Annotated in this window: 50 protein-coding genes and 1 riboswitch (2 of these 51 running past the window's edge); of the genes, 21 read left to right on the forward strand and 29 right to left on the reverse strand. The window is 55.9% G+C overall.

From position 1 onward, the window contains the following. Both EKM04_RS13380 and EKM04_RS13385 read left to right on the forward strand, forming a co-directional pair. Positions 1 to 587: the 3' end of a TIGR03862 family flavoprotein gene (locus EKM04_RS13380; protein ID WP_183894917.1), read on the forward strand. 628 nt of this gene lie to the left of the window's left edge; only the last 587 of its 1,215 coding nucleotides appear in the window; the start codon falls outside the window, past its left edge; the stop codon is at positions 585 to 587. Positions 588 to 728: 141 nt separating this feature from the next. Beyond that, positions 729 to 3,671: a hybrid sensor histidine kinase/response regulator gene (locus EKM04_RS13385; protein ID WP_183894918.1), complete on the forward strand. Its 2,943-nt coding sequence runs from the start codon at positions 729 to 731 to the stop codon at positions 3,669 to 3,671. Positions 3,672 to 3,707: 36 nt separating this feature from the next. On the opposite strand, the gene EKM04_RS13390 is transcribed toward EKM04_RS13385, so the two are convergent. From EKM04_RS13390 to EKM04_RS13435, 10 genes are all read right to left on the reverse strand, one after another. Next, complete coding sequence (locus tag EKM04_RS13390) at positions 3,708 to 4,652, reverse strand: 2-hydroxyacid dehydrogenase (RefSeq protein ID WP_183894920.1); 945 nt, start codon at positions 4,650 to 4,652, stop codon at positions 3,708 to 3,710. Positions 4,653 to 4,765: 113 nt separating this feature from the next. Further along, entirely contained in the window at positions 4,766 to 7,114 is a 2,349-nt protein-coding gene (locus tag EKM04_RS13395; protein WP_183894922.1) for a polysaccharide biosynthesis tyrosine autokinase, read from the reverse strand. A 75-nt stretch (positions 7,115 to 7,189) separates the two neighbouring features. Beyond that, positions 7,190 to 8,095 carry a UTP--glucose-1-phosphate uridylyltransferase gene (locus EKM04_RS13400; RefSeq protein WP_183894923.1) on the reverse strand — a complete coding sequence of 302 codons (906 nt, stop codon included), beginning with the start codon at positions 8,093 to 8,095 and terminating at the stop codon, positions 7,190 to 7,192. A 45-nt stretch (positions 8,096 to 8,140) separates the two neighbouring features. Beyond that, positions 8,141 to 9,136: a glycosyltransferase family 2 protein gene (locus EKM04_RS13405; RefSeq protein WP_412762955.1), complete on the reverse strand. Its 996-nt coding sequence runs from the start codon at positions 9,134 to 9,136 to the stop codon at positions 8,141 to 8,143. Continuing rightward, a complete protein-coding gene (locus EKM04_RS13410) occupies positions 9,133 to 10,077 on the reverse strand; it encodes a glycosyltransferase family 2 protein (protein WP_286089342.1) in 945 nt (314 codons plus the stop codon). Before EKM04_RS13410 ends, EKM04_RS13405 begins: the two co-directional genes overlap by 4 nt. Then, positions 10,074 to 11,090, reverse strand: coding sequence for a glycosyltransferase family 2 protein (locus tag EKM04_RS13415; RefSeq protein WP_183894925.1), 1,017 nt, complete (start codon positions 11,088 to 11,090; stop codon positions 10,074 to 10,076). Before EKM04_RS13415 ends, EKM04_RS13410 begins: the two co-directional genes overlap by 4 nt. Positions 11,091 to 11,101: 11 nt before the next feature. Next, positions 11,102 to 12,286, reverse strand: coding sequence for a glycosyltransferase family protein (locus EKM04_RS13420; protein ID WP_183894927.1), 1,185 nt, complete (start codon positions 12,284 to 12,286; stop codon positions 11,102 to 11,104). A 53-nt stretch (positions 12,287 to 12,339) separates the two neighbouring features. After that, entirely contained in the window at positions 12,340 to 13,131 is a 792-nt protein-coding gene (gene exoK, locus EKM04_RS13425) for an endo-1,3-1,4-beta-glycanase ExoK (protein WP_183894929.1), read from the reverse strand. Positions 13,132 to 13,135: 4 nt separating this feature from the next. Continuing rightward, a complete protein-coding gene (locus EKM04_RS13430) occupies positions 13,136 to 14,284 on the reverse strand; it encodes an acyltransferase family protein (protein WP_327786296.1) in 1,149 nt (382 codons plus the stop codon). Positions 14,285 to 14,643: 359 nt separating this feature from the next. Continuing rightward, positions 14,644 to 16,125: a lipopolysaccharide biosynthesis protein gene (locus EKM04_RS13435; protein ID WP_183894931.1), complete on the reverse strand. Its 1,482-nt coding sequence runs from the start codon at positions 16,123 to 16,125 to the stop codon at positions 14,644 to 14,646. Between the two features lie 114 nt (positions 16,126 to 16,239). On the opposite strand from EKM04_RS13435, the gene EKM04_RS13440 reads away from it, so the two are divergent. Further along, positions 16,240 to 17,205, forward strand: a complete 966-nt coding sequence (locus EKM04_RS13440; RefSeq protein WP_183894933.1) for a glycosyltransferase family 2 protein — start codon at positions 16,240 to 16,242, stop codon at positions 17,203 to 17,205. Between the two features lie 38 nt (positions 17,206 to 17,243). After that, positions 17,244 to 18,212 carry a polysaccharide pyruvyl transferase family protein gene (locus tag EKM04_RS13445; protein WP_183894935.1) on the forward strand — a complete coding sequence of 323 codons (969 nt, stop codon included), beginning with the start codon at positions 17,244 to 17,246 and terminating at the stop codon, positions 18,210 to 18,212. Between the two features lie 19 nt (positions 18,213 to 18,231). Here the strand turns inward: EKM04_RS13445 and EKM04_RS13450 are convergent, their stop codons facing one another. Next, positions 18,232 to 19,227 carry a glycosyltransferase family 2 protein gene (locus EKM04_RS13450; RefSeq protein WP_183894937.1) on the reverse strand — a complete coding sequence of 332 codons (996 nt, stop codon included), beginning with the start codon at positions 19,225 to 19,227 and terminating at the stop codon, positions 18,232 to 18,234. A gap of 113 nt (positions 19,228 to 19,340) precedes the next feature. Continuing rightward, positions 19,341 to 19,631: an exopolysaccharide production repressor protein gene (locus EKM04_RS13455; protein ID WP_174155564.1), complete on the reverse strand. Its 291-nt coding sequence runs from the start codon at positions 19,629 to 19,631 to the stop codon at positions 19,341 to 19,343. Between the two features lie 393 nt (positions 19,632 to 20,024). Between EKM04_RS13455 and EKM04_RS13460 the strand changes: the two genes are divergently transcribed. Beyond that, positions 20,025 to 20,294, forward strand: coding sequence for a DUF6074 family protein (locus EKM04_RS13460; RefSeq protein ID WP_183894938.1), 270 nt, complete (start codon positions 20,025 to 20,027; stop codon positions 20,292 to 20,294). A 34-nt stretch (positions 20,295 to 20,328) separates the two neighbouring features. Here EKM04_RS13460 and EKM04_RS13465 read toward each other — a convergent pair whose 3' ends face one another. Beyond that, a complete protein-coding gene (locus EKM04_RS13465; RefSeq protein WP_183894940.1) occupies positions 20,329 to 21,351 on the reverse strand; it encodes a LacI family DNA-binding transcriptional regulator in 1,023 nt (340 codons plus the stop codon). Between the two features lie 172 nt (positions 21,352 to 21,523). Between EKM04_RS13465 and EKM04_RS13470 the strand changes: the two genes are divergently transcribed. The 3 genes from EKM04_RS13470 to EKM04_RS13480 all read left to right on the forward strand — a co-directional run bounded on the left by EKM04_RS13470 (position 21,524) and on the right by EKM04_RS13480 (position 25,111). Continuing rightward, entirely contained in the window at positions 21,524 to 23,041 is a 1,518-nt protein-coding gene (locus tag EKM04_RS13470) for a sugar ABC transporter ATP-binding protein (RefSeq protein ID WP_183895097.1), read from the forward strand. A 48-nt stretch (positions 23,042 to 23,089) separates the two neighbouring features. Beyond that, positions 23,090 to 24,097: an ABC transporter permease gene (locus tag EKM04_RS13475; RefSeq protein ID WP_174155561.1), complete on the forward strand. Its 1,008-nt coding sequence runs from the start codon at positions 23,090 to 23,092 to the stop codon at positions 24,095 to 24,097. A gap of 66 nt (positions 24,098 to 24,163) precedes the next feature. After that, a complete protein-coding gene (locus tag EKM04_RS13480; RefSeq protein ID WP_183894942.1) occupies positions 24,164 to 25,111 on the forward strand; it encodes a substrate-binding domain-containing protein in 948 nt (315 codons plus the stop codon). Between the two features lie 55 nt (positions 25,112 to 25,166). On the opposite strand, the gene EKM04_RS13485 is transcribed toward EKM04_RS13480, so the two are convergent. The 3 genes from EKM04_RS13485 to EKM04_RS13495 form a co-directional block, all read right to left on the reverse strand. After that, positions 25,167 to 26,420 (reverse strand): NAD(P)/FAD-dependent oxidoreductase, encoded by a 1,254-nt coding sequence (locus tag EKM04_RS13485; RefSeq protein WP_174155559.1) that lies wholly within the window; start codon positions 26,418 to 26,420, stop codon positions 25,167 to 25,169. An 81-nt stretch (positions 26,421 to 26,501) separates the two neighbouring features. Continuing rightward, complete coding sequence (locus EKM04_RS13490) at positions 26,502 to 28,073, reverse strand: glycosyltransferase family 39 protein (RefSeq protein ID WP_174155558.1); 1,572 nt, start codon at positions 28,071 to 28,073, stop codon at positions 26,502 to 26,504. 121 nt (positions 28,074 to 28,194) lie between these two features. Continuing rightward, positions 28,195 to 30,486 (reverse strand): NADP-dependent malic enzyme, encoded by a 2,292-nt coding sequence (locus EKM04_RS13495; protein ID WP_183894944.1) that lies wholly within the window; start codon positions 30,484 to 30,486, stop codon positions 28,195 to 28,197. A 329-nt stretch (positions 30,487 to 30,815) separates the two neighbouring features. Here EKM04_RS13495 and EKM04_RS13500 point away from each other — a divergent pair, with 329 nt between their 5' ends. From EKM04_RS13500 to EKM04_RS13510, 3 genes are all read left to right on the forward strand, one after another. After that, positions 30,816 to 32,246 (forward strand): mannose-1-phosphate guanylyltransferase/mannose-6-phosphate isomerase, encoded by a 1,431-nt coding sequence (locus EKM04_RS13500; RefSeq protein ID WP_183894946.1) that lies wholly within the window; start codon positions 30,816 to 30,818, stop codon positions 32,244 to 32,246. A gap of 218 nt (positions 32,247 to 32,464) precedes the next feature. Continuing rightward, complete coding sequence (locus EKM04_RS13505) at positions 32,465 to 32,992, forward strand: DUF992 domain-containing protein (protein WP_183894948.1); 528 nt, start codon at positions 32,465 to 32,467, stop codon at positions 32,990 to 32,992. Between the two features lie 100 nt (positions 32,993 to 33,092). Next, complete coding sequence (locus EKM04_RS13510) at positions 33,093 to 33,476, forward strand: c-type cytochrome (protein ID WP_183894950.1); 384 nt, start codon at positions 33,093 to 33,095, stop codon at positions 33,474 to 33,476. A gap of 4 nt (positions 33,477 to 33,480) precedes the next feature. On the opposite strand, the gene recX is transcribed toward EKM04_RS13510, so the two are convergent. From recX to EKM04_RS13530, 4 genes are all read right to left on the reverse strand, one after another. Next, entirely contained in the window at positions 33,481 to 34,032 is a 552-nt protein-coding gene (gene recX / locus EKM04_RS13515; protein ID WP_412762962.1) for a recombination regulator RecX, read from the reverse strand. Between the two features lie 60 nt (positions 34,033 to 34,092). Beyond that, on the reverse strand, positions 34,093 to 35,322 hold the full coding sequence (locus EKM04_RS13520; protein WP_174155553.1) for an adenylate/guanylate cyclase domain-containing protein: 1,230 nt from the start codon (positions 35,320 to 35,322) through the stop codon (positions 34,093 to 34,095). Between the two features lie 211 nt (positions 35,323 to 35,533). Beyond that, a complete protein-coding gene (locus EKM04_RS13525; protein ID WP_234900425.1) occupies positions 35,534 to 35,950 on the reverse strand; it encodes a helix-turn-helix domain-containing protein in 417 nt (138 codons plus the stop codon). A gap of 105 nt (positions 35,951 to 36,055) precedes the next feature. Next, positions 36,056 to 36,952: a helix-turn-helix domain-containing protein gene (locus tag EKM04_RS13530; RefSeq protein ID WP_174155580.1), complete on the reverse strand. Its 897-nt coding sequence runs from the start codon at positions 36,950 to 36,952 to the stop codon at positions 36,056 to 36,058. An 84-nt stretch (positions 36,953 to 37,036) separates the two neighbouring features. On the opposite strand from EKM04_RS13530, the gene EKM04_RS13535 reads away from it, so the two are divergent. From EKM04_RS13535 to EKM04_RS13555, 5 genes are all read left to right on the forward strand, one after another. Next, positions 37,037 to 38,311 (forward strand): ABC transporter substrate-binding protein, encoded by a 1,275-nt coding sequence (locus tag EKM04_RS13535; protein WP_183894952.1) that lies wholly within the window; start codon positions 37,037 to 37,039, stop codon positions 38,309 to 38,311. An 82-nt stretch (positions 38,312 to 38,393) separates the two neighbouring features. Next, positions 38,394 to 39,254 carry a carbohydrate ABC transporter permease gene (locus tag EKM04_RS13540; protein WP_183894954.1) on the forward strand — a complete coding sequence of 287 codons (861 nt, stop codon included), beginning with the start codon at positions 38,394 to 38,396 and terminating at the stop codon, positions 39,252 to 39,254. After that, positions 39,251 to 40,087: a carbohydrate ABC transporter permease gene (locus tag EKM04_RS13545; protein WP_183894956.1), complete on the forward strand. Its 837-nt coding sequence runs from the start codon at positions 39,251 to 39,253 to the stop codon at positions 40,085 to 40,087. Before EKM04_RS13540 ends, EKM04_RS13545 begins: the two co-directional genes overlap by 4 nt. 15 nt (positions 40,088 to 40,102) lie before the next feature. Next, complete coding sequence (locus tag EKM04_RS13550) at positions 40,103 to 41,188, forward strand: ABC transporter ATP-binding protein (protein ID WP_183894958.1); 1,086 nt, start codon at positions 40,103 to 40,105, stop codon at positions 41,186 to 41,188. A gap of 34 nt (positions 41,189 to 41,222) precedes the next feature. Next, positions 41,223 to 43,226 carry an aldo/keto reductase gene (locus EKM04_RS13555; RefSeq protein ID WP_183894960.1) on the forward strand — a complete coding sequence of 668 codons (2,004 nt, stop codon included), beginning with the start codon at positions 41,223 to 41,225 and terminating at the stop codon, positions 43,224 to 43,226. Positions 43,227 to 43,280: 54 nt separating this feature from the next. On the opposite strand, the gene EKM04_RS13560 is transcribed toward EKM04_RS13555, so the two are convergent. Next, positions 43,281 to 44,471 (reverse strand): AGE family epimerase/isomerase, encoded by a 1,191-nt coding sequence (locus EKM04_RS13560; RefSeq protein ID WP_183894962.1) that lies wholly within the window; start codon positions 44,469 to 44,471, stop codon positions 43,281 to 43,283. 188 nt (positions 44,472 to 44,659) lie between these two features. Between EKM04_RS13560 and EKM04_RS13565 the strand changes: the two genes are divergently transcribed. Further along, positions 44,660 to 45,103 carry an RrF2 family transcriptional regulator gene (locus tag EKM04_RS13565; RefSeq protein WP_174155546.1) on the forward strand — a complete coding sequence of 148 codons (444 nt, stop codon included), beginning with the start codon at positions 44,660 to 44,662 and terminating at the stop codon, positions 45,101 to 45,103. A 35-nt stretch (positions 45,104 to 45,138) separates the two neighbouring features. Here the strand turns inward: EKM04_RS13565 and EKM04_RS13570 are convergent, their stop codons facing one another. Then, entirely contained in the window at positions 45,139 to 45,663 is a 525-nt protein-coding gene (locus EKM04_RS13570; RefSeq protein ID WP_183894965.1) for a flavin reductase family protein, read from the reverse strand. 216 nt (positions 45,664 to 45,879) lie between these two features. Then, complete coding sequence (locus tag EKM04_RS13575) at positions 45,880 to 47,217, reverse strand: dicarboxylate/amino acid:cation symporter (protein WP_183894967.1); 1,338 nt, start codon at positions 47,215 to 47,217, stop codon at positions 45,880 to 45,882. Positions 47,218 to 47,470: 253 nt separating this feature from the next. Here EKM04_RS13575 and EKM04_RS13580 point away from each other — a divergent pair, with 253 nt between their 5' ends. Both EKM04_RS13580 and EKM04_RS13585 read left to right on the forward strand, forming a co-directional pair. Further along, the gene (locus EKM04_RS13580) at positions 47,471 to 49,291 is read left to right on the forward strand and encodes an ATP-binding protein (protein ID WP_234910907.1); all 1,821 of its coding nucleotides are present in this window, start codon (positions 47,471 to 47,473) and stop codon (positions 49,289 to 49,291) included. Between the two features lie 4 nt (positions 49,292 to 49,295). Further along, a complete protein-coding gene (locus EKM04_RS13585; RefSeq protein ID WP_183894969.1) occupies positions 49,296 to 50,651 on the forward strand; it encodes a sigma-54-dependent transcriptional regulator in 1,356 nt (451 codons plus the stop codon). 32 nt (positions 50,652 to 50,683) lie between these two features. On the opposite strand, the gene EKM04_RS13590 is transcribed toward EKM04_RS13585, so the two are convergent. From EKM04_RS13590 to alr, 3 genes are all read right to left on the reverse strand, one after another. Beyond that, a complete protein-coding gene (locus EKM04_RS13590) occupies positions 50,684 to 51,163 on the reverse strand; it encodes a BA14K family protein (RefSeq protein WP_183894971.1) in 480 nt (159 codons plus the stop codon). A gap of 135 nt (positions 51,164 to 51,298) precedes the next feature. Beyond that, positions 51,299 to 52,555: a D-amino acid dehydrogenase gene (locus tag EKM04_RS13595; protein WP_183894973.1), complete on the reverse strand. Its 1,257-nt coding sequence runs from the start codon at positions 52,553 to 52,555 to the stop codon at positions 51,299 to 51,301. A gap of 7 nt (positions 52,556 to 52,562) precedes the next feature. Next, complete coding sequence (gene alr / locus EKM04_RS13600) at positions 52,563 to 53,717, reverse strand: alanine racemase (RefSeq protein ID WP_183894975.1); 1,155 nt, start codon at positions 53,715 to 53,717, stop codon at positions 52,563 to 52,565. 125 nt (positions 53,718 to 53,842) lie between these two features. On the opposite strand from alr, the gene EKM04_RS13605 reads away from it, so the two are divergent. After that, the gene (locus EKM04_RS13605) at positions 53,843 to 54,304 is read left to right on the forward strand and encodes an Lrp/AsnC family transcriptional regulator (protein WP_183894977.1); all 462 of its coding nucleotides are present in this window, start codon (positions 53,843 to 53,845) and stop codon (positions 54,302 to 54,304) included. A gap of 3 nt (positions 54,305 to 54,307) precedes the next feature. Here EKM04_RS13605 and thiD read toward each other — a convergent pair whose 3' ends face one another. From thiD to EKM04_RS13620, 3 genes are read right to left on the reverse strand one after another with little or no spacing between them, the layout of a single operon-like run. After that, the gene (thiD, locus tag EKM04_RS13610) at positions 54,308 to 55,108 is read right to left on the reverse strand and encodes a bifunctional hydroxymethylpyrimidine kinase/phosphomethylpyrimidine kinase (RefSeq protein WP_174155538.1); all 801 of its coding nucleotides are present in this window, start codon (positions 55,106 to 55,108) and stop codon (positions 54,308 to 54,310) included. Then, positions 55,105 to 55,761, reverse strand: a complete 657-nt coding sequence (gene thiE / locus EKM04_RS13615; RefSeq protein WP_183894979.1) for a thiamine phosphate synthase — start codon at positions 55,759 to 55,761, stop codon at positions 55,105 to 55,107. Before thiE ends, thiD begins: the two co-directional genes overlap by 4 nt. After that, positions 55,751 to 56,488 carry a hydroxyethylthiazole kinase gene (locus EKM04_RS13620; protein WP_183894981.1) on the reverse strand — a complete coding sequence of 246 codons (738 nt, stop codon included), beginning with the start codon at positions 56,486 to 56,488 and terminating at the stop codon, positions 55,751 to 55,753. Before EKM04_RS13620 ends, thiE begins: the two co-directional genes overlap by 11 nt. A 65-nt stretch (positions 56,489 to 56,553) precedes the next feature. Then, positions 56,554 to 56,657, reverse strand: a riboswitch (TPP riboswitch). Between the two features lie 198 nt (positions 56,658 to 56,855). Between EKM04_RS13620 and EKM04_RS13625 the strand changes: the two genes are divergently transcribed. After that, positions 56,856 to 57,671 carry the 5' portion of a heavy metal translocating P-type ATPase gene (locus tag EKM04_RS13625; protein ID WP_183894982.1) on the forward strand. It continues 1,428 nt past the right edge of the window, so 816 of the gene's 2,244 nt are visible here — the first part of the coding sequence; it begins with the start codon at positions 56,856 to 56,858; the stop codon falls past the right edge of the window.

Here is a 57,671-nt window from a genome sequence, read left to right on the forward strand (position 1 = left end):
CGGGAGAACCCGTCAAATCAGTCGCGGCCAGTTCCGGGGCGGGACGTTTCGAAGGTGAGTTTGTCGTCACGCGATACGGCATCGAAGGCAGTCTGGTCTATGCGCACTCCGCATGTCTTCGCGATGCGCTTGAGAACGGTGAACGGCCCAGCCTGATCGTTGATCTGGCACCGGGGCGCTCTGCAGATCGCTTTTCCAGCGCATTGACCACACACTCTCGCAAAGACAGCCTCTCGAACAAGTTGCGAAAGGCAGCAGGTTTGTCGCCGATCAAAGTTGCCCTGTTGCGCGAGTGTGTCCCTGGCCTGTCTGCCATGCAGCCCCACCAGATTGCCGAGCAGATCAAGGCTCTATCGATTCCGATTGCGGAAACGCGGCCGATTGAAGAAGCCATTTCCAGTGCTGGGGGAATCGATCTGAACGATATTGACGCCCGCTACATGCTCAAATCCATGCCTGGCGTTTTTGTGGCGGGCGAGATGCTCGACTGGGAGGCCCCAACCGGGGGATACCTTCTAACAGCTTGTTTTGCGACGGGAAAAGCAGCCGGGCAGGGCGTGGTTGACTGGCTTAAATCTGTAGGCTGACGATATCGTGCATTGTCCTATTGCGTCGGCGTCAAAAAAACGCTTGATAAGTTTCTTCGCATGCATTGGGTGGGCCTGTCAGTCCGGTTTGACTGTAGCTTTTGGATGGATGAGGGTTGGTGCTCTCGTTGGTGATCTTTTATGACTGATATTTCTGGATTTGGCCAATGGCCGGTGGGTGGCGGTGAAGCCGGTTCTCTGGTCCGCGCATTCGACTGGTCTGAAACGCCGCTTGGTGCCATTCCATCGTGGCCTGCAAATCTGCGCCACAAGGTCAATTCCGTCGTCAATTCCCCGATCCCCCAGGTGTTGATGTGGGGTCCGGACCACGTCATGATCTACAATGACGGGTATATCGAGATTGCGGGCAACTACCATCCGAAAGCACTTGGTGGCACTGTTGAGGACATCTGGCCCGAAATCTGGGATTGGAACAAGAAAATCCTGGAAGCTGGTTTTCGTGGCGAGGTGCAGTCTTTCCGCGAACAAACGCTTGTCCTCAAAAGGCATGGGCAGCCTGAAGATGTGATCTTCGATCTCTTCTACACGCCCATCCACAATGACGCTGGCACGGTTGATGGCGTATTGTGCACGGTCCTTGAAAATACCGATAAGGTCAGGGCCATGGCAGAACTGGCTGCGAGTCGGGAAGAACTGAGCCGCCTAACCAACGCATTGCCAATTCTTGTCGGATTTATCGATCAAAATCATGTCTACCAGTTCGCCAATCAGGGTTATCTGGAATGGTTCAACCACCGCCCCGAAGACGTTTTGGGACGAAAGGCGTCGGACGTTATCGGCGAGATATTCTATCAGAAACGGCTTCCGTTTATCGAGCGCGCGCTTGCTGGGGAAACTGTTATCAACGACGCGGAGATCCCATGCGCTGATGGTGTCACGCGCGCAGCCGAAATCCGCTATGTCCCCCGACATACCTCGCAAGGTCAAATCGATGGCTGCTATGTTCTCATCATCGATATAGAAACGCGCAAGCGGGCCGAGCGGGAGCTGCTGGTCAGCAACAATCGTTTTCGTGCTGCTGTCAGTGCCGTTCATGGGGTTCTGTGGACCAACAGCCCGGATGGCAAGATGGTTGGCGAGCAAAGCGGTTGGGGCGAACTAACCGGCCAGACATTCGATGAATATCAGGGTTATGGCTGGGCTGAGGCCGTTCACGGCGATGATCGTGAGGGCTCCATCAACAGTTGGAACAAAGCGGTCGCCATGAAGTCCACTTATGTGTGGGAGCATCGCGTTCGCCGTCACGATGGCGTTTTCCGCACTTTCGCCATACGTGCCATTCCCATTCTCGATAGCGCGGGATCGATCATCGAGTGGGTTGGCGTTCACACCGATATCACCGAACAACGCACCGCTGAAGTCAAGCTGAAAGAGCATTCCGCCAACCTTGAGCGTGAAATTCGCCACCGCATACGGGCAGAAGATCAGTTGCGCCACCTCAACGAAGGTCTTGAAGCGCGTGTCGCTGCTGAAATCAGTGAACGCCGACAGGCAGAAAGAGCGCTTCAACAGGCGCAAAAAATGGAGTCCATCGGCCAATTGACGGGGGGAGTTGCGCACGATTTCAACAATCTGTTGCAGGTCGTTGCCGGGAATCTTCAGCTGTTGGCCAAAGACGTCGCTGGCAACGAACGCGCCGAACGGCGGGTTGGCAATGCGTTGGCGGGTGTCAGTCGCGGTGCGAAACTTGCCAGTCAGTTGTTGGCCTTCGGTCGCCGGCAGGCGCTGGAGCCGCGGGTCATCAACGTCGGCAAGTTTGTTGTCGGCATGGACGACCTGCTGCGACGCTCACTCGGAGAGGCAGTCGAAGTCGAGGTGATCACGGTTGGTGGCCTGTGGAATACCTACGCCGACCCCACACAGGTAGAAAACGCCCTGTTGAACCTTGCGATTAACGCCCGCGACGCGATGGAAGGTTCCGGCAAACTGACGATCGAGGTTGGAAATGCAGCTCTGGACCAGGATTATGCGCGCACGCATGCTGAAGTTGAGGCTGGCCAATATGTGATGCTCGCGGTGTCCGATACGGGTTCCGGCATGGCGCCGGAGATCGTCGACAAGGTGTTTGAACCCTTTTTCTCGACCAAACCCGAGGGTAAAGGGACGGGACTTGGCCTCTCTATGGTCTATGGCTTCGTCAAGCAGTCTGGCGGGCATGTGAAGATTTACAGCGAGCTTGGGCAGGGAACAACCGTCAAGATTTATCTGCCGCGCTCGCATTCGGATGAGGACCGCGAAGTCGTTACGCAAACTGGCCCAATTGTTGGCGGCACGGAAACTGTTCTGGTTGTCGAGGACGATGACGAGGTGAGAAGCATCGTGGTCGAAACGCTGTCCGATCTGGGCTATCGGGTGTTGACGGCTCGGGATGCGCAGGCAGGCTTGACAGTTGCCGAAAGCGGCGTGCCCATCGATGTGATCTTCACCGATGTGGTGATGCCGGGTCCGATGAAAAGCAGCGAGATGGCGCGACGGGCGAAAGAGCGTCTGCCGCATCTCGCGGTCCTGTTCACATCCGGCTATACCGAAAATTCCATCGTGCATGGCGGCAAGCTGGATGCGGGGGTCGAGCTGTTGTCGAAGCCCTATACGCGTGAAGCTTTGGCCAGACGTTTGCGTCACGTGATAGCAAACCAGAAGCAGCGTGTTGAAGCCGGCCGGGACCGTTCCTCAGAGCAGGCAACTCTTGCCAAATTGCGGACGAAGACATCGATGCGTGTGATGCTGGTCGAAGATGACGATCTGATTCGCATGAATACGGCCGACATCCTTCTGGAGGGCGGACATACGGTGATAGAAGCCGCAAACGCTACCCAGGCCATGGATCTCATCCAACGCGAAGAGTTCGATGTGCTTGTGACGGATGTCGGCTTGCCGGATATGAGCGGCTCGGAGCTTGCTTTGTTCATCAAAACACGCAAGCCGGAAATCGGTATTGTGTTTGCGACCGGTGACAACTTTTTGCCGAAGAATGCCCCGGCCGGTTCTGTCCTTCTTTGCAAGCCTTATGACGAAAACGATGTTCGCTTCGCCATCACTCAGGCGATGAGCGCAGACTTTTAGAGCGTTTCCACTTAACATGGAAACACTCTAGGGCTGTCAGTAGCCGCGGGTCATATCCACTGTCGCTGGAAGCTCACCCGTGCTGCGCCAGTTTTCGATGTTTGCGGCAACAATACTGGCGGACGTCTGCCGGTTCGTAGGCGCCGAAATATGCGGCAGAACGGTGACTTTCGGATGTGACCAGAACGGCGACTGCGCCGAAAGTGGCTCCTCTTCGAAGACATCCAGAACCGCATGCGAGAGATGACCCGTATCAAGAGCGGCGAGCAGATCATCTGCAACGATGACCGCACCGCGCGCGAAGTTGATGATCGCGGCATTCTTTTTCATGATACCGAGGCAGTCCCTGTTCAACAGGCCCCGCGTGTCGGCCGTCAGCGGAACAAGGCAAACAAGAATGTCGCTTTTTTTTAACAGTGTGGTGAGGCCTTCGTCACCACACAGCGTCTCGACACCGTGCAGTGTTTTGGATGAACGGCTCCAGCCTGCGATGTTGAACCCCGCTTGACGTAATCTTGCGGCTGCCGCAGCGCCCAATGTACCGAGCCCCAAGATGCCGATGGTTACGTCTTTAGGGTGTCGGTACTCCAATTCCTGCCAGACTGAATTGAGCTGGTTCTGTCGATAAGCAGGCATATCGCGTTGGAGATAATAGGTCCATGCAAGCACCGCTTCGGCCATCACCCGAGACAGTTCCGGGTCCGTCAGACGAACGATCGGCAGTGATGCCGCACCGAGCTCTGCGACAAGGCGCTCCACGCCTGCCCACAGACTGTGGATCCATTTCAATCCGGTCAGCTGAGCAATATCCGCTGGATCAGGATTTGCCACGATAGCGACTTCTACCTGCGACTTTTGCTCACCCGTCAGCATCTTGATCGAAAGGATCGTCTCGTGCGGTAGTGCTGTGGACAGCGTTTTGATCCACTCTGCCTCATTGGCTTCTGTCGTACGGGAAACGAAAGCGATGGGGGAGGCCATGGTTGAATAGATCCTGCGCAGGTTGACTTGCGACATCAATGCGAAAAACCGAGCGTGAAATCCAGCGCTCGGTTTAAAAAAATGCCCGCATGAGGCGGGCATTTGTTCTGAATTCAGGCTGGCTCGGTCACAGGCTTCTTTGCATCGCCATAGTAAGCCGAGAACTTCTCGTGATAATGTTCGGAACCGCCGGGGCCGGCATAACGCTGCAACTCGGTCATGTCGGTCTTGTTCAGCACGATGCCCAGTGTCTTGTTGGCAATCTCCGGCTCGTGGCTCATCAGGTTCTGCACCATCTGAATGGGTGTCTTGCCCCATTCGGTCACGAAGACGAAACCATCCACCTGCGATGCAAAGGCCTTGGCATCGATGACGGGAACGACCGGCGCAAGGTCAACGATGATGTAGTCACAGGCTTCCCGCGCAGATTCCATGAATTTTCGCATGCCCGAAGATGCCAGCAACTCGCTGGAATGAGCGAACTGGTTGCTGGTCGAGACGGGCAAAATACCCATTTTCGTGCGGCTATCGACCTTCACAGCCTTCGTCCACGGTACCTCATCCAGAACGACTTCCACGAGACCGGCCGATTGGCGGGTGGTCAACATGCGGCTGAGACCGGGATTACGGATATCGGCATCGACAACCAGCGTGCGTTTGCCGGTCGTAGCAATGAGGCCAGCAAGGTTAAGCGCAACAACTGATTTCCCTTCGTTCGGCAGGCAGGAGATGACGCCGATCACACGGCACTGTCTTTCCTGAATGACGACGTCTGCCGTCAGTTTCACGTTGCGCAGGGTCTCGGTAAAGCTGGATCGGGGGCTGTCCACGGCGAGACGCAACATTTTCTGGAACGAGACCTGCCCGTTCTCTTCAATGTCGCTATCGAGGACATCGGGCGTCGCCGCGCCCGTTTCTGGCTTCGTGACATCGAGGCCCCTCTCGCCGATAAATGGCAGATAACCAAGGAAGCGCATGCGCAGATTGTCGCGCACATCGTTTCCAGTATGAAAGTATCTGTCGCGGAATTCCAGAATCGCAGCAACACCACCACCGAGCATCAGACCCAGCACGATGGAAAGCGCCATGGTCATCGTCTTTTTGGGGCTGGACGGGGAGGTCGGCAGTCCCGCATCGGAGATGATACGAGCCTTGGCAATCGGGAACGACTGCTTTTGAGACGCCTCTTCAAAGCGGCCAAGATACGATTCATAAAGCGTCTTCAGGGCTGCTGCCTGCTGCTCAAGCTCTCGAAGCTTGACGAGCGTCATATTGGCTTCCGAATTTCGACCAGCGACACGGTCAATGTTCTCGCGCAACGACTGCACGCGCGACTCCGTGACATCGAAATCGTTCTTGAAGCTGCCGGTGAGTTGCTGCAATTCCTGATAAATCTGGCGGGAGAGGTCGCCTCTTTCACTCGCGAGCGCTATCGCCTGCGGGTGATCCTTGCCAAACTGCTGCACAACCCCGCGCTCACGGTCCGTGATGGCGATGTAGCGTTTGCGCAGATCCTGGATGACCGAGTTGTCAGTATCGCGCGCGGATACGATGGCATTGTTGACCGCATTGTCGGGGCCTTGGTCAATGATCGACTTGTACTGATTGTAACGAGCCGACGCAGTTGCTGCATCCGCCTGGGCGGCAATCAGCTGTCCGTTCAAGTCAGAAAGTTGGCTTTCTGACATCAACTCACCACGCGATGATACGATGTTGTTGGCGGCCTTGTATTTTTCGACGGCAAGTGATGCAGCCTGAGAGCGCTGGTTAAGGTCTGTCAGTCGCTCCTGCAGCCAGACGGACGCCCGCTCAGTTGCATCGAAATTCGCGTTCAATTGTTCGGTCAGATAGGATTCGGCGTATGTCTTGGCGATCTGGGTCGCCAGTTGCCGGTCAGTCGAGAGAATCGATATGGCGATGACCGAGCTTCGACCAACGCGTTCAACCGTGAGTGCTTGCTGAATGATCGCAGCCGCCTTTTCGCGACGGCCATTGCGGATCGCCGCCTCAGACGCCGGAGGCGAACTTGGCGTCAGCAGATCAGCGACCCCTTTGATGGAAGACTTGACCAGATCCATCGGCGTCATCGGCGGATTGACGATTGCCTCATTCTCGTCGAGCCTGGCCTTGTCAACGACCGTCAGGGCCATTTCCTTCGACTTCAGAATTTCGACAGCGCTGGCGATGCGGTTGTCGATGACTTGAGCCGCCGGAACAGGATCCTCTTCTTCGGCATAGCGCGACAGGCTGTCGTCCAGCAGGACTTGTGTCATCGCTGTGTAAACCGGCGTCGCGAACACGAGATAGAGTCCAGCGAGAACCATGGAGACGATGACACAGGCGCCGATGATATTCGCACGGCGTACGACAGCCGCCCAGAGACGGTCGAGGTCTATGAATGTATCGGCATCCTTCGAGGGTTCCTGGAAATTCATGTTCGATCTAAAGGTCTTGTGGTGCATGGACCCACCTTGTGGTTTAAATGTCGAGCGGGAAGCCAGATTTTTTCTGCCCTCCCTGCATCGGATTATTGAATGTCAGGCCGCTTTGATGCGGCTTTCGTGGTTTGAGATGAGTTCCTTGATAGAAGCCAGAACCTGGGCTTCCATGTCAGAGCGCATCAACGAGAAGGCAACGTTTGCCGCGATAAACCCCTGTTTACTACCGCAATCGAATGTTCGCCCGATAAATTTTTGGGCATGGAACGGCTGGGTTTCGGCAAGGCGCCTCATACCATCCGTCAACTGTATCTCATTGCCCGCGCCGCGTTCCTGTTTGGCGAGAGTATCAAAAATTTCCGGCTGCAAAATATACCGACCATTGAGGTAAAAATGGGATGGCGCTTGAGAGGGGTCAGGCTTTTCGACCATTTCCGTAACGCGAAAACCATGATTGACCGTCGTGCCGACGCCGACAATGCCATAAGCCGATGTGTCCTCAGCCTTGCATTCTTCCACGCCCAGAATATTACCGCCGACTTCTTCATACAGTTTCATCAGTCCTGAGATGCAACCGCGTGCTCCATACGACACCATGTCGGGCAGCAGCAGCGCAAAAGGCTCCTTTCCGACAAGCTCGCGAGCGCACCAAACGGCGTGCCCTAGACCAAGCGGTATCTGCTGGCGGGTGTAGCTGACAGTTCCGGCAAGCGGTAGCATTTTCTCCAGTTGCAGAACCTGCATCGTCTTGCCGGCCCGCGTCAAAGTGTTCACCAGTTCAGGGGCACTGTCGAAATAATCTTCGATCGCCGTTTTGTTGCGGCTGGTGACGAAGATAATGTGTTCGATGCCAGCCTGCATCGCTTCGTCGACGGCATATTGGACGACGGGCCTGTCAACAATTGTCAGCATTTCCTTCGGCATGGCCTTTGTAGCAGGCAGGAATCGCGTTCCGTTCCCGGCCACGGGAATAACAGCTTTTCTGACCGTCCTGTTCAGGTCCACAGCATGCTCCTTGGACAATACTTTACAAACGTGTCGCGCCGGGCATCAGGATGCCTGTCGCTTCACGTCTCGATCAATCGTTGAAGTAAAAATGGATTGGCGAAGTTTCCTCAGCCGCAATTCGATCGGCATGCGAAGATGCCGCAGTGAAACCGGATCACGCAACGCGATTTTCAGGATGCCAACGACAGAGCGCTTCTTGATGCTCGACACCAGCATCAGAAAATGACGGGCCTCGATCAGGCTTCGGCTCCGTTGGTTCTGGGCGTCTCTTGCTGCGGGCAATAACGTATAATGGGCCAGAAACTCTGCGTCGGCGGCGATCATAGCCTCCACATGACGAAGCTCAAGCACGCGGGAAATCGAGCCTTCCCGGATGTTGTAGACATAGCCGGGCTGTGGTTCGATGACGCAGAGACCACCGACGGCAAGCGCAGATGCCAGGAGCAGATAATCCTCTCCGATCCGCAGTGTCGGGTGAAACCGCAATTGGTGCGTATTCAGAAAATCACGTCTGAACATCGGCTTCATGTAGCCGAAATTGAAAGTCGAGCGGAATAATACATTCGAGGCAATGAAGTCTTCGAGCGTCAAGACGCGGCGCGCCTCCAGAAGCGCCTCGGGAAACATCGTCTCCTTTGGGCGTCCATCTGTGTAAACGACATCGAGATTATCAACTGCAATACCGGCATTTGCGTTTTCTGCGCGGGCAATCATTCGCGCCGTGCGCTGTGGCTCAATCGCGTCGTCGGAATCAAGGACGGCGATCCACAGACCATTGGCAGCGTCGATACCAGCGTTCCGCGCTCCGCCTGGACCAAGATTTTGGTCCAGCGCAATCAGTCGCACACGTGGATCTCTATGGCCCAGAGCGCCGACAATTTCGCGCGTCGCGTCGGATGACTTGTCATCTACGACGATGACTTCCAGCGAGACGTCTTCTTGAGACAAAGCGCTCTCGATAGCGGGAACGATGGTCTCAGCCGAATTGTAGGCTGCTATGATAAAGGTAACGTCGGGCTGTGCCAGCGCCTCCATCATGTTGCCTCCACGGCGCCGTACTGGCGTATCTCACGCACACCGAAGGCACCACTGACAGACCCCAGGTGAAGCGCCAAACGAAGCAATTGCCTGTTCCTCCGCACCGGATCGAACGCGCCCAACGCCGCCATGGCAGCGCATGCGATGACCTTTGCGCCTGCAATCAGACCCTGGGAAACGCGCGAAATCCCGGGCTTTTTTTCCGCGAGCAGGCGGCCGTGCGTCTGTCCGGAGCGAAAGCGGCGTTTTGCAAGCCACATGAAGCTGGCGCGGGTGTCGGGCACGGGCTCTGAAAGCAGTGCTTTTTCTGCAAAGGCGATACGTCCGCCATCTGCATGCATATGTGAGAAAAAGTGCGTGTCTTCTCCCCCGCTCTGGCCGAGCGATAAGGCAAAACGTCGACCGCTGAGTGAGGGTGCCTTCATACGAAGCAGGGTGTTGCAGGTGTAGCCAGTGATGATCTGGCCATTGACCCAGACTGGCCGGGTCGAATGGAAATCACCTCTGCGCATCCAGTCCGGAACCGTTGGTTTATAGACTGCCGTCACAGGTCCCAACACGGCTTCGGCACCCGTCTCGTCAGCGGTTTCGAGAAGCTCGACGAGCCATTCTGCAGGTGCGGTTTCATCGTCGTCGATGAAGGCCAGATAGTCGCCATCGCTGGTTGACAGGCATGCGTTGCGAGCAATCGAGATGTTGGATTTTGGGCAATGGACGTAGGTAATCTCAAAGGGCGAGGTTTCACGCAATAGGTCGATTGACGCTTCGGCGCTGGGCTCGGCATCGTTATCTGCCACGATGAGGCGAACAGTGACACCATTTGGAACGGTGAGATCGAATAAGGACGTCAACGTTGCGACCACCGCCGGGCGGCGGTAGGTGCAGATCCCAATATCGACTTTGATCGGTTGTGAAGCCAAAGCAAGTGACGTGCTGCTCATGAGATCGCCTTTCCTGTCATCGGCGCCGAGGTGCCAAAAGACCCCGCCAATTCCAGCCAGAAGCCTGTTGACCATGCAAAATGCATGACCATCGCGGCGAAGGCTGCCAGGGGACCATAAGGGTTTTTCTGAGCAACGGCCATCCAAAGCCCGTAACCGAGGCATGCGGCGATCCAAAGGCAGAGGGGCAAGAGCGCAATCCAATGGAAAACACCCAGCAGAGCCAGGAGCGCAACGGGCATGACGGCCAGTGGAATCATCTGGCGAATTTTCGGTAGAGAACGGTGCTTCAATAGGTTCTTTGCACGTCCCCGGCCATAGGCCATGTATTGCTTGAACAGGGGTCGCACATCTGCGCGTGGATAGTAGGTCATGCGGGTCTTGTCGGTCATCCAGATGCGGAAACCGGATTTGCGAAGCCTGAAATCCAGCTCGGCATCTTCATTGTGACTAAAGCTCTCGTCATAGCCGCCGACAGTCTTGAATGCGGAAATCCGCATCAGTGCGTGATGGCCATGGTCGATCCAATGGCCCTTTGCCCCCTCGCGGTGCTTCGAGCCCCCATTGCCGAGTTTGGAGTTCTGAGCGATGGCCGTGGCTTTCTGGAAGGTCCCATGCCCAACCGTATCCATCGCGACGACAACCGAGTCAGCGTTTGTTTGAACAGCATCTTCCAGCAGGCGATGGCAATAATCGTCGGGATAATCGCCATGCGCGTCGATGCGAATGAGATAATCATATCCCTCGCTGAACATATCGACGGCAAGATTGATCCCCGCACTCTGAATGCGCTTTGGATTGGCGAGAAGAAGGATCCTGGGATCCTGCGTGGAAAACCTGGCGACGATGTCGCGTGTGCCATCCGTGCTTCCGCCGTCTGCCACGATGATACGGTCTTGAGAATTGTTGAGCGTGCTGGAAAATTTCAGCAGCAGATCATCGATCGTCCGTGCCTCGTTGAGGCAAGGAATGACAATCAAAGTTTTTACGTCTGGAATGGTTTGCAACTTCATGGTTGACCCCGTCAAGCGGTTGATAGTTTTGCTGCAACGGAGCGGCCATTGTGCGGCGCTGCCAATGACGCAAGTTTATGAACGAGTTGGATGCAGTCCTGATGATCCGTCACCCAGTGATCACGATTGATGGATGCAAGGTTTCTAAACGATTCAAGATAGGCTGGCTCATTCATCTGCTGGAAAAGTGCCGCAAGAGTGTCAGTGTTGGCAATTGGAAGAACATGTCCGATGTTTCTCGTCTCCAGAAAACGCGCTGTTTCTGTTCCCGCCACTGCAATGGGAAGAGTGCCATACAGACAGCCTTCATAGAGCCTGTTTGGCAGCAACCAGCTTGAGTTTTGGCCCTCTTCGAAGAAATCTATCGCCCACGTGAAATGCACATCATGATAGATCGAGGCCAAATCTTCGGGATTCTTGTATGGCCCTCTAAAATTCAGATGAGGCGCATTGGCGACGAAACCATCGAAATCGTCGAACTCGGAGTAGGCCGGGCGACCGCGCAGGACGATCTCGACTTTTCCATCCATCCGCTTTGCAAAATCCGCGAGAATCTCGAGCGATTTTCGGCAACGCAGCGCGCCAAACCAACCGATTTTCCAGGGTTCACCGGCCTTTGGCGCGCGGGGCTGCGGGGAAATCTGCGCTTGGTTTCCGTCAAGAAGAAGAACTTTGTTTTCCTGCAACAGCACGGGCAAGGCCAAGCCTGAGCGCGGTGCGAAATACCGGCTCACAAATGCCGGGGAACTGGTGATCAGCAGCTTGGCGTCTTTGGCGAAATAGCGTTGTGCGGCGTTCACAAGCTTCCCTGCAGGGCCTTCGTTCAGCAACAGACGGTGGATATCGAGGCACTCGTAGACCACAGGGACATCGCGCCCGTAAATGCTCGACGCGCGGCGTGATAAAGCGAGCATCTCAAGATTACGTGCGATGATGACATCCGGCCTCGTCACGTTTTTTAGAAGGCGCTTGAGGGAAAAGCTCGATTTTACGACAGACTGGATTCGCTGGACGAACTGCCCATCCGCTGTCTCGCCCAAGAGGGTGGGCGTGACGCCGTCGACGGTCGCTAGGCTGTTTTTACCGCGCGTAAATCCTGCGAGGCTGACCTTTGCTCCACCCGCCTGCAGCGTCATGACCCGCCGGCGGATGGCCGGGTCGGCTAGGTCGTGAGCGAGATAGAGAATATGCGTCATAAAAAGCGTCCTGAAAAAAGGTGGTCGAGACAATTTACCGAAACGTTGTCGCGTTAGTTTGACGCGCAGGCAACGGATTCAGGAAATTGGCATTTGTCGCCGAGTGCCGTAAACGCCATCTGTTCAACGCTCATGACGGTCGGGCCCGTGTAGGCGAATTTGCCCATCCAGCTTTTCAACGTGTCAGTGCCCCAAAGGCTGAAGAAAATCTTCTGCGGGTTTTGTGGAATTTTGGATGCATCCGTTACTTCGTGCACCATTTTGCCGTTGACGTAATAACGCAAGCGCGCAGGCTCCCAAACAAACGCGTAGTCGTTGAAAGCCTTGTCCGCTCCGCCCTCGACATCGACAAGTTTTTCGTTGCCACCCTTGGCAGATACATACTGATTTAACTGAACCTCGGAGCTGTTCTTGCCAAGAACTTCCATATCGATTTCGTCATGGGGTTTCTTGTCCGTGGGGCCGATATAGGTAAAGAATGCAGAGTTCAGACCCGATCCGGGTGCCGTTTTGATTCGCGCCTCATATGTGCCGTAACGGTAACGACCCTTGGTCTGGATTTCCCCACACGAGTAGTTGCGGTCACCGGCCTTGCCTTCCTGATAGCCGAGTTGCAACTGCCCGCCTTCGAATTTCACGAGCTTCTTAGACCAGGTGCAATTTTGATGCGGACCATTGTTCCAGCCGTCGGAGACGTACCAGAAGGAGCGATCCATGCTGTCAAATTTTTCGACAAATGACTTGCCGTTGTCTTCCTGCGCCATTGCAGCGGGTGCACCGAGGCTCATAGCGAGCAGTGCTGCCGTGATCAGGCGCGACTGAGAAAATATGAAAGATGCGGTCATGGTGTCACCTATGTCGTTGCGAGTAGGTTGTGTCTGCCGATGTTGGACGCGATCTTGCTGAGGCAGTCGAAGTCAAAGGCGTAAGCCCTTTCTGCTTGCTGCTGCGGCTTCCCGTCAGAACGGCGTAAAGCGATGGAAACCTGGACCGAACCTGAGCATCTGTGATGATGAGGATGACGAAGGACGACAATACGGCGCCGATATAGAAGGCTGGATAGAAGTCCGGGCCTCCCTTGTTCCAGATCATCCACATGATGACGAGCAGGGGGTAGTGGGCACAAAAAATCCAGAAGCTGAGACTGCCCGTCTGCGAAAGGCGGCGCCCGGCCCGGCTTTCGATCATGATCGAGGAGAACGCCCACAGTCCGATTGCGCCGGCAACCGCCAGAAGGTTTCTCAGCAGGTTCAATTCGAAGGTGAACGCCGGCCCCGTGAAATACAGCCCTGTCGCCAGCAAAGTTGCTGCAACCATGATGGCGAGCGTTATTCTACCAGCATAGGGATCGAGCGTTTTTAAATCGACCTTGTGGAGCGCAAGCGCGATGCCGAGCGAAAAGCTGAAGAGGATCGATTTTTTCTGAACGATCCAGATTGGGAGATCCGGCAGTGCCGTCAGCACGAGCAGAACCACAAGCGTCGGCCAGGGAAAACGCTGGACCAGAAATGCAAGGATCGGGGATAGCAGAATGCAGACAAAGAGATCGCGGAGGAAATACAGGGGAATGTTGAGGGGAAATTCCTCAACAGCCGCGCCATGGTTCATGATTTCGCGTGCGGTCGCACTCCACAAATCCGGGAAATATCCCACGCCGACGCCAAAGCGCTGCATCACAAGGACGCCTAAAAACAGGAGCCCGTTCCACAACAGGAACGGTAGCAACACGGTTCTCGTCTTGGACTTGATCGTCGCTGGGTAGTCAAAGTCCGCCAATCCGCGCCTGAAAAGCAGATAGCCAGAAATCGCGCTGAGACAAGGAACGCCTATGCGGAACAATGCGTCACCTAAAAACACACGTACCCAGTCGAAGAAGCCGTAAGCACCCAGAAAGGGGCTGGTTTCAGGATCGTGCGGTACGTGCACGAACACAATTCCGGATATCAAGACTATGCGCATCAGATTGATACGGGAGGATAGGTTCTGATCAAAAGTCACGTCAGTACCCTTATTTACTGAGCGGCCTCTCCCTAAGCCGCGGTGCAACCATAACGAACGTGCGTCCGAGAGACGGAGTCTCGGTTCTAGTTGCGGACAAAATGTGGCAACGCGGCATAGGTTCCGTCGAAATATCACAGGTGAATCTGTGTACTAGCCGGGTCCCGATTTCAGAGAAATTTTTAAATCATTGTTTCCAATAAACAATATCCAGAAACGGCATTTTTTGTCTTTAAGGTTGATGATGAAATTTAAGGCAACTAAAGTTGCTGCAATGCAAAAACACACCGGCTTTTAGCGCGGGAATCTGAGGCGCTACGTTGAAAGCAGGCTGCTTTGTGGCTACTTGGCCCAGTCATTCAAGCAGGTCCTGCCGCTGCCTGCTTCGTTTTCCGGTCACGCACCAGACCAACAATCTTTTGAAGCAGGACACGTTCGGTCAGCAGGACCAGAACAGCGTATACCACGCCGCCCACGACCGCTCCCACCAGTACCTGCATATAGGCGTGCGGCAGGCTTGCTTCGAATACATGCAGGACATATCGCACGCAAAGCGCCATAACGAATGCGGCAATCATCGGCCTGCTGCTGACATACATACCCCGAAGAAGGGGAGTTTCGCTTGCCCGGAATACCGCCCAGGAATAGGCGACAAGTGTGACAGCATTGACAATGCACAGCCAAACCATCGCGTCGATCAGTGTTCCATAAAGAGCAGCCAGCCAGACGGCAATGGTGGTGACGACTGCGCGGATCGTTGCGGACCAAAACAGGACACGACCGTATCCGGCACCCTTAAGATAAGGAATGAAGGTACTGCACGGCGTCAAAATGGCTTTCGATAGGGCCAGAAGCCCTAGCACCGGCCAGGCGTAGGCCCAGTTCGGTCCAAAAATCACCAACATCGCAGGCTCGGCAATAGCCCAGAGCCCGAACATCATGGGCGCCAACAACACGGTTAGCACCTGCGTGCTGAACATCAGCGCTTCACGACGACGATTCTTGTCATCCATCATGCGGCTGAACGCGGGAAATAGGACACCCATGACGGCAGAAAGAACCACCTGGTTCGGAATGCTGGCGAAACGGTTGGATGCCGAGTATGCACCAGCATCCGCAAGGCCGAGATAGCGCGCAATGATAACCATCGGCGATTGAAAAGTGACGAAGTTGGCGATTTCTGACCCCATCAATCCGGAGCTGAAACCCAGGAGAGGTATGAGACGCTTTGGCTTCATGATGAAGGCTGGCTTGTAGCGCGAGACGGCATAAAGGCCGACAAGTCGAATTAGCGCTGCGGCGAAAAGCTGTATGACCAGTGCCCATACCCCGAAGCCTGAAAATGCAAGGATGACCGCAAGGATGGCAGCGGCACTTTCGGACGTCATGCTCCAGATGGCGTCCTTGCTGAAATTCATGCGCCTCGCCAGAAGCGAATAGGCGACGTCGCCCGCCAGCTGCAACGGAATAAGGAAAGCCATGATGCGAAGCAGATAGGCGCTTTCGACCGCACCCAACAAACCGCCGAAAAACTCCGCTCCGAAATAAAGAATGGCTGCCATGGTGCAGGAAATCGCCAGATTGGCCCAGAAGACGGTGTGGATCGTGTCCATATCCTCTTCTTTCTCGACGATCAGCGCCGACGTCAGTCCCGCACCGGCAATCATTGTGAGGAACTGGACGACGGTTAGCCCGACCGCAACGACGCCAAACTCTTCAGGCGTCAACAATCGGGCAAGAATTGGTACTGTGACAAACTTAAGCCCGAATGTGCCTGTTTTTGACAATATGCTCCAGCCGACATTTGCGGTAATCGTCTTGACGCTCGGAGCAGGGGGCATGCGTGCATCCTATAAATTCGGAGGCCAGTGGGGGCTGGCAGGGGGTTAGCCACTCATCGGGGCCGCTCTTTTTATCGGGCCCGACACTTCTTGATCAACACAAGGGGCGAAACAATGGCGAAATTTACAGTCGTTATTCCTTATTATCAAAAACAGCATGGCGTTCTTGGCCGTGCATTGGCCTCGGTTTTTTCCCAGACCCTTCAGGATTTCGATCTCGTCATCGTGGATGATGAATCGCCCTATCCGATTGAGAAAGAGATGGCCGACCTCAGCGCAGACCAACAGGCGCGCATCAAAGTTGTCAAGCAGGCGAATGCTGGTCCAGGGGGAGCGCGCAACACAGGCCTCGACAACGTGCCTGCAGAAACAACCTACGTCGCTTTCCTCGATTCGGATGATATGTGGACACCAGACCACTTGAAGAATGCCGCTTTCAGCCTCGATACGTTTGGCGGCGAGTGCTACTGGGCGTCGATGCAGGCGAGTGACGAGTTCTATTATCACTTCGCTATTGCGGAACTGGAGAATGACGAAGGCGCAAAACGCCTGTCGGAGTCACCCAAAATCATCGAATTGCCGGATCTTGCCAGCGTCATGTTGCGCAACTGGAGCTTTTTGCACCTGTCGTGCATGGTCATAGGCCGGCCGCTCTTCGAGAAGATACGGTTCGACCCGGTCTTGCGCCTTGCGGCCGAAGACGTCCTGTTTTTCTGCGATTGCATTCTGGCATCCAAGCGTTCGCTGCTCTGTGATGATGCCGGTGCCATGCGTGGCATGGGCGTCAACATTTTTCATAGCATCGACAACACCTCGCCGGAATTTCTGCGTCAGCAGTTCAACACCTGGGTGGCGCTCGACACGTTGCAGAGCCGCTTTGCCCAACGTCCAGCGGATGTTGCGTCCATCGCATCCTACAAGAACACGGCCCGCAAGCAGGCCTTGTGGAGCCAGGCCGGCAAGCTGAAACAGCGCAAGGCACCGGAATTGGGCCTTTTGTTCAAATGGATGATGCGTGATCCGGCGATCTTGCGTGCTGCACTCGAGTTGGGAACGGGCAAACTCGCTCGCCCGAAATAAGCTTGCTTGCCACTCATATTTTTATTCAGGAGTAGTCCATGAGACCTTATCATTGGGAATCGCATCACGGCAATTTCGGCGATGACCTTAATCTATGGCTTTGGGATTTTCTGCTGCCTGGTTTGCGGGATGTTCATCCGGACGTTCTGCTTGTTGGCGTTGGAACTGTCCTGAACGATGTTCTCTTTCCGCCAACGCAGCGCAAGCTGATTGTCGGAAGTGGTTACGGCTATGGCGCTGTGCCGGATATTTCGAACCGCGATCTTTGGGATATACGCTGCGTTCGCGGAGAGATGACAGCAGGCAAGCTTGGCCTTCCGCCTGAGATGGGGATTGTCGATCCAGCCGTCATGGTCACGGAGATGCCTGACTTCCAAAATCTCCCCAAAATCCACAAGAAGACGTTTGTTCCCCATTGGGAATCGGCGGAATTCGGTATGTGGGAAGCTGTGTGCGAGCCTGCGGGTCTGACCTATCTCGACCCGCGTGGTGAAGCCAAGGCAGTCATCAAGCATATCGCCCAATCGGAATTCATTGTGGCCGAATCCATGCATGGCGCAATTCTGGCCGATGCTTTCCGTGTGCCATGGGTTGCGGTCAGCACATCAACCTCCATCAACAGCTTCAAGTGGAGCGATTGGGCCGGCAGTGTCGGGGTAAAATATGAGCCGCGTTACATCCCGGTTTCCACACGCGCCGAAGCGGCGAAGAAGGGCTCCAAGTTCTGGGGAATGAGTTTCCCGCCACCGCCGCCGCCGGTGATTGTCGAACAGACATCGGCATCTGGATCGACAGCGCCCGCGCATGAGGGCGACGTTCTCGTTCGCCCGCAGGAGGAACAGCGTTCTCTGCGGAAACTGGCAAAGCAGGTTCTTGCAGCGCCATCGACGCTCGCTCTTTGGCAGGCAAGCCGCGCCGAACCGCGTCTCAGCCCGGACGGTCGACTCGAGGAGCGCAAACAGCGTTTTCAAGCTGTCTTGGAAACGATCAAAAAAGACTATTTCTGAGATACAACGCCGCTTGGTTTTAAGAATTGAGCGGCGTTGCCCTTAGAAGATATCTGATGTCTGCGGTCTGCTGAGGCTTTTTTTGGAATTGTGCGGTTTTATCTCGCATGATGCCTCGCACGATTGCTGGCACGGCGGGGAGGCGGCTCAGCGCATGAGACATCGCTGCACCCATGCCGCCCTTTGATTTGGCATCCAGGAAATCGCGCAGCTCGAATTTTTCGCGGATATGGCGCTCGTGTTCGAGAAGAACGACTTTTTCCTCTTCCTTGAGCGGATAGGCGGCCAGGATCCTCTGATCAGCCTCGAAGAGCTGTTTCAGATCGTCCGTGCGATGGCTGCCACTCAGGGAGTCACCCCTGACAATGGCGCCATAGCCACAATTGCGAATGACCTTGTAGCGCGCGCCGCAAGCGAGGGCGCGAACGTAAATTTCATAGTCTTCGCCCAATCGCAAAGCTTCATCGTACCTTAATCCGTGCTTTTCCAGGAATGCGCGACGGATGACCGGCTTCAAAAATCCTGTTTCGCCGCGTTCCACGCCCCGTTTGGAAATGTTGCCTTCAATGAATTCCGCCAGCTCGAGAAAATGCTCTTCGGGAGCAAAACGAGCGGGACGTATGGAGGATGCGCTCGCGACCGATTGCTGGATGAACGCGATATTGTCGGCAACGAGGTCCCAATCATCGGTTTCCAGCATGGCCGAGAAGCGGCCTTCGAAGAAAAAGTCATCGGCATCGAGAATGCTGATCAGCGGTGATGTCGACAGGGAGATCGCATGATTGCGTGCGGCAGATGGCCCGCGATTAACGTCAAAACGCTCGACTTTCAGCCGCCCTGTTCCATCGTCACACGCCTGCGCGACCACGCTCGTCGCGTCCGTCGAACCGTCATCGATGACGACGACTTCCGCGACTTCGGGCTCAGACAGTGCTGACATGATGGCAGTTCTGATGGTGTCAGACGCGTTTTTCGCAGCGATGATTACACAAATGGATTGTAAGCCCGAAGCCATGCCGTTTCCCTGCAGTGTTACGTCGTTGTTTTCTCAACGTAGAAAATGTCAGAGATATGGACAGACGGGTGTTATTTCGCAATTGCGAAAAGGAATGGTGTAGGGATCAGGTCTCAGAAGTCGCTTAATTTAGCGTGATGTGGTGCAACTGCCGCAATCGTATCGACGATTGTCGTTTCTTGCAGAACTGGCGTATCTTTTTGAAAGCCTGAGGCTTTGCGCATACGGCGGTTTTCTTTCGCCACGAGAAATACTACGCCAGCAAAGTAGCCGACCTGTATAATGACGAGACCGAGCACGGTTTGGATGAACGCGGTGTAAAAAGACCCATAAATGATATAGGTCGCAACTGCAAACGCCAGCAAAGCACACATCATACTGATGAAAACGCGCGGCGCGTACATGTCTTTCTCCTCCGCCAAGCATACTCTCACTATTGAGGTGTGCTTTTTTATTGGTTTCTTTTGGACGCAGTATATTACGGAACCCCATCAGGTTCAATATCCATATGCTTCTCTTAAAACGCGCAGAATAAAATTTTGGTGATCTTTAATGGTAAAATTTGCGCAAATTTTTTGATCCCTTCGCATGCGAAGCGCTGTATTTGCATAAAGCCTTTGAATTGGCGGTGAAAGCGAAACCATAGGGGATACGCGTTCCGTTCCATTTGGCCTCCTGGCCTGATCAACCTCACAAAACACCAGACCTGCAGGACCATAATCCAGCGTCTGTAGACTTCGTTAACCATGCGGCAGGTAAACATAGGATGTTGATTCCCGAAGCAGTAAGGTGTGCGTGTGACAGAGCGTTCTGAAGTAATTGCGTTTCCCGCTAAAAATCGCGTCGTAGACATCAAGCGCTGTGTTCAGATGCTTGAGCAACTGAATGGAGAAGAGGCAAATCTCTTCTGGCGTAGCGAGTGCAGGGCTCTCGCCGCTCACCTGACGAGCCTCGGATATGACGAACTCGCCATGCGCCAGGAAATCATGGATTTTCAGGGTGCCGTTCAGGCCGAGCTCTGGTCCGCTTCGCAGCAGAATGAACCTGTTCGCCGCGAGACCTATTGAAGTCCCAAAACCTGGAATGGTTCAGCGGAGCGTTCTACAAATGCCGGGCAGGCCCGCTGACCGAATTGCGCACGATAAGGTCCGGGCTCAACAATATCTCGGGCTCATTGGGTTGGCGTCCTTCCAGGAGGTCTAAAAGTAGCGCCATTGCATGTTTGCCGATGGATGTTCTGGGCTGGCGAATGGTCGTCAGCGCGGGTGACATGAACGCAGCCTGTGGAATGTCATCGAAGCCCGTCACCGAAAAATCGCGGGGAATATCATATCCTCGCGCTGTCAGTCCGATCATGACGCCGATTGCGGTTTGATCGTTGACGCACATGAAAGCGGTTGGCAGAGTGTCGCGCATGAACAACTGTTCGACGGCAAGTCTCCCACTTTCCAGAGTGCCGTCGCCATCCAGTATCAGGCTTGGCAACACAGCAAGTCCAGCAGCTTTCATGCCCTCGTCAAATCCGGCGCGTCGCCGGCTATAGGCAAGACGGGTTCTGGAATCGCCGATAAAAGCGGTGCGCTGATGGCCTTCGGCGATCAGCATGTCGGCGATCTTGCGCGCCCCGGCCATATCGTGGACGCCGACATAGGGAATGCCGCCATTGTAGATCGGCTCGAAGACGCCCACGCTTGGCGGCAGTCGCGCTGTCATCGCCTGATGGCCAAACGGTAAGATGCCCGTGAAAAGAATGAGCCCTGCCGCCTGGTTGGAATTGAGGAATTTCAGATATTCCAGACCGCGCTGGGCGTCGTTTTGAGTGTGACCGATGAGGATGCCGTACCCATGCGCGCGCGCTTCGTTTTCAAGTCCAACCAGAATGTTGGAAAAATTCGGGTCTCCGATATCTGGTGCGACCACCAGAATCATATTCGAGCGACCTAGCCTGAGACTGCGGGCCATGGCGTTGGTCGTGTAGCCGGTCACTGCAATGGCCTGATGAACCTTGAGACGGGTCGAGTTCGCCACCTTTTCAGGCATGTGAATGGCTCTCGAGACCGTTGCGATGGAAACCTCCGCAATTCGGGCAACGTCTTCAATGGTGGCAGATGAGGGAATCGACAATGAAGGCCTCGGATATGTACGCGACCGGACACTACACGGCGCTGATGATCCGTCAAATCCGATCGATCAAATCCGTGTGCTCAGGTGGATGTAAACCTTTACATGGGTCATGTAAAGGTTTACATGACTGTTCAAGAGGTGGAGCTACCTGGGGAGGGGTGCCATGGAGAGGATGACCGCCGAGAGCGGAGACACCGTGCTGTCGGCACGTCGAATCTCTAAATCATTCAATGGTGTTCAGGTGCTCTTCAGCGTCAATTTTGAGCTCAAGCGGGGTGAAATCCACGCGCTTATGGGCGAAAACGGCGCTGGCAAATCGACCCTCGTCAAAGTTCTCTCCGGTTTCGAGCAGCCAAATTCAGGTGAAACCCTTCTTGATGGCGTGCCTGTGAAGCTGCCGCCAAATGGAACGGCTGAGTCTCTTGGTATCGTTATCATTCACCAGGAGTTCAATCTTGCCGAACATCTCACTGTGGCTGAAAGTCTGTTTTTAGGGCGGGAAGTCACGCGCTTCGGAATACTCGACCGCAAAGCCATGAGCGCGGCAACGCGATGTGTGCTGGATGAACTCGGTTGCACGGTGGATGAAAACGCGCTGATCGGCACATTGTCGATTGCCGAAAAGCAAATGGTGGAAATTGCCAAGGCTATCAGCCGCGATGCCCGCATCGTGTTCATGGATGAGCCAACCGCTGTCTTGTCGCGTGACGAGACCAGCTACCTGTTCCAGCAGGTCCGCAAATTGCGCGACAAGGGTACGAGCTTCGTCTTCGTATCCCATAAGCTGGACGAGGTCATGGAACTGACCGACCGGGTGACTGTCCTTCGGGATGGTCATTGGGTGAAAACTGCACCGACAGCCTTGCTGGATGGCGAGGCGATTGCGCAGTTGATGGTCGGACGAGAACTGTCGAGCCTTTATCCGGCCAAACGTGAGCCCGATGTCGATGAGGAGATTGTTCTCAAGGTCGATGGCCTCTCGACCCGCTATGTCAAGGATGTGACGTTCGGCTTGCGCAAAGGCGAAATCATCGGTTTTTCTGGCCTGATCGGTTCCGGCCGCACCGAGCTTGCAGAAGCGATTGTCGGGCTGCGCAATCGCACAGCCGGTGAGGTGGATGTCAACGGGCATGTGTTGCCGCCCCATGATCTGCATGCCTCGATTGCTGCCGGGCTTGCCTACATGACGAAAGACCGTAAATCCAAGGGCCTTCTGTTGGGTGCCGGGATGGGCCTCAACCTGACCCTCCAATCCCTCGAACGGCATGGCAAGTTCGGTTATCTCAGCGCGTCCAGCGAAGCCAGATCACTCGACAGAGCGCGTCGGCGTTTCGATATCCGCGTGCGGGATGGTAGCGTCGTCGTTGGGCGCATGTCAGGTGGAAATCAGCAGAAGTTGCTGCTTGCCAAAGTCATGGAAACTGAACCAAAAATCATCATCATCGACGAACCCACGCGAGGCATCGATGTGGGGACAAAACAACAAATCTACCATTTCATTTCGGCTTTGGCGCGCGATGGCCACTCGGTCATCGTGGTGTCGTCTGAAATGCAGGAGGTCATCGGGCTTTGCACCCGGGTTGCTGTTATGCGCGAAGGGCGCCTTGTCGGCATTCTGGAAGGTGACGAAATCAACGAACGGGAAATCATGCGTTACGCAGCGGGACTAAAAACGAAGACGGCAGCATAACGAGCGGTCAAATGACCGATACGACAGGTTGGGAGGTCTGTTTTGGGTATGAGCATAAGTGAAGACAGCAAAGAGAAAAAGGCAGGGCGATCCCTGCGCGATATAGACCTGCGGGCCGTCGCACCCTTTGTCGCCCTGGCCCTGTTGCTGATCTTTGGAGCGATGGTCAATCCGAATTTCATCAGCCTCAATAATCTCACGAATGTCGCCACCCGGAGCGCATTCATCGCCATTATCGCTGTGGGCGCGACGTTCGTGATTTCCGCCGGAGATCTTGATCTGTCGGTCGGTTCCATGGTTGCCTTTGTTGCAAGCCTCATGATCTTGCTGATGAATTCCAGCGTCGTGGCGGACCCGACCTCCATGCTGGTCTTGGCCATGGTCTTTGCGCTGGTGGTCGGTGCCCTTTGCGGACTTGCCAACGGCTTGATCACGACAGTGGGAAAGATCGAACCCTTCATCGCAACGCTGGGCACCATGGGTGTGTATCGTGGGTTGACGACGTGGCTTTCGCAGGGCGGCGCGATTACGCTGCGGGATCCTCAGCTACAGGCTATGTACCGTCCGGTTTATTTCGGATCGTTCCTGGGAATACCGCTGCCAATCCTCGCCATACTGATCGTGACGGCGATTGCCGCCTTTGTTCTCTACCGTACCCGGTACGGACGTCACGTTACGGCAGTCGGTTCAAACCGTGACGTTGCGAAATACTCCGGTGTCACGGTCAATCGCGTCCGCACGGTGGCCTTTGTCATCCAGGGACTTTGTGTGGCCATCGCCGTTCTTCTCTACGTGCCGAGACTGGGCTCCACGTCGGCAACGACGGGCATGATGTGGGAATTGCAGGCCATCACGGCGGTCGTGGTCGGTGGTACCGCGCTCAAAGGCGGCGCTGGCCGAGTGTGGGGCACGATTTGCGGTGCATTCATTCTCGAACTCGTCGGCAACATCATGCTGCTTTCGAACTTCATCAGCGAATATCTGATCGGTGCCATACAGGGTGCGATCATCATTATCGCCATGCTGGTGCAGCGGTCGTTGATGCGTCGCTCTTAGAGGTTTCGGGTTCACGGGTCGCCCGGTTCTGAAAATAAAGACCTTATCTATGTGGGAGGAAAACACATGAAAAAGAAACTGTTGGGAATGGCCGTGGCGCTGGTCGCGCTTTCGAGTGCGGTTCAAGCCCAGGATAAAAAGGTAACGATCGGCGTTTCGATCCCTGCGGCCGATCACGGCTGGACCTCTGGTGTGGTCTATCATGCGGAGCGCGTGGCGAAACTGCTAATGCAGGAGCATCCAGGTCTCAACGTCATCGTCAAGACATCGCCGGATGCTGCGACCCAGGCAAATGCCGTGCAGGATCTGGAGACGCAGGGCATCGACGCGCTCGTCATTCTGCCGTCAGATCCTGATCCGCTGGTTAACGCGATCAAGGAAGTGAAAAGCAATGGCAAATTCGTGGCCCTCGTTGATCGTGCACCGAGCGTCAACGACGACAGCGTCCGCGATCTCTATGTTGCTGGTAACAATCCGGCGTTGGGCGAAGTCGCGGGCAAATACATCGCAGAGACGACACCAGAGGCTGAAGTCGTCGTCATTCGTGGTCTGCCGATCCCGATCGATCAGCAGCGACAGGATGGGTTCGACAAGGGAATTGCTGGCTCCAAAGTTAAAATTCTGGACCGTCAGTTCGGTAACTGGAACCGCGACGACGCCTTCAAAGTCATGCAGGACTATCTGACGAAATATCCGAAGATCGATGTCGTCTGGTGTCAGGATGACGATATGGCTGTTGGCGTCCTCCAGGCAATCGAGCAGGCTAAGCGCACCGATATCAAATACGTGATTGGTGGTGCCGGTTCCAAGGATATGATCAAGAAGGTCATGGATGGCGCCGAGATGATCCCTGTGGATGTTCTCTACCCGCCAGCGATGGTCGCCACGGCAATGCAGCTGACCGCCGCCAATTTCTACGATCAGGTTCCTGTCCGCGGCACCTACATTCTGGACGCAACCCTCGTCACGAAGGACAATGCGGAGGGTTTCTACTTCCCTGACTCACCGTTCTAGGACCTGGTGAAGATGGTCAGGCCCGTTCGAGAGAGCGGGCCTTTTTCTGTTGCGATCAGGAAAAACGGCTTGCCCGGAACGGGTCAACGGGGATGGACGTGTCCACCTCCGTCACAAGTTCCGTGACGAGCTTTGCCGTTGCTGCGGACTGCGTGAGACCAAGGTGTCCGTGGCCGAATGCATAGATGACGGATCTGCTGGCACGTGATGGGCCGATGACGGGCAGGCAATCCGGCATGGATGGGCGCAGACCCATCCACTGCTTTCCGTCCTTGGTCTTCAATTCGGGAAGAAAACGGCCCGCCTTTTTCAGCAGGGCCTCGGATCGGCGGAAGTTCGGTGGCAGGTGCAGGCCGCCAAGTTCCACTGCGCCGCCAACGCGGATGCCGGATGATAACGGCGTTACGACGAACGCGTGGTCATTGAAATAAAGCTGCCGGGTCAAGTTAAATGAGCCAGTCGGCAATGTGGTGTTGTAGCCGCGCTCGGTTTCCAGCGGTACGGTGTTCCCCAGAGATGCGGCCAGCGGTTTGGACCACGCGCCACAGGCGACGATGACCTTGTCCGCTGTTATGATCTGGCCGTTGGCCAGCGTGACGATGGCCCTGTCGCCCGACATGGCAATGCCCGAGGCCTCGCCTTTGCGCAAAATCGCGCCTCTTGCGATAACAAGGTCGGCAATCGCTCGCGTGAAGGCTTGTGGATCACCAACCTGTAGACCATCGGGGCTGTACATGGCGTGCTGGAACTGCGGTGCCAGTCCAGGCTGCAACGTCTCGATCTCGTCGCGTCCGACCCGCGTAAATGTAAAGCCGGCACGGGCCTTCTCGTCCCAGTCGCCACGAGCCGCATCAAAGCTTGCCCGGCTGTCGTACAGATCAAGCGTTCCCGTGTTCGATATGTGGTGAGCCAGTTCCGGCATGGCTGCCACCCTCTGCATTTCGTCCGCCGCAAGCTTCATCATAGTCTTCTGCACGCTGAGACCGTGTTCGAAGGCACGCGGTGAACTGGCTTTCCTGAACCGCCATAGCCAAGGTGCGATCTTTAGCGCGTAGGCCGGGGGAATGCTGAGTGGGCCAAGTGGATCGATGAGCCATTTGGGCGCTTTTTTCATCACGCCAGGTGCTGCCATTGGAATGATTTCAGGGAAAGCAAGAATACCCGCATTGCCAGCGCTTGCGCCTTCCGCAACGCCTTCCCGCTCCAGCAGAGTGACGCGCCTTCCGGAATCTTGCAGATAGAGAGCCGACATCACACCGATGATGCCGGCGCCGATGATCAGCACATCGCACTGTTCCGATGAATTCATCAAAATCACCCCATGTCAGACGGCACAGATAGCACGCTTAAATGCAAACTGTCGACAAGATTGACGATCTGGAGACCATCGTCAGTTTTTGATGATGTTCGATGGTTTTACCACGGCGTAATTGAACTCCAGGACCTTGTTCTTGACGGGATAATAAAGTGGCACATCCAGTCTGGTCGCTGTGACCCCTTCGACCTTGGCATGCATCTGGTCTCCTAGCCATTTGGTCATCACCTCCAGTTCTTTGGTGTCATTGCCTGTCCAGACCATGAGAACGGGCCGATCTTCCGAAAGTGCGAAAACGGGGTCGTAATCGTCATAGATTGTCGTCCCGACGGGAATGGCATCGAACACGAAACGCAGATTGCCGCCGCTTGGCCAATTCGGCGTGACGACGAGTGACGGCGAAATCCTTTTGTCATCGACGATGTGGTCACGAAATGCTTGCCAGTCGTAATTGGAACTGGACACTCTGCCCATGAAGGCTGTCAAAGGCTGCGAGAGCAGCATGGCGAGCGGAACGATCACCATGACGAAAAGTCCGAGGGGAATGAATTTGCCCGACACGCGTTCCACATTCGCAACCCGTTGCTCGAGAAAGAGCGTTGCCAGGATGGGAAATGGCAGAAGCAATGGCAGCAGCCACCGGTCGCGCAGTTCGGTCATTGTCGTCATCAGGATGACTGTTGTCATCAAGATTGCGATGGCTATGAAATAGGTGATGAAAAAACGCAACCAGACGGTGTCGGCCGTTGCGGCAGGGCGCTTCTTTTCCTGACGGGCGGAAAGCCAGAGCAACAAGGCCGGCAAAGCAAGGATGATTGCAGAGCTGGAAACGAAACGGCCCAGCCCGCGTGCGATCTGCAAAAAACGGCTTTCCGGTGCATCTTCAGCCATTCGCTCCAACGTCACCTCTGAAGCGAAGCTCAGATTGTCGATCAGCCAGAACACGTGCGGGATGAAGACAACAAGGCTGATGCCAAGCGTGAGCAGGAAACGTTTGTCGAAAATCCGCGCGCGGCCTGTGGGATGGAACCAGACGGCTACCAGCAAGGCTGGAAGCATGAGCGCAAAATTGTACTTCGACAGCATGCCGAGGCCAGCGGCCAGGCCGACGAGGACATAGCCGGCTGTCGTCGGGCGCTGTATCAGTTTGATCGTGCAGTAGATGAGGGATGCAAAGGTCAGCATCAGCATGGCGGTGTGTGTCAGGTCGCGTTGCGCCTGCCAGAACACCTGAGGTACGACAAAAAGCGCCATTGCCGCCACAACGACAAGGCGCTTGTTCTCAAGAACCAGTTCAGCCGTTTTGGTGTAGATGGCAAAGGTCAGAAACAAAATAAAGTTCTTGGCCAAAGCCAAGGTCACCATCGAGGTTCCGAAGACCGCGAAAACACCCTGCTGATACCAGTTGTACAGAGGCGGCTGTGCGTCATAGCCAAGTGCCAGCCATTGCGCGAAAAGGACCTGCTGTGCCTCATCGATGCGAAGAGCGGGCGGCACAAGCTGCCGCACGATGGTCTGGACAAGAAAGTAGATTCCGAAGAGCACAATCACAGCATTTGGATTGTTAGTCAGGCAGAGCAAAATCCTTTTGCCGCGCCCATTTGTTTCCGTTGACGGCGTCCCTGCCGAATGTACCGTCATAGCCATGCGTCGTCCATTGAGTGTTCATGCAGCATAATTTTTCGCGAAGAAGCTGTATTATGTGGCCGAACCATGGCGCCTTTTGGAGTTCTGCCACAAACATAACGTGATCTGTGGCAGCGAGTGATCAAAAGCCGCCGGAATTATAGGCGGCAATGGCAGCCATGTTGACGATATCGCTGTCTTTTGCACCCATTGAGGTGATCTGGACGGATTTATCCAGCCCCACCAGCAACGGGCCGATGACAGTTGCACCACCCAGCTCCTGCAACATCTTTGTCGATATCGACGCCGAGTGGATGGCAGGCATGACCAGAACGTTGGCCGCACCAGACAGGCGCGTGAACGGGTACTGGCTCTGCATCTTGTGGTGGTTCAGCGCAACGTCTGCGGCCATCTCTCCATCGACCTCGAAGGTCACGTTGCGTTTATCCAGTATGCGGACCGCTTCACGGACCTTGTCGGAACGCTCACCCACCGGGTGGCCGAAGGTCGAATAGGCCAGCATGGCGACCCGTGGCTCGTAGCCGAAGCGGCGAGCCAGACCTGCTGCTTCCTCTGCGATATCGGCAAGGTCTTCGGCGGACGGCATGTCATGAACGGCGGTGTCGGCCACAAAGACCGTGCGGTTTCGCGAGACCACCAGCGATACGCCGATCACCCGATGGCCGGGTTTGGTGCTGATGCAACGGCGCACGTCTTCCAGGGCCGTTGAATAATTACGGGTCGTGCCCGTCACCATTGCGTCGGCATCACCAAGCGCCACCATGCAGGACGCGAAGTGGTTTCTGTCATTGTGCACCAGACGCTGAACGTCGCGCAGCAGGAAACCTTGCCGCTGCAAGCGCGCATAGAGATAATCGATATAGGCATCGACGCGCGCGGACAGGCGTGCATTGGTGATCTTGATGTTGGGGCGGTCCAGATCTATGCCCGCACGCTCAGCATTGGCACGAATGATATCGTCCCGACCGAGCAGAATGGCGGTGCCGAGACCCTGCGCGGTATAAGAAATAGCCGCACGCATGACCTGTTCTTCTTCGGCTTCCGCAAAAACGACGCGACGCGGAGAACGGCGGACCCGCTCGTACAGGCGCTGCGTGGTCGACGCCATGGGGTCGCGCCGTGCGGAAAGTTCGCGAGAATATTCTTCGAGATCGCCCAACTCACGGCGGGCAACGCCCGTTTCCATGGCAGCTTTTGCAACAGCCACAGGGATTGCCGAAATCAAACGCGGATCGAATGGAACGGGAATGATGTATTGTGGTCCAAACCGTGGACGCACACCCTGATAGGCGGCGGCCACATCGTCTGGAACATCTTCACGGGCAAGATCGGCGAGCGCCTTGGCGGCGGCAATCTTCATCGCATCGTTGATCTGGCTGGCGCGAACATCCAGCGCGCCACGGAAGATGTATGGGAAACCGAGGACGTTGTTGACCTGGTTGGGATAATCGGAGCGCCCCGTCGCCATGATGGCGTCATCACGAATTCGGGCGACCTCCTCCGGCGTGATTTCCGGATCAGGGTTTGCCATGGCAAAGATAATCGGCTTAGGCGCCATTGAGCGGATCATGTCTTCGGTAAACGCACCCTTTTGCGAAAGACCGAACACAACGTCGGCACCCTTCATCGCTTCTTCAAGCGTCCGGTTGTCCGTCTTTGCCGCGTGCGCGGATTTCCACTGGTTCATCCCCTCGGTGCGGCCCTGGTAGATCACGCCCTTGGTATCGCACAGGATGATGTTTGCCGGGTTGAAACCCATCGCCTTGATCAGGTCCATGCACGCGATCGCAGCAGCACCCGCACCGTTGCAAACCAGTTTTGTCGTATTGAAATCACGGCCCGTCAGCGCAATGGCGTTAATGAGGCCGGCGGCGGCAATGATCGCCGTGCCGTGCTGGTCGTCATGGAAAACCGGAATATCCATGAGTTCACGCAGGCGGCTCTCGATGATGAAACACTCTGGCGCCTTGATATCTTCCAGATTGATGCCGCCAAAGGAGGGGCCGAGATAGCGCACGCAATTGATGAATTCGTCTGCATCTTCCGTATCGACTTCAAGATCGATCGAATCGACGTCGGCAAAACGTTTGAACAGAACAGATTTGCCTTCCATCACCGGCTTGGACGCCAACGCGCCAAGGTTTCCAAGTCCCAGAATGGCAGTGCCGTTGGAAATGACGGCGACCATGTTGCCACGGGTGGTGTAGTCGTAGGCGGTATCGGGGTTCTCTGCGATGGCTTTCACAGGGACCGCGACGCCCGGTGAATAGGCCAGAGAAAGATCGCGCTGGGTCGCCATCGGCTTTGTCGGGGTGATCTCGAGTTTGCCTGGACGGCCTTGTGAGTGGAAGTCTAGAGCCTCTTGATCCGTTACGGACGTTTTGCCGTTCGTGGATGTCGTTTTGTCGGACATGACTCCCCCTTCTCTTTTTCTTTATCAAATGGTGGTCGTTGTTATTGTATTTTTCATGACGCTGCCAAGTGTTCAGTGTCCTTCATGGCGATTAATCCGACGGAACAGAGGAAATCAGAACGCTTCAATCGATTAGGCGTCCTGTTTTCAGGAACCGCAGCCTGATGTCGTCGTTGAAAAACCGTCAGGTCGGTTACAGTCGGAGGACTGAATGCAGGAAAAGGTTTCGGGGCCGGGTGGCGCTGAAGCTTGGCATTCACTTCCACACGTGTTTTGGTGCCGACCGAACGCATAGGACGCAAGTGACTTGGAATTGGAAAGGTAGAAACGTGAGCGCACAAACTCGAAAGATTATCCCGGTACTTCTGGCAGGTGGCGCTGGATCGAGACTATGGCCGGTATCACGCGACCAATTGCCAAAACAGTTTCAGCCACTCGTTGGTAGCCTGTCTACCTATCAACAGACCCTCCAGCGTGTAAGCGACGCCGCGCTTTATGACGAGCCGCTCGTCATCACGAATGAGGATTTTCGTTTCTTCGCGCGACGGCAGGCCGAAGAGATCGATTTGAAAGCAACGGTGGTTCTGGAACCTGCACGTCGCGACAGCGCTGCCGCGATGGCTGCTGCCGCTGTGCTCGCAGAGCGACGGGAACCGGGATCGCTCGTTCTCGCGCTCGCTGCCGACCACGTGGTATTGGACAATGAAAAGTTTTCGGACGCCGTCAGGTTGGGTGCAGAAGCAGCCGAGCAGGGTAACATCGTGGTGTTCGGTCTTACACCCACCGAACCAAGAACCTCCTATGGCTACATCAATCCCGGCGAGCCTATCAATGGCAATCAAGATCTGTGTGTCGTTGAAGCCTTCGTGGAAAAGCCAGATGAAGAAACGGCCATTTCGTACGTCGAGAAAGGTTACCTTTGGAATTCCGGGAACTTCCTTTTCCGCTCAGACGTAATGATATCAGAGCTCTCGGCCTATGCTCCGGACATTCTCTCGGCTGTCACGCGCTCGGTTGACGAACAGGAAAGCGACCTTGGCTTTGTGCGTTTGCACAAGGAGAGTTTTGAAGCGTCGCCAAAAAACTCCATTGATTACGCGGTCATCGAAAACACCAAGCGCATGGCTGTCGTTCGCGGCCATTTCCGTTGGTCGGACATCGGCAGCTGGGATGCAATCTGGGAGATCGCCGACAAGCTGGACGATAACAATGCTGTTGAGGGCCAGGGGCTGTTCATCGATTCCGAGGGGTGCCTGATTCACTCCACCAGCATTCTGACAACGGTGGTTGGAGCCAAGGATCTCGTCGTTGTTGCCACCAAAGACGCCGTTCTCGTAACCCCGAAAGACAGGGTCCAGAGCGTCAAAGGTCTCGTTGAGACTCTAAAAGACAGCGATCACGCTCACAAAACGGAGGTCCACAAGCGCGCCTACCGACCTTGGGGCCACATAGAGCAGACAGACTTCGGTGCGCGCTACCGAGTCAGCCACCTCAAGGTTGAGCCTGGACACCGAATCTCGCTTCAGCAGCACTATCATCGTTCGGAGCATTGGATCATCGTCCGCGGTACCGCGACCGTTACCATCGATGACCAGACGCGGTTGTTGACGGAAAACGAATCGGTCTACATCCCTCTCGGCAAACCGCACCGTCTGGCAAACGAGGGACAAATCCCTCTTGAGCTTATCGAAATCCAGACAGGCTCGTATTTCGGCGAAGACGATATCAAGCGACTGGAAGACGATTATCGGAGAGACTGATACAGGACTTGTCACGCAGAATAGCCTGTCAAAATGAGGCGCCCTAACAGCGCCTCATTGGCAATCTAGCTGCCGATGTGTCCTATCCGCCGATTGTTTTGCCGACATAGTCTGCAATTGGATCGATTTTCCGGAACAAACGTTAATGGTGCGCCATTTACAGTCCGAAAAGGGCAACGGGGCTGCCGCGGGTAAAGAATTAAACAGGAGAAAACAATATGAAAAAGGCTCTAGCCGTCACCTTCGCCGCATTCACACTTGGTCTCGGTGGAACTGCCAGCGCAATCGCAGCAGACCTCACCAACTATCAGGAACCTCAGGAGCAGGACGAGCGCAACGGCGTAAAAATCGGCTACCTTACATGTGAAGTTGGCGGTGGCGTAGGCTACGTCGTCGGCTCTGCAAAAGAGCTCGATTGCACGTTTCAGTCGACGATGGGCGCGCGCCGCACAGACCACTACAGCGGTGCGATTCGTAAGGTTGGCGTAGACCTCGGCTTCACGACTCAGGGTCGTCTGGTCTGGGCGGTGTTTGCTCCGACCGCTGGTTATCACAAGGGTTCACTCGGTGGCCTTTACCAGGGTGCGACCGCTGAAGCCACCGTTGGCCTCGGTGTCGGTGCCAACATTCTCGTCGGCGGCACATCTGGATCAATCCAGCTTCAGACCGTCAGCGTGACTGGCCAGGTAGGCCTGAATCTGGCAGCGACTGGCACATCCGTGACGTTGAACCCGATCAGCGGCTGATAGGTCGGTCAATCTGACGCATTCTAAAAAGCGCCCTTTCTGTCATATGACAGGGAGGGCGCTTTTGTATCTGGGTCTGGATAGGTTCGTGAAGATGACGATGAGACTGAAGGTTTTGGTGCTATCCTCTTTGCTTCTCTCCGCGTCTGCAGTGTTGGCTGAAGGTGATGCGGCGCGTGGCGAGCAATCATTCAGCAAATGTTCCGCCTGTCACAACATCGACTCACCCCGGACCCGGCTTGGGCCGCATCTCATGGGTGTCGTCGGCCGACCGGCGGGTTCGGTCCCGGACTACAAATATTCGCAGGCGATGATAGACGCGGGGGCGCAGGGAATGGTCTGGACGGACGAAAAGCTGAAGGAATTTCTATACAGTCCGAAGAAAAGCGTGCCAGGCACGGCAATGCGCTTTTTTGGGTTGTGGAGTGAAAGCGAGATCGATGATCTGATCGCCTATATGAAAACGGTGCAGGCGCCAAAGTAGCTCGTCAGAGCGGGCTGTCTGCCAATATGGCTTCCGCTTCGTCCGGTGTCATCCTGTAGACGCGACCGGCAATGTCAAAACTGTACCCGTTGCGTGCGAAGGCGGATATTTCCTTTTGCATTCGCTTTTCATCTGGTTCTTCCCTCCGAAATGGGCCAAACCGGCGTTTGCGCGCCATCACGACGGCCGAATAGAGATCGTCGGTTTCATTCAACGCTTTCTCCGCGATCTCCTTGCTCACGCCTTTGATGCTCAGCCTCTGTGCGATGGCCCGCCGTGATCGGCCGCTCCGGATGGCTGATCTCGTCGCGCTTTCGGCATAGGCGACATCGTCGAGCGCTTTGAGATCGTGACCGAACTTTACCGCCGCATGGGCAAGTGCGTCGACTTGCTCTGGCGTTATCTCTTCGAATTTCTGCTTTGCCTTGCGCTTGATGGCATCGAACAACTGCCGTTCCGTCAGCATCTGGCGCTGAAGCCGGTAAATGGTCGAGTTGCGCACCCAGGTCAGCATTCTGGCGGTGGGGGCAACGGGTGCTTCCATGTCATCGTTCAACGACATCAGGTCCTATCGCAATGTTCAGTTCGGGCTTTCGGTGCTCATATATTGCAAAACTCAACCCCTGTCAGGCACGGGCAATGCATAAACATGAATAGAGTTTTCAAGGCCGCGCAAAGTCTGCGTTCCGATGCTCTCGAAATCTCTGATGTTTCCTGCCATCTCGACAAAGGTCTGGGACATGAGCACCGGTCGTTTTATCTGCTTCGTCAGGCTTTCCAATCGCGATGCGACGTTGACGGCAGGGCCGATGACGGTGAAATCCAGTCGGTTTTTCGAGCCTATGTTGCCATACATCACATCGCCCGCATGGACGCCGATACCATAGCCAAGCGGCTCGTGGCCGCGCTTGATGTTGGCCTCATTCAACGCTTGCAGGTGGACCTGCGCCTCCTCTATCGCGGCAACGAGGTTCTTGCAGGCATCTGGATTGCTCAACGGAAAGATGGCCAGAAGACCATCGCCCATGAATTTCAGGATTTCGCCACCGAATTTCTCGATCGGGTCGGACATGGCATCAAAATAGGCGTTCAGAAGTTCGATCACATCGTCGCGTGGCCACAGATCGGAAATATGGGTGAAATCGCGCAGGTCACAAATCAGGATCGCGGCGCCAACAGTCGTTCCGCTGCCTCTTCGCGTTGCGCCGTCCAGAATGGCCTGGCTGGCATGCGGACCGACATAGGTTTCCAGAAGCGTTCGTGCGATACGGTTCTTGAGCCGAATTTCCGACACCAGAGATATCACGGGGACGATGCTCCGCAGCATCTCGATCTCCGCATCGGTAAAACCGCCCGGTTGGTCGCTGGAGAATGTTACCACGTGACGCTTCTCAAAAGTGTGTTTGAGCGGCCACGCGCAATATTCGGTCAAACCCTCGGCACGCAACTCTGCATAGATTGCGAACTCCGGGTCTACCGGTGGAACATCAAGCCTGTAACGAAGTTCTTCCGTGCCCGAATTTATTTCGTGTATCGGAGAGTTACGATACTCCTGCGTATTCTCCGTGCCATAGGCATAGGTCGTGAACTCGGCGTCTGCTCGATCTTTTGTCCAGAGTATTCGAGCGCCCCGCCATTGTGGATGCTCGACCATGAAATTCAACGACGCCCTGGCGACTGAAACGCCTGAACCATTTAACCTTTGGCAAAGCTCCACGAAGATATTGTCAATGAAACGCTGTTCATGGGTTTCGAGGACCAGCCAGTTCAAGATTTCGGAACGCTGCGATGGCCAGAGTTGGTCTGTTGCACGGTGGTGCGACAGGTCGGCGTGATCGTCTGTCATAAGGTTTCCACAGGTCAGGTCATCAGTCATAAAATAGTCGTCACCGAGACAGGCATCTGGCTACGCGACCCTGATGTGGGATTTGGAAAAGTGATTTTTAAGGGGATATCGAAAACTTGGGAAAAATACAATTTCCTCGCCGGTCCTGCCGATAAAAATTCGGTAGCGGCAGGCGAGGAAAGGCCCTCTTTATCGAGGGTGGCGGAAGTGATCAGACAATGTTTGAGAGCGGAATTTGCAAAGCTGCAGCGACACGCTGGATATGCGAAGGATTGCTGTCAGAACCGTCTTCCAATGCGGCGATTTCCTGCACTGTCAGTCCGCAGGTGATCGCGAGCTGTTCGATCGTGTAGCCGGCGGTGTGTCGGGCTGCAGCAATTTTTTCCGCAAATGGCGCGTCTGTCTGATCGCTGGAATAAAGATGAGTCACGGATATTGTCATTAAAATCTCCCTTGGAATGGATATTGAATAGACCCGGGGTCCATTGGAGTTACCGGCACTGAATGCGATAGCGCTGCATAAGGAGAGACTATGCTGCAGCGCAGCACGGAAAATAGCCATCTTTTCGATGGGAGCAACAGTTAAATTTTGGTAAGGATTCAGGTGGGCGGCTTGAACATACGTCATATGGTGTCGGGTTTTCAAATTTATGATTATAAATCAATCACTAACGGAATGATTTCATATCACTGGTAACCGCTGATGCTGGTTTGCACCAATCCAAGGCCAGCCCTATGGCGATAGATTAAACCGCATCCCACGCCGAAAGTTTGACGGAGACATGCCGGCGACCTGCTTGAAGGCCTTGTTGAAGGCGCTGACGGAGCCAAATCCACTTTCCATTGCGACCTGAAGCACGTTGTCGTTGTCATTGATAAGCATCGCTTGTGCCCGGGAAAGACGCAGCAACGTCAGGTATTTGATCAAGGTCATGCCCGTGGATTTCCGAAACAGATTCATGGCATATTTCGGATGAAGGTTGGCGGAACGTGCGATATCCCCCGCGTCGATATCCTCCAGAAAATTGGCTGCTATGAAGTCGCACATGCGCACGACGCTGGCCGAATGCGAACTGTCCCCGTCATTTGCTTTACTGGTTCGCAGCGCAGGTGAAATGACCGTATAGGGTTCGAGAAACATTCGTTCAATACGCAGAAGCAACTCCTCCACGGCGTTTTCGGCTTTCTGTGGGTCGCCGGAATCTGCATAGCGGAACCAGCGAGAAAAGTTTTCCTGGTCTGATGTGTCAGTCACCGATGTCAGCATCGTCGCACCTCCCATCAACATCGTGGAAACGGCGGCAGGAAGACGCATGCGGAAAAAATGCACGAGCGGCAGATGCGCGCCTGCATAAAAAGAATCCTCCGAGGACTCGTCCATCTGGTGTGCCTGTCCACCCCAGAAGAGGCACATCTGCCCGGCATCCAGGTGCAGTGAGTGGTCGCCCATGCGGTAGTGAACGCTGCCCGACATAACATAGTTGATTTCGATTTGGGCATGCCAGTGTGGCATCAGCATCATCTGAGGATGCGCGCGAAAAAATTGCAGCTTCGTGGGGGTGCCTTCGATGCTGCTTGCACCCGGCTGATAGATGGCTCGTTCCTCGACCTTACTTTTCGCCAAATCGATATACCCTTTCAACGAGACAGATTTCAACCACTCGCTAATCTGCCCTTGTCGTTGGAGGACGGCAATTGAAAAGGGAGGTTTTCAATGGACTTTAAATTTATCGGCGCGTCCGTATCGCTGGCGTTGCTCGCTGCCACGCCTGCTGCTGCACAATCGACCACGATTACCGTCTGGAGCTGGAACGTTGCCGCATCCGCTTTGAAATCCACGCTGGAGGGTTTCAACAAGCAGAATCCTGATATCAAAGTCGACGTTCAAGACCTCGGGAACAGTCAGGTCTATGACAAGGCAATTGCCGCTTGCGCCGCAGGCGGTGAAGGTTTGCCGGACATCGTCACAGTGGAAAATTTTGAGGCAGAGGTGTTCTGGAGCCGCTTCCCGGATTGCTTCGCGGATGTGACGCAACTTGGCTATACACCCGAAAAGCAAGCGCTGTTCCCGGATTTCAAGCGGACGGAATTGGAAGTCGATGGCGTTGCCTATGCCGTGCCATGGGATTCCGGTCCAGTTGCAATGTTTTATCGCCGGGACTTTTATGAAAAGGCAGGTGTCGATCCCGCGACCGTCAAGACGTGGGATGATTTCATCGCAGCGGGCAAGAAGGTGATGGCCGCCAACCCCGGCACAGTCATGACACAGGCCGACTTCAACGGGGATAGCGAATGGTTTCGCATGATCGCCAACGAGCAGGGTTGCGGTTACTTTTCGACCGATGGCCAGACCATCACCATCAACCAGCCCGCTTGCGTGGCTACGCTCGATAAGCTCAAGCAGATGAAGGACGCTGGCATCATAACCGCCGCGATCTGGGATGAAAAAATCCAGTCGAACACCTCTGGCAAGGTGGCAACCCAGATGTATGGCGGCTGGTTCGAAGGGACGGTTCGGTCCGGTTCACCTGATCTGGCTGGCAAATGGGGCGTTTACACCATGCCGAGCCTGACGGCGGATGGTCCACATGCTGCCAACCTTGGCGGGTCTTCGCTGGCCATCAGTTCCATGTCCGAGAATAAGGAAGCGGCGTGGAAGTTCATTGACTACGCGCTGCTCACGAATGAAGGGCAGATCACCATGCTGAAATCTTTCGGCCTGGTACCCTCGTTGCTCTCTGCCGACAAAGACCCTTTCGTCAAGGAACCACAAGCCTATTGGGGCGGTCAGGCGGTATGGTCTGACATTCTCGCCACGTTGCCGAAGATCGTGCCAAGCCGAGGGACTGCTTTTCAGTCCGATGCTGAAGGGATCTTCCGCGCAACGCAAACCAAATATCTGGCGGGCGGTTTCCCGGATGCCAAGACCGCTCTCGATGATGCTGCCAAGCAAATCGAGGCCGCAACGGGACTCCCCACTGCACAATAGCCTCCCAGGCTGATCGTCGCCGGGCGCTTTTTGCGAAAAGCGTCTGGCTCCACGCACCATCTGGCTTCGTGAGGTCATTAATATGCCGTTGCGCAACAGGGTCGCTTACGCCTTTCTTGCCCCCTATCTGCTGATTTTTGCCACCTTCTGGCTGTGGCCGATCATCAGTTCGTTTTTATTGTCTTTTCAAAATACCCGCATCAATCCCTGGCGGTTCGCACCATCGATGAACTGGGGACGGCTGTTCGGCGATCCGGCATTCTATAATGCTCTCCAGAACACCATCGTCATCCTCATCGTTCAGGTGCCGGTGATGATCGCGCTGGCCACCATCATGGCTGTGCTGTTGAACTCGCCACTCCTGAAAGCGCGTCCGTTGTTCCGCTTTGCCTTCTTTGCCCCTGTCGTTGTCGGTGAGGTTGCCTATGCAGCGGTGTTCCGCCTGATGTTCAGCGCCGACTTCGGCATCATTAACAAGTTCATCATGTCGATCGGGCTTCCACCCGTTTCCTGGTTTGATAATGGCACGGCCGCCATGGCTGTCATCATCATTGCCGTGACCTGGCGCTGGGCCGGTTACAACGCCATCATCATTCTGGCGGGGCTGCAATCCATCCCCGGCGATGTCTATGAGGCGGCGAGGCTCGATCGTGTCAGCAAACGCCAGCAATTTCTCCACATCACTCTGCCGTTGCTGAAACCGATCATCATGTTTTGTGTCGTGCTATCGGTCATCGGCACCATGCAGTTGTTCACTGAACCCTTTCTCATAACCAACAGAGGCGGGCCGGGTGGCGCGACCGAGACGCTCGGTATTTTCCTTTACCGTCAGGGCTTTACGGCGTTGAACTTCGGCTATGCCTCCGCCATCGCCTATACGATTGCTGCCTTGGCTGTCGTCATCTCGCTGTTTCAACTGTGGGTCGGGAGGGACGCGAAATGAGGTCCAGATCAAAGTCTCTGCTGTGGCAAAAAATCGGCCTGCACGCCGTGTTGTTGCCGCTTGCCGTCATCTGGCTGTTTCCGATCTGGATGATGTTTGTTTTTTCGACCATGCCTGATAACGGCATCTTCAGCCCCAATATTGAGCTTCTGCCATCCACGCATTTTCTGGAAAATTTTCAGAATCTTCAGGCCGATACCGATTTCGTGCGTGCCATGACGATCTCCATCGGCGTCGCCTTGGTTTATACCGTGCTGTCGGTCATGCTCACGTCGATGGCGGGCTGGGCATTGGCACGGTATCGTTTTGCAGGCCGTTCCGTCGTCGTCGCAATCATTCTGGGAACGATCACACTGCCCTATGCGGTCGTCGTCATTCCGCAATTCATCATGGTGGCGCGGGAATTCAAGCTTGCCAATACATGGGTCGCGCTCATCGTGCCGCCGCTGTTCAATTCGCTTGGTGTTCTGTTCATGCGGCAATCCTTCTCCATGATGCCGACGGAACTGTTTGATGCGGCCCGCGTCGAAGGCGTCAAGGAGTGGCAAATCTTTCTTCGCATTGCTCTGCCGCTCGCACGTCCGACCATGGCGGCCTTGTCGATCATTCTGTTTCTCGCATCGTGGAACAATTATCTCTGGCCACTGCTGATCAACTCGAAGCCGGGCATGATGACGGCACCCGTTGCGTTAGGCTCGCTGATTGGTCTCACCAAGGTGTCGTGGGGTGGCATCATGGCAGGCGCGGTTCTGCTGACCGGGCCTGTTCTCATCATCTTCGTGGCTCTGCAGCGCCATTTCATCGCCGGCATTTCTGCCGGTGCCGTCAAGTAATCCGGGAGGAACCGCATGGCGGAACTGTCACTGAAAAACGTCGTCAAACGCTACGCCGCGCTGGAGGTCATCCACGGGGCCAATCTTGAGATTGCCGATGGCGAATTCGTCGTCTTTGTCGGACCATCCGGTTGCGGAAAATCCACTCTTTTGCGCATGATCGCTGGCTTGGAGGAGATTTCCGATGGTGAGATCAGCATTGGCGGCAAGGTCGTCAACGATGCCGAGCCGACCGATCGCGGGATTGCCATGGTCTTCCAGTCCTATGCGCTTTATCCGCATATGACGGTCGAGCAGAACCTCTCTTTCGGATTGCGGATGAACGGAAACCCAAAGGCCGATACGGACCAGCGTGTGAAACGTGCAGCCGATATTCTCCAGATCAACGAGCTGATGGCGCGCCGCCCCAAACAGCTCTCCGGTGGTCAGCGCCAGCGTGTCGCCATCGGGCGCGCCATCGTTCGCCAGCCTCGCGTGTTTCTGTTCGATGAACCCCTGTCGAACCTCGATGCGGAACTCCGGGTCCAGATGCGCGTGGAAATCTCCCGGCTTCACAAGCAGTTGGGAACCACGATGATCTATGTCACGCACGACCAGACCGAGGCCATGACGCTGGCAGACAAGATCGTGGTGTTGCGGGCAGGTCATATTGAACAGATCGGCGCACCGCTCGATCTCTACGATGATCCCGCAAACCGGTTTGTTGCAGGTTTCGTCGGCTCGCCCAAAATGAATTTTCTGCCCGCAAAGGTCGTGGGACGGTCCGACAGCGGCGTAACCTTGTCTCTGACCCATGATCCGGACGTCCGCATCACCCTGCCTCTCTCATCGCCGGTCGAGGACGGTCGCGATGTCGTTCTGGGCATTCGTCCTGAACATTTCGGGCAGGTCGGAACGGGCGATGCCGATCTGAATGTCGAGATCGATGTCGCCGAGCATCTCGGTAACACCAGCTACGTCTATGCACGAATGGCTGGCGATATTCCCATGGTGATCGAACAACCGGAATCACGCCACTCGACAAACCAGCAGCGTCTGACCGTTGCGATTTCGGCGGCCAAGGCCTTCCTTTTTGACAGCGCGGGGCAGCGCCTGCGCTGAACCGTTTTTCCAGACAATCGAATGAGGATTTGACATGACTGACGCTCAACCTGTCCGTTGGGGCATTATCGGCCCCGGAACAATTGCCCGCACATTTGCAGAGGGCATCGCTCACTCGAGGACCGGCAAGCTTGTGGCCATTGCCAGTCGCAATCCAGAAAAGCCGGGATTGGGCGATGGTTTTCCCGGCGCCCGGATCGTTCACGGCTACGACGCTCTTCTGGCAGATAGCGAGATCGATGCCGTCTATATTGCCACGCCGCATACAGGTCACGCCGAATGGGCCATCAAAGCCATTCGTGCCGGCAAGCACGTGCTGGTGGAAAAGCCGATTGCACTGTCTGCCTATGACGCGGATGCGATTTTTCACGAGGCGAAAAAAGCAGGCGTCTTTGCGGGTGAAGCCTATATGTACCGTGTGCATCCGCAAACCGCGAAGATCGTCGACCTCGTCAAAAGCGGCGTGATCGGCGACGTCCGCATTATCCGCACCAGCTTCGGTTTCAATATGGGTGGTTTCAAGCCTGATCATCGCCTGTTTGCCAATGATGCAGCGGGTGGCGGGATCCTCGATGTTGGTGGCTATCCTGTTTCCATGGCCCGTCTGATCGCCGGTGCCGCAACGGGGCATCCGGTTCTCGAGCCGGAAAAGGTGTCGGGCGTCGGTCATCTCGGTCAGTCCGGTGTGGATGAATGGGCGTCTGCCGTGTTGAAATTTTCCAACGGCATCGTTGCGGAAGTGTCTTGCTCCATCATGGCGCAACAGGACAACGTGCTGCGCATCATCGGCTCGCAAGGCCGCATCGAGGTGGAGGATTTCTGGTTTGCATCGGGTCACAAGGGCGGCGTCGGCAAGATCGACGTCATCAAAGGCAAGGACAGGCAAACCATCGACGTGAAAGAAGACGGTTGGCTTTATGCCTTCGAAGTGGATGCCGCTGGCACCGCCATTCGCAACGGGCAGCAGCAATTCGCGTATCCCGGTATGAGTTGGGCAGATTCGCTCGGTAATCTCCGCGTCATGGACCAATGGCGGGCTTCGGTCGGCCTGGAATATGGCGTGGAGACGTCTGCCAGGCGTGTGTCCAATATCTCTGGCGGGACGGTCGTTGCGGGCAATACCGTGCCCAAACGCACTATTCCTGGTCTTTCCAAGCCAGCCTCCGTCGTCGCGCTGGGCTTCGAATTCTTCCCGAATTTCGCATCTGCGTCTTTGACGCTCGATAGCTTCTATGAAGCAGGCGGCAATTTGTTCGACACGGCCTATGTCTATGGCGGCGGCAAGACAGAGAGCATATTCGGCGATTGGCACACCAGTCGAAACGTGCCGCGCGAGGAGATCGTCCTGATCGGCAAGGGTGCGCACTCGCCATTGTGCTACCCGGATATGATTGCCAAGCAGCTGGATCAATCGCTTGACCGGCTGAAGACGGATTATGTCGATGTCTACTTCATGCATCGCGACAATGTTTCGGTCCCGGTGGGTGAGTTCGTTGATGCCATGGACGCGGAGGTGAAACGGGGCCGCATCAGAGGTATCTTCGGTGGTTCCAACTGGACGCGGGAGCGGATGGATGAAGCAGCTGCCTACGCACAAAAGAACGAAAAAGCGGCACCAGCCGCCCTGTCGAACAACTTCTCGCTGGCAGAGATGCTCGACCCGATCTGGGCCGGATGCGTTGCGGCGTCCGATGACGGATGGAAGTCCTGGCAGCGTGAGCGGCAAATTCCAAACTTCGCATGGTCAAGCCAGGGGCGTGGCTTCTTTACCGACAGGGCAGGGCGTGACAAACGGGACGATGAAGAAATCGTGCGCGTATGGTATTCCGACCGCAATTTCGAGCGTCGGGACCGCGCCATCCAGCTTGCCAGGGAACTTGGCCGTCATCCGATCCACATCGCGCTGGCCTACGTCATCGCCCAGCCCTTCCCGGTCATCCCCCTCATCGGGCCGCGCACGATTGCGGAACTTGAGGACAGCCTGTCCGCACTCGATATCAAGCTGACGCCTGAACAGGTTCGTTGGCTGGAAGCTTGAGTGCATCGTTGCATCGACAATCGTCATCCTCGGCAAACCCAAGGGTGACGATTGTTACGGTTGCAAACCATGTTCGAGCATGTCTTCCGCCTCGTAGATGGCGCAGACGATGTGATAAAACGTGCTGGCCGGGGCGGGTTCATCGATCATCGGCGCGTCAGCAGGCCATTTATCGAACCACAGGCCAGGAACAGGCGTATCGAGAAACGGCTGTAGCGCACCGATGGCACGCAGCGCCGAATCCAGATATCGATAACGATCCTCGCCGTGGCTGACGCAGGCCAATCGCACGGCGGCCTTCAGCCACTCGGTTTGTGGCCACAGGCGCGCCAACGGATCGTGAACCGTAAAGTCGTCGTAAAGGCTCATGACTGCAACCTTGCGACGCGGGCATATTCCATAGGTCTCGCCAATCTCGAAGAGCCGTCTGGCTTTCGCGATCGCAGGGCTGTTTTTGCGCAGACTGCCCCAGCGCGTCAGAAGCCAGGCCCACTCGAACTGGTGGCCCGGCTCCATGATACGACCCTTTTCACCGGGCATCGGCGCCCAGTCGTGGTCGAAAAACTCACGCAGTCCGCCAGTTTCGGCGTCGATGAATTTATCCAGTGCCAGCTGCGCAACATCATCTGCCAATGGATGCCATGGTCCGTCCGGGTCAACGGTTTCCCATGCGAGCATCGCTTCGAAGAAATGCATGTGTGGATTGGAGCACAAAGGCTCGACCGGCGGATTTGCCTCTTCGAAACCCGCTTCTGGATGAGCGTAATCACGTTTGAGGACGTCGAGGATGTCGAGCGCGCGCTGGCGCATCTCATCTTTGCGCTGCGGGAAAACCATGGCGGTCTGGGCGGCAGCGAACAGGGCGAAAGCCTGATTGTAGAAATCGAAGGTGTCGTCGATAAGTTTGCCAGAGGCATCGGCGAGATTTCCGTAAAGCCCATTGTCCAGGCGATAGACTTTGTCGAACCAATGCAGTCCGTGATCGACAGCTTTCCGCCAGTCACCTGCCCAGCCGTTCTGACCTGCCGCAGCGTAGCAATAGGCCTGACGCGGTTGTACGCGCGAGCGGCGGTTGTCGCCAAGCATAGGCTTGCCGTTCTGGCCAATCCGTTCATGGAAGCCACCATCAGGCTTACCCGCTCCAACATCCCACCATATGGGGAGGGCGTCCTGATCGAGCCAGCGGCGTAGTCTTTTGACTTCGTCGGAAAGTTGGCGTGTAGCGCTCATCGGTTGATCTGTCATATCCATCCCGTTGTTTGCGTGCCTTTTTAGGTCGAGTTTATCAAAACCGCAACATTCCCAATCCCTGCGGCAAGGCAAAGTTCCATCGTCGAGGCTCGTCACAGTTCTCCAGACAGACCTTGTAATTCATTGAAAGTTCATGTGAGGCGGGATATGTGCTGTGATATCCTTAAGCGCGAAAGAGTGTAATGCTGACGAAAAAGGGAAAGTACGGGCTGAAAGCCATGATCGATCTGGCGAGCCTCGCCCAGGGCGAAACGGCTTTCGTCAGCGATATCGCCGCCCGCAACAACATTCCCAAAAAATTTCTGGATTCCATTTTGCTGGAATTGCGCAATGAGGGCATGCTGCGTTCCAAGAAGGGCCCCGGCGGCGGTTATGCGCTGTCAAAGGCGGCATCCGATATCTACATCGGTCAAGTCATTCGCGCACTGGATGGCCCTTTAGCGCCGATACGCTGCGCCAGTCGCTCGGCATTCGAAGCCTGCGAAGACTGTGATGATCCAGCGACCTGTCAGGTCCGCCGTTCCATGACAGACGTAAGAGACGCGATGGCATCCGTTCTGGACACGATGACACTGGAGCAATTCGCGTCCAATACAGGCGTTGCGGTTGCCGGACGGACAGCCTGATTCAGCGTGCCATTCCCTTGTGAAACCGGGGATGTCTAGCTGAGCTGTGCGTATTGCCCATTATGGTATACCAATGGCAAGCCGCTGCCCTGCTCGACCGCCAACACCCGCCCGACAATGATCGCATGGGTATGACGTTCGATGACGTCTTCAACAGCGCAGTCGATGGCGGCCAGCGCATCTTTCAGGGCGTAGGCTCCGCTTTCAAGCGTGAACCACTCTGATCCCAGATACCGCTCCGCTCCTTTCACGCCCCCGACGCCTGCAAAACGCGCAGCGACATCCTGCTGTTCTGCCGATAAAATGTTAACGCAGAAATGATTATAGCGAGCGATGATCGGCCAGGTCGACGACGACTTGTTGACGTTTACGATCATGGTTGCGGGATCCATGGACAGTGCCGTCGCAGAGGTGACGGTTGCTCCGGTACGGTTCGCACCGGTGCCAGCCGTGATAACCGAAACACCGCCAGCCAGAGAGCGCATTGCAACTCTCAGTTCGGCAGAATCGAATGCAGCCTTCTCGGTTTCTTCCTGTAGGTAGGTCACCGTCGCAGTCATTTTTTCCATCTCCGCAAGCTTCAATGCTCCGTGGAGACGGTATCAGTGCGAGGACATCGCGAAGAGCGAAGGGATTTCAATGTTCGTTCGGTTTATAGAAATCTGTCTTCGCCAAACGGGCTTAAGGGGCAAGCGCGAGCATCTGATGTTATGGACATCAAAAAAAGCCCACCCGGTTTCCCGGGCGGACTTTTGTCTTCGAAGCGTGTTTCTGGCTTATTCGGCTGGTTGCACCGTTGCGGGTGGAAGGTCGCCAATGTCGGTGGTCTTCTCACCACTCAGCATCAGGGCGAGCTGTGCTTCATCCAACTCACCTTCCCAGCGGGCCACGACGATGGTCGCAACTGCGTTGCCGACGAAGTTCGTCAATGCTCGGCATTCCGACATGAAACGGTCGATACCGAGAATGAGGGCCATACCGGCGACAGGTACGGATGGCACGACGGACAATGTCGCGGCCAGCGTGATGAAGCCTGCACCCGTGATGCCCGCTGCGCCCTTTGAGCTCAGCATGGCCACCAGCAGCAAAAGAATTTGCTCACCCCAAGAAAGATGGATTCCTGTCGCCTGCGCAATGAAGAGGGCTGCCAGCGTCATATAGATATTGGTGCCGTCAAGATTGAACGAGTAACCGGTTGGAATGACGAGACCGACGACCGAGCGCTTGCAGCCTGCTTTTTCCATTTTGCTCATCAGGCCAGGCAGAGCGGCTTCCGAAGACGATGTTCCGAGAACGAGCAAAAGCTCTTCCTTGATATATCGGATCAGCGCAAGGATCGAGAAGCCGTTGTAACGGCAGACTGCGCCCAGAATGACCAGCACGAAGAAGAACGAGGTGAAATAGAAGGTGCCGATCAACGTGGCGAGGTTCGTTACGGACGAAATGCCGTACTTGCCAATGGTGAACGCCATGGCCCCGAATGCGCCGATTGGCGCGGCCTTCATCAGGATCGCGACCAGTTTGAAGATCGGATACATCAGCGCATGCATGAAGTCGACGACAGGCTTGCCGCGATCTCCGACGACACCAAGCGCAATACCGAACAAGACCGAGAAAAATAGGACCTGAAGAATGTCACCATCGGCGAAGGCACCGACGATTGTCGTCGGAATGATGTTCATCAAGAAGCCGGTGATCGACTGTTCGTGAGCTTTCGCGGCATAGGTCGCGACTGCGCTGCCATCCAGCGACGCAGGGTCGATGTTCATGCCAGCACCGGGCTGAACGACGTTGGCAACGATCAAGCCGACGATCAGCGCCAGTGTCGAGAAGGTCAGAAAGTAAATCATCGCCTTACCGGCAACGCGACCAACCTTTTTCATGTCATTCATGCCGGCAATGCCGGTTGCGACGGTGAGAAAGATAACGGGTGCGATAATCATCTTGACGAGACGGATAAATCCGTCGCCAAGGGGCTTCATCTGCTCACCAATGCCAGGCGAAAAGTGACCCAGAGCAATGCCTGCGCCGATGGCGACGATAACTTGAAAATAAAGATGCCGATAAAATGGAAGTTTAACGTGGCTGTCGGCCACGGTGTTGCTATCAATCATGTTAGTCCTCCTCGGACTGGACCCTGCCGTGCGGCCTCCCGGGTCTGCCGTTCTTGGTTCCACGGTCCATGACCGTTGGAAACACTGTCAGCAATTCGCGTGCCAAGCTCCTATCCTCTGAACAACACATTGATAAAGCTCAATAATATTTTAAGAGTTTTTACGACTAGATCCAAACGTGCAGATTTTCGCGCGGATTTTCTTGTTATTTGTGTAGAAATCCGCACAATGATGGCTTCGGTGAGAAAAGCTGATGTCACAAGACTTCGACACATCCCGTATGCGCTGGATCGCTTTCATAGCGATGTGGATCATCATTGCCATCGGCGCCTTTACAGCCGCCGATAAGGTCGGTCGCATCAAGGCAATGAAAACGCTTGCGGCCACCGCAACCACCGATGCCGAACTGAAATCCGCGCTTCTTAACGTGGCGCTGGAACGCCCGCGCGTCCTTCCGCTCGTCTTGTCGCGTGACAAGGATCTCATGGAAGCTCTGGAAGCAGGCGGACCGTCCATCGAGCGGTTGGATCGCAAGCTCGAAGGTCTGATCGAAGGCACGCAGGCCTCGGTCATCTACGTGGTCGACAAGGATGGTGTGACGGTCGCGTCGAGCAATTGGCAAAGCCAGGAAAGTTTCGTCGGGTCCAACTACGCGTTTCGCGAATATTTCCAGGGTGCCATGCGCAGTGGCGCGTCCGAGCATTATGCGCTGGGCAATGTCAGCCGAAAGCCCGGACTTTACATCTCCAGACGGGTGGACACGGCACAAGGACAGGCACTGGGGGTCGTGATCGCAAAGGTCGAATTCAACCGCCTGGAAGCAGACTGGAGCATCGGCGGCAGACCCGTCTTTACGGTCGATGCAAATGGCGTTGTCTTGATGACCAGCATTCCAGAATGGCGGTTCACAACCGTAGCGCCGATCGAGCAAGCGCGGAGGCAATCGATTGCAGACAGTTTGCAGTTCGGTGACGAGAAGCTGTCTCCGTTGCCGATGCGTGTCGTTCATAATCTCGGTGACCATGTCGTGATCGTCGATGTCGATACCCCTGCCAAACTCAAGGGTGAATATCTGAGGCTGGAGCTTCCGATAGCAACGACCGCGTGGTCGCTTCACTATTTGCAGCCGATCGCCGCAACCACGAATGCTGCCATTCGCGAGATGCGAACGATTGCTGCGGCAAGCCTTATGCCGCTGATTGCTTTTTCCGCCATCTGGATGTGGCGCAGACAAAAGGCGGCACGTGAGCGTGCTGCCGCCGAACATGATCGCACGGAGCTTGAACGCCGTGTTCAGGAACGGACCATAGATCTGACCATGGCGCGGGACCGGCTTCAGGCGGAAATCATCCGGCATGAGCAGACGACCGAAGAACTGCAAAGCGTGCAGCACGAATTGGTCAAAGCCAACCGCCTGTCTATTCTCGGGCAGGTGGCCGCAGGCGTTGCGCATGAGATCAACCAGCCGGTTGCGACCATCAGGGCTTTTGCGGACAATGCGCGCGTGTTTCTCAGACGCGATCGCAAGCAGGATGCCGACGAAAACCTTGAAAGCATTGCATCTTTGACGGAGCGGATCGGCGTTATCACCAGTGATCTGAAAATACTGGCGCGAAAAGGGCGGACTGCCGCCGAGCCGGTCAGCATTCGTCTCGTGATAGAGGGTGCCGTGATGCTGCTGCGCAGCCGCTTTGCCGGACGCATGGATGCGCTGGATATCGAACCGCCCGCTGAAGATATGATGGTATCGGGAAGCCGAATCCGGCTGGAGCAGATCCTCATCAACCTTCTGCAAAATGCCTTGGAGGCGGTTGAAGACAGGCGTGATGGCCAAGTCGTGGTCCGCGTCGAGGAGGCGGACAATGAGGTCGTGGTGTCGATTGCCGATAACGGCCCCGGCATCGCGCACGACATCCAACAGCAATTGTTTTCGCCATTCAATACGTCGAAGGAGGGTGGGCTTGGACTTGGTCTGGTCATCTCCCGGGACATCGCCTCCGATTATGGCGGGCGGATCGAGGTCGAGACGGGTGAAGATGGCACCCGGTTTTCTGTTTATCTGAAGCGAGTGTAACAAGATGACCGACGGAACGATCTTTCTCGTGGATGACGACTCCCAGCTTCGCAAGGCCATGCGGCAGACACTCGAGCTTGACGGCATGACCGTGATGCCGTTCTCTCGGGCCGAGCAGGCATTGGACGCTCTTTCCGATGCGTCTGACGGGGTTGTCATCACCGATGTGCGAATGCCCGGAATGGATGGTCTGCAACTGTTCGAGCGTGTACGGCAGATCGACCCTGATTTGCCTGTCATTCTGATGACCGGTCACGGTGATGTTCCCATGGCGGTGGCAGCGCTGCAAAGTGGGGCCTATGATTTCATATCCAAGCCGTTTCCGGCAGAGCGAATGGTCGAGAGTGCGCGCCGCGCGCTTGAGAAACGTCGGCTTGTCATGGACAACCGAGCCTTGCGCCGCAATGCCGCCGAGGTACAGGATGATCTTCCGCTCATCGGCCAGACGCCCGCCATGGAGCGCCTGCGCAATACGCTGCGCCACATTGCCGATACGGATGTCGATGTTCTCGTGGCTGGCGAAACGGGAAGCGGGAAGGAAGTGGTCGCAACCGCCCTGCACCGGTGGAGCAAACGGCGGGTCAACGGCAATTTTGTCGCGCTGAACTGCGGCGCGCTGCCCGAAACAGTGATCGAAAGCGAATTGTTCGGTCATGAGGCCGGAGCCTTCACCGGTGCTCAGAAAAAGCGGATCGGTCGCATCGAGCACTCCAGCGGCGGCACGCTGTTTCTTGACGAAATCGAGAGCATGCCACCCGCTGTTCAGGTCAGAATGTTGCGCGTCTTGGAAATGCGTCAGGTCTCACCGGTCGGCTCCAACGAAGAGAGGTCGGTCGATCTTCGCGTCGTTGCGGCTGCCAAGGTCGATCTTGGCGATCCCGCGCAACGCGGCGACTTTCGCGATGACCTCTATTATCGCCTGAATGTCGTTACGCTCTCCATACCACCCCTTCGCGAACGCCGGGCCGACATTCCGCTGCTGTTTTCGCATTTTCTGAGAAAAGCATCCAGCCGTTTTGGCATGCCGATACCATCGATGACGTCATTCGTTTCCAGGCATCTGAATGATCACGACTGGCCGGGAAACGTCCGGGAACTTGGACATTTTGCAGAGCGGGTCGTGTTGGGCCTGGAGGGCGTCGCATCTCACAGACTTCTGGATTCCGACGAGAACCTTGTGGTCGGAACGCTCGCAGAAAAGATGGACAGGCACGAGGCGCGGATCATTCGGGAGACGCTGGAGAAATGCGATGGTGATGTCACCACCACGATTGGTGCGTTGGGCATCGCGCGCAAAACCTTTTACGACAAGCTGCAACGCCACAACATCAACCGTGCGGACTTCACCCGAAAGGGATGATGCCGCACGGCCTGATTTTCAGGATTTACCGATTAACCGGCCACGCAGAAGTGGTTCTGGCCGTCGTAACCCAGATACGTTCCCGTGCGTGAATTGAAGCTGCCATAACGCTGCGAGCAGTAGTTAAACCAAGCCCGCGTCCACGGCTCCGCAGTGCGATAGACGGGGCGTGGCTGGTAAGCGGGGCGTGTGTCGTAAACCGGCTGCGCGCGGTAGACCGGGCGTGGGGCAGGGCGATAATAATCGTCGTCCGGCTGGCTATAGACATAGCTGGGCTGATACGCGGGATAACGGCGTACAGGCGGGTCGACATAGACGGGTTCATCGGAATACCGAGGCTGGGCCAGCGCTGACCCGACCGCCACGCCAGCCGCGAGACCCAGCACGCCGCCGACAAGGGCTGCGTCACGGTTGCGGTGACGCCAATCATCGGCATGCGCCGCATTCAATGGGACCATGGCAGTTGCAGAAACGGCAAAAGCCAGAAGCGTTTTAGCTGCGAAAGAGGCCATTTTCTTATCCATCCAGGTGGCATGTCTGCCAGTTGTTACGCAATGGTTAAGATTTATCGTCCGCAGGCTGAACCCGCGCTGAATGAATTGTGGCGGCTCAGTGGCGCTGCATCACCGCCGATCCAGTCTTGTTTGTCATGCAGCGTAACGGCTGATGGCGAGGTCTGCGGTCTCGATCTCCGGCTTGTTGCCGCTGACGATATCTGACAGCACCCGTGCCGAGCCGCACGCCATGGTCCAGCCCAGCGTGCCATGACCCGTATTGAGGTAAAGGTTTTGATAGCGGGTGGCGCCTATGACGGGCGTACCATCCGGTGTCATAGGGCGCAGCCCGGTCCAGAATTTTGCCTGTGACTGATCACCAGCTCCGCCGAATAGATCCTCTATCGAATGGGTCAACGTTGCCTGTCGCTTGGCTGGGAGGCTCTTACTGAAGCCTGCAATCTCGGCCATGCCACCGACACGAATGCGGTCACCCAGACGGGTCATCGCGATTTTATGTGTCTCGTCCATAACGGTCGAAACGGGCGCGCGCGCCGCATCAATGATCGGCACCGTAATCGAGTAGCCTTTTATGGGGTAGACAGGAAGGTCTATCCCCAGATGCTCGACGAACTTCGGGGTGTAGCTGCCCAGAGCGCCAACGAAGACATCAGCCTCCATGGTGCCTTTCGTCGTCACGATCGCCTTCAGGCGGTTGCCTTCCGTGATCGGGCGCGTGATGCCGGTATCGTAAAGGAACTTTACACCCGCCTGCTCGGCAAGCTTTGCCAGCTCTGTGGTGAACATGAAACAATCCCCGGTCTCGTCGCCGGGCAATCGAAGACCACCCACGATCTTGTCCTTGGAGGATGACAGGCCAGGCTCCACCGACGCGCAACCCTCGCGGTCCAGAATTTCATAAGCCACGCCGCCTGCTTTCAGAACCGCGACATCCTTGCCTATGCCATCGAACTGCTTTTGCGTGCGAAATACCTCCAACGTGCCCTGGGTCCGCTGGTCATACTGAATGCCCGTTTCTTCGCGCAGAGCCATCAGGCAATCGCGGCTGTATTCAGCAATGCGCACCATGCGGCTTTTGTTGATCGCGTATCGCTGTGCAGTGCAGTTGCGCAACATCTGGCTGATCCACCGTAACGCGGCCGGATCGAGCGTAGGCTGGATTATGAGCGGGGAGTGCTGCATGAACAGCCATTTCAAGGCTTTCACCGGAATGCCGGGGGCTGCCCATGGGGATGAGTAGCCCGGCGAAACTTCACCTGCATTGGCAAAGCTGGTTTCAAGTGCCGCCGCAGGCTGGCGATCGATGACGGTCACCGAATGACCGGCCTTTGCCAGGTACCATGCCGATGTAACGCCGACGACGCCGGCTCCGAGAATGATGATGTTCATGATGCTCTCACTCGCCTCTATCAGTTGCGCCAGCCTGTTCTGGCTGGATATAAGTGCGGCTGTAACGCTGGCCGAGACCCGTCAGAATTTCATAAGCAATTGTATCCGCATCCCGGGCAATCTCTTCAAGCGATTGGTCGGGCCCGATGATCTGAACGAGACTACCGTGCGTCAAGGTTCCCTCCGGCAATGCCGAGATGTCGATGCTGATGCTATCCATCGACACACGTCCGGCAATGGGAAGGCGCACGCCGTTGAAATAGGCCGCGCCCCGGTTGCTCAGCGCGCGGGGAAGCCCATCTGCATAGCCTGCTGCGATGGTGGCCAATCGGGTTTCGGTCGATGTGCGCAGGGTGCCGCCATACCCGACCAGCGTGTCGGCTGGGACGGTACGTGTCTGCACAACCGCGACATCCAGGCGCACCACGGGTTTCATCGGGTTTGGACGAGCCGAAGACGGAGCGCCACCATAAAGAGCAATGCCGGGGCGCATGACGGCGTTGTGATAATCTGCACCGAGAAAGATGCCGCCGGAATTTGCAAAGCAAACCGGTGCATCCGGAAACAACAGCGATGCTTCACGCATCACCATGAGCTGCGATCCGTTGGCTGCATGGTCGGGCTCGTCCGCACAGGCGAGGTGGCTCATCACGAATACAATTCTGATGCCATCCAGCAGTTCAGGCGATGTCTGGAGCGCTTCGATTTCAGACGGTGCCATGCCCAGTCGCGACATGCCGGTGTCGATCTGAAGGGCGGCTCGCAGCGTTTTTCCCAGAGTTTTTGCATAGGCCGACCATTGCGCCAGCTGTTCCAGCGAGTTGATGACGGGCGTCAGTGACATGGCGGCGCAGGACGCTTCATTGCCGGGCTGGAGCCCGTTCAAAACGAAGATGTCAGCATCGCCCCTGATGCGATGGCGCAGTGCGATGCCTTCATCGATATGGGCAACGAAGAAGTGGCGGCAACCCGCATCGTAAAGCACGGGCGCGACGACCTCGGCACCAAGACCATAGGCGTTCGCTTTTACCACGGCGCCAGTGACGGCGTTAGGGGCCATTGCCCTCAGCTTCAGATAGTTGTCGCGCAGGGCACCAAGGTCTATGGTCAGATAACCGCTGGCACCGCCACTCGCCTTTTGGCGACTGATTGTCATGTCCATCATCGTTCCCTTGTTATTTTCTAACAGACTATTGCAACGATCATCGAATTTTCGCAGTTTGATATGTCGATCATTCGAAGAATATCGATTCAACGCAATATTCGGTGGTAAAACGGAATGATTTTATGTCGTCTTTAGACTCTACCGATCGTCATATCATCCGCGTCCTCAGACTGAACGCCCGCATCAGCAATGCCAAGCTGGCGGCAGAGGTCGGTTTGTCGCCGTCTGCCTGCCTGCGTCGGGTCGACATTCTCGAGCGCGAGGGTGTTATTCGCGGCTATACGGCCTTGACGGGAAATGCAGCGGGAGGTGAGGTCATCTCTGTCATCATCCAGATCACGCTGGATCGGCAGACAGAGGATTTTCTCAATCGTTTCGAAAGCGCCGTGCGTAGGTATCCCGAAATCCGCGAGTGCTATCTGATGACCGGCGGGTCCGACTATTTCCTACGAGTAGAGGTGGAAAGTGCCGGTGATTTCGAGCGGGTTCATAAGGTTATTCTGTCGAAGCTACCAGGGGTTTCGCGCATTCATTCCAGTTTCGCCATCCGTAACGCATTGGCCAGCCCCAAGCCAAGAGGCTGACGATCAGGCACTCCACCAGCGGTAAAAGTGGTGCACAGGCCCGTGACCGTGGCCAATATGCAGGTTTCGACCCGCAGCCAGCGCGCCTTGCAGATAATCCTTTGCCAGTCCAATCGCGTCTGCCAGGGGGTATCCAAGAGCCAGATTTGCAGTGATGGCCGATGCGAGCGTGCAGCCGGTGCCGTGGTCGTTGGTCGTGTCGATACGGGGCATGGAAAATTCCAGCACGTCGTCACCATCCAGTAGAAGATCGACGCTTTCAGAACCCGTGCCATGCCCACCCTTGATCAAAACGGCGCCAACACCTGTCTTCAGGATTGCTTCCGCCTGACGGATCACATCCTGCTTGTTCGTTGCCACCGGTTGATCGCTCAGAAGCGCTGCTTCCGGCAAATTCGGGGTGGCCAGGAGTGCCAAAGGCAGCAGCCTGTTGCGCAGGCTTTCAACGGCATCTTCCTGCAGGAGACGATCGCCGGATGTCGCCACCATAACCGGGTCCAAAATGACCCGTTTGCCAGCATGACGCAAACCCGCAGCAATCGTCTCGATGGTCTCGATGCGCGAAACCATCCCGATCTTCACAGCCCCGATATCGAGGTCTGAGAAAACGGCGTCCATTTGTGCGGCGATCATGTTTGCTGAGATATCCTCAACTGCTGTCACGCCTCTCGTGTTCTGTGCCGTAATTGCCGTTATCACAGTGGCGCCAAAAACGCCGAGCGCCGAAAATGTCTTGAGATCGGCCTGGATCCCGGCCCCCCCGCTGCTGTCGGACCCGGCGATGGTCAGGGCAATGGCGGTCATCGGGATGCCTCCAGCGCGGCATCCACCCGGTGGCGGAAATCAACCGTTGCTGCCGCAATATCCACGGCGCGGAAAAGTGCAGAAATAACGGCAACACCATCGGCGCCAGCCTGAATAACGGGTTCGACCCGCTCCAGCGTGATGCCAGCGATAGCCCCGACCTGCAGATCGGGCCGATGGTTGCGAAGATAGGTGCGGAGGTCGCGCAACCCCTCCAAGCCAACCGGCGTATCTGGGTTGACCTTGGAGACCGTTTCGAAGACGCCGCCAATGCAAGCATAGTCCGCAGGCGCTCGGGCAACACGCTCTGCGTCGCTCATGTTCTTGACGGTCAGGCCGATAATCGCGTCCTGTCCCAGCAAGCGTCGGGCTGTCTGCGCATCCATATCGTCGGCGCCCAGATGCACGCCATCTGCGCCGGATGCCAATGCCACATCAACACGGTCGTTGATGACAAGAGGAACGCCTGTCCCTTTCAAGGCTTCGACCATGAGGCTGGCCTGTTCAATCATCTCGCGGGTCGATGCTTGCTTGTCACGATATTGGATAATCGTTGCGCCGTGCCGTGCCGCAACGGCTGCAAGTTCCGGCAAGGGTGCGATATCGGCAAGCGATGCGTCCACCAAAGCGTTCAGCCTGTAATCAATCCTCATTGTGCTCAATCCTTGCAAGGGACAGAATGTCGTTGGTGTTGACCGTATCCAGCGCGTCCAGAAAGGCCGCTTCGAAGGTACCGGGACCGCGTGCGTGTCTGGCGGCAAGCTGCGCCGATACGCCTGTTACCGTGAGCGCCGCTGCGGCCGCCAACATTGCGTCAGGCTCGACGGCCATAAAAGCGGCGATCACCCCGCCGGAGAGGCAACCGGTGCCGGTCACCTTCGCCATCCATGGATGGCCGTTGACGATATTGATCTTGCGGCCATCATCCTTCAGCTCATCTTCAGGGCCAGTCTGTATGCGCAGCGCTTTGCCGATGTCGCCGATAACAGCCATTTCGGCCGCGTTGCCGCGGACGATCGTCGGGTGAAGGGTGATCAGTTCCTGCGCAAACATCAACCGTGAGGGCGAGTAATCGCAGTGAACGGGGTCTACGATCCAAGGTTTACCCTCGGCATTTGCGACCTCCACGGCAATGCGAATGACCTTGCGTCTCGCGGCATCCAACGTGCCGAGATTGACGGTCAGCGCGTCGACCTTGGAAACGAAGCTTTCGATTTCCTCTTCCGAAGAGGTCATGGAGGGGATGCCGCCGACAGCGGTGATGCCGTCAGCGGTGAACTTCTGAACGACGGTGTTCATCAGGCAATGCACCCGTGGTCGTCGCTGCCGTACACGCGACAGAAGCTCTGCAGCGCTGTTTGCCGTCGGGAAGCTCGCCATGGGTCTCTCGCTCCAGATGTATCATCACGGAGATCACGCACGAAGGAAGAAGAGAAAAGCTTGACCATTGGCAGACTGTTCCGTTCCTACGCCGGCATGACCCGGATCAGGTAAATAAGAGTTTGACCAAGTCATCTCAGCGCTGAAAAGCGCACCCCTCGAACTGGTTGATTTTTTAAGAAAACTTAAGAGTGATGTCAATCATCGCTACGCTGAACCGGTGGTTCCCGCCAGATTTTTGGAAACAGGCTCCATGCACATACGCGGAGTCCTTTCCAATTTTATATCGTGAAATACTGTTTTTCCTCTTGTAGCTCTAGTGGCTATAGGTCGTAAGGCTTTGCTCACAGATGAGAAGGACCACCTGATGAGCACGGCTTTGCAGACCAGATTTCGTGTAGAGGGCATGGACTGCGCCTCTTGTGCCACCAAGATCGACACTGCGGTGCGTCGCATGGATGGCGTGGAGGATGTATCGGTGTCCGTTACAGCGGGAACGATGACCGTCAGCCATGACGACAGGAGCGATCTGGTTGCCATCGGCAAAAAGGTGAGCGGGCTTGGTTATGAGGTCAAGCAATTGCCTGCGGGTGGCTCCAGCGCACCGGTGGCCTCGCATGAGCACGGTCCTAGTTGCTCCCATGATCACGGTCACAATCACGACCATCATGGTCATAGTCACGCGCCCCTTGCTGCGACTTCGGTTGCCGTTGAGGGGCTGCATGGTCACGACCATGGCCCGGGCAATGGCCCTTGGTGGAAAAGCAAGAAGGGGCGGGCGACCATTCTTGCCGGTCTGGCGCTGGTCGTTGCCTATGGGATCGGCCATCTGGTCCCGGATATTCAGTTCTACGCTTTCACCGCCGCGATGCTTGTCGGTCTCGTTCCCATCGCCCGACGTGCTTTTATGGCCGCCCGCGCCGGAACGCCGTTTTCCATTGAAATGCTGATGACCATCGCCGCCGTGGGCGCGCTTGTGATCAATGCTACGGAAGAGGCTGCTGCGGTTGTCTTCCTGTTTCTTGTGGGGGAGCTTCTGGAAGGTGTGGCCGCCGGTAAAGCCCGGGACAGCATCAAGTCTCTTGCGGCGCTCGTTCCCAAGACGGCATTTGTCGAGGAGGCCGGAAAAACCCGGGAGGTGCCTGCCGAAAGCCTTACCCTTGGCGCGATTATACTCGTGCGT

This window comes from Rhizobium skierniewicense Ch11 (genome assembly GCF_023757665.1).
Classification (GTDB): domain Bacteria; phylum Pseudomonadota; class Alphaproteobacteria; order Rhizobiales; family Rhizobiaceae; genus Agrobacterium; species Agrobacterium skierniewicense.

Bases quoted from the DNA above. Each gene is read 5' to 3' on its own strand.
- EKM04_RS13385 (WP_183894918.1), top strand. From the start codon at position 729: ATGACTGATATTTCTGGATTTGGCCAATGGCCGGTGGGTGGCGGTGAA.
- EKM04_RS13390 (WP_183894920.1), bottom strand. From the start codon at position 4,652: ATGGCCTCCCCCATCGCTTTCGTTTCCCGTACGACAGAAGCCAATGAG.
- EKM04_RS13395 (WP_183894922.1), bottom strand. From the start codon at position 7,114: ATGCACCACAAGACCTTTAGATCGAACATGAATTTCCAGGAACCCTCG.
- EKM04_RS13405 (WP_412762955.1), bottom strand. From the start codon at position 9,136: ATGATGGAGGCGCTGGCACAGCCCGACGTTACCTTTATCATAGCAGCC.
- EKM04_RS13410 (WP_286089342.1), bottom strand. From the start codon at position 10,077: ATGAGCAGCACGTCACTTGCTTTGGCTTCACAACCGATCAAAGTCGAT.
- EKM04_RS13415 (WP_183894925.1), bottom strand. From the start codon at position 11,090: ATGAAGTTGCAAACCATTCCAGACGTAAAAACTTTGATTGTCATTCCT.
- EKM04_RS13420 (WP_183894927.1), bottom strand. From the start codon at position 12,286: ATGACGCATATTCTCTATCTCGCTCACGACCTAGCCGACCCGGCCATC.
- exoK (WP_183894929.1), bottom strand. From the start codon at position 13,131: ATGACCGCATCTTTCATATTTTCTCAGTCGCGCCTGATCACGGCAGCA.
- EKM04_RS13435 (WP_183894931.1), bottom strand. From the start codon at position 16,125: ATGCCCCCTGCTCCGAGCGTCAAGACGATTACCGCAAATGTCGGCTGG.
- EKM04_RS13440 (WP_183894933.1), top strand. From the start codon at position 16,240: ATGGCGAAATTTACAGTCGTTATTCCTTATTATCAAAAACAGCATGGC.
- EKM04_RS13445 (WP_183894935.1), top strand. From the start codon at position 17,244: ATGAGACCTTATCATTGGGAATCGCATCACGGCAATTTCGGCGATGAC.
- EKM04_RS13450 (WP_183894937.1), bottom strand. From the start codon at position 19,227: ATGGCTTCGGGCTTACAATCCATTTGTGTAATCATCGCTGCGAAAAAC.
- EKM04_RS13455 (WP_174155564.1), bottom strand. From the start codon at position 19,631: ATGTACGCGCCGCGCGTTTTCATCAGTATGATGTGTGCTTTGCTGGCG.
- EKM04_RS13470 (WP_183895097.1), top strand. From the start codon at position 21,524: ATGACCGCCGAGAGCGGAGACACCGTGCTGTCGGCACGTCGAATCTCT.
- EKM04_RS13475 (WP_174155561.1), top strand. From the start codon at position 23,090: ATGAGCATAAGTGAAGACAGCAAAGAGAAAAAGGCAGGGCGATCCCTG.
- EKM04_RS13480 (WP_183894942.1), top strand. From the start codon at position 24,164: ATGAAAAAGAAACTGTTGGGAATGGCCGTGGCGCTGGTCGCGCTTTCG.
- EKM04_RS13485 (WP_174155559.1), bottom strand. From the start codon at position 26,420: ATGAATTCATCGGAACAGTGCGATGTGCTGATCATCGGCGCCGGCATC.
- EKM04_RS13490 (WP_174155558.1), bottom strand. From the start codon at position 28,073: ATGGCTATGACGGTACATTCGGCAGGGACGCCGTCAACGGAAACAAAT.
- EKM04_RS13495 (WP_183894944.1), bottom strand. From the start codon at position 30,486: ATGTCCGACAAAACGACATCCACGAACGGCAAAACGTCCGTAACGGAT.
- EKM04_RS13505 (WP_183894948.1), top strand. From the start codon at position 32,465: ATGAAAAAGGCTCTAGCCGTCACCTTCGCCGCATTCACACTTGGTCTC.
- EKM04_RS13510 (WP_183894950.1), top strand. From the start codon at position 33,093: ATGAGACTGAAGGTTTTGGTGCTATCCTCTTTGCTTCTCTCCGCGTCT.
- EKM04_RS13520 (WP_174155553.1), bottom strand. From the start codon at position 35,322: ATGACAGACGATCACGCCGACCTGTCGCACCACCGTGCAACAGACCAA.
- EKM04_RS13525 (WP_234900425.1), bottom strand. From the start codon at position 35,950: ATGACGTATGTTCAAGCCGCCCACCTGAATCCTTACCAAAATTTAACT.
- EKM04_RS13535 (WP_183894952.1), top strand. From the start codon at position 37,037: ATGGACTTTAAATTTATCGGCGCGTCCGTATCGCTGGCGTTGCTCGCT.
- EKM04_RS13540 (WP_183894954.1), top strand. From the start codon at position 38,394: ATGCCGTTGCGCAACAGGGTCGCTTACGCCTTTCTTGCCCCCTATCTG.
- EKM04_RS13545 (WP_183894956.1), top strand. From the start codon at position 39,251: ATGAGGTCCAGATCAAAGTCTCTGCTGTGGCAAAAAATCGGCCTGCAC.
- EKM04_RS13550 (WP_183894958.1), top strand. From the start codon at position 40,103: ATGGCGGAACTGTCACTGAAAAACGTCGTCAAACGCTACGCCGCGCTG.
- EKM04_RS13555 (WP_183894960.1), top strand. From the start codon at position 41,223: ATGACTGACGCTCAACCTGTCCGTTGGGGCATTATCGGCCCCGGAACA.
- EKM04_RS13560 (WP_183894962.1), bottom strand. From the start codon at position 44,471: ATGACAGATCAACCGATGAGCGCTACACGCCAACTTTCCGACGAAGTC.
- EKM04_RS13565 (WP_174155546.1), top strand. From the start codon at position 44,660: ATGCTGACGAAAAAGGGAAAGTACGGGCTGAAAGCCATGATCGATCTG.
- EKM04_RS13570 (WP_183894965.1), bottom strand. From the start codon at position 45,663: ATGACTGCGACGGTGACCTACCTACAGGAAGAAACCGAGAAGGCTGCA.
- EKM04_RS13575 (WP_183894967.1), bottom strand. From the start codon at position 47,217: ATGATTGATAGCAACACCGTGGCCGACAGCCACGTTAAACTTCCATTT.
- EKM04_RS13580 (WP_234910907.1), top strand. From the start codon at position 47,471: ATGTCACAAGACTTCGACACATCCCGTATGCGCTGGATCGCTTTCATA.
- EKM04_RS13585 (WP_183894969.1), top strand. From the start codon at position 49,296: ATGACCGACGGAACGATCTTTCTCGTGGATGACGACTCCCAGCTTCGC.
- EKM04_RS13590 (WP_183894971.1), bottom strand. From the start codon at position 51,163: ATGGCCTCTTTCGCAGCTAAAACGCTTCTGGCTTTTGCCGTTTCTGCA.
- EKM04_RS13595 (WP_183894973.1), bottom strand. From the start codon at position 52,555: ATGAACATCATCATTCTCGGAGCCGGCGTCGTCGGCGTTACATCGGCA.
- alr (WP_183894975.1), bottom strand. From the start codon at position 53,717: ATGGACATGACAATCAGTCGCCAAAAGGCGAGTGGCGGTGCCAGCGGT.
- EKM04_RS13605 (WP_183894977.1), top strand. From the start codon at position 53,843: ATGTCGTCTTTAGACTCTACCGATCGTCATATCATCCGCGTCCTCAGA.
- thiD (WP_174155538.1), bottom strand. From the start codon at position 55,108: ATGACCGCCATTGCCCTGACCATCGCCGGGTCCGACAGCAGCGGGGGG.
- thiE (WP_183894979.1), bottom strand. From the start codon at position 55,761: ATGAGGATTGATTACAGGCTGAACGCTTTGGTGGACGCATCGCTTGCC.
- EKM04_RS13620 (WP_183894981.1), bottom strand. From the start codon at position 56,488: ATGGCGAGCTTCCCGACGGCAAACAGCGCTGCAGAGCTTCTGTCGCGT.